This is a genomic window from Modestobacter sp. VKM Ac-2984 (assembly GCF_026967985.1).
Taxonomy (GTDB): Bacteria; Actinomycetota; Actinomycetes; order Mycobacteriales; family Geodermatophilaceae; genus Modestobacter.
The window spans coordinates 115,344-171,244 of record NZ_JAPVBJ010000003.1 but is presented as its reverse complement, the minus strand read 5'-3'; the positions used below and the strand labels follow the sequence as shown (position 1 = coordinate 171,244).

General features: G+C 75.0%; 53 protein-coding genes and 1 pseudogene (1 of these 54 only partly in view). 28 read left to right on the top strand and 26 right to left on the bottom strand.

Features of this window, described 5'->3' with window-relative positions; all coding sequences use genetic code 11:
• Positions 1 to 39: 39 nt before the first annotated feature.
• A complete protein-coding gene (locus O2W16_RS07895) occupies positions 40 to 447 on the top strand; it encodes a four-helix bundle copper-binding protein (RefSeq protein ID WP_269158264.1) in 408 nt (135 codons plus the stop codon).
• An 88-nt stretch (positions 448 to 535) separates the two neighbouring features.
• Here O2W16_RS07895 and O2W16_RS07890 read toward each other — a convergent pair whose 3' ends face one another.
• The 4 genes from O2W16_RS07890 to O2W16_RS07875 form a co-directional block, all read right to left on the bottom strand.
• Positions 536 to 829: a hypothetical protein gene (locus O2W16_RS07890; protein ID WP_269158263.1), complete on the bottom strand. Its 294-nt coding sequence runs from the start codon at positions 827 to 829 to the stop codon at positions 536 to 538.
• 114 nt (positions 830 to 943) lie between these two features.
• Positions 944 to 1,483 carry a DUF421 domain-containing protein gene (locus O2W16_RS07885; RefSeq protein WP_269158262.1) on the bottom strand — a complete coding sequence of 180 codons (540 nt, stop codon included), beginning with the start codon at positions 1,481 to 1,483 and terminating at the stop codon, positions 944 to 946.
• Between the two features lie 147 nt (positions 1,484 to 1,630).
• Positions 1,631 to 2,989: a DUF2254 domain-containing protein gene (locus tag O2W16_RS07880; RefSeq protein WP_269158261.1), complete on the bottom strand. Its 1,359-nt coding sequence runs from the start codon at positions 2,987 to 2,989 to the stop codon at positions 1,631 to 1,633.
• 49 nt (positions 2,990 to 3,038) lie between these two features.
• Entirely contained in the window at positions 3,039 to 3,434 is a 396-nt protein-coding gene (locus O2W16_RS07875; protein ID WP_269158260.1) for an STAS domain-containing protein, read from the bottom strand.
• Positions 3,435 to 3,576: 142 nt separating this feature from the next.
• On the opposite strand from O2W16_RS07875, the gene O2W16_RS07870 reads away from it, so the two are divergent.
• The 3 genes from O2W16_RS07870 to O2W16_RS07860 are packed head-to-tail and all read left to right on the top strand — an operon-like array spanning position 3,577 to position 6,277.
• Positions 3,577 to 4,293: a response regulator transcription factor gene (locus O2W16_RS07870; protein ID WP_269158259.1), complete on the top strand. Its 717-nt coding sequence runs from the start codon at positions 3,577 to 3,579 to the stop codon at positions 4,291 to 4,293.
• Complete coding sequence (locus tag O2W16_RS07865) at positions 4,290 to 5,663, top strand: sensor histidine kinase (RefSeq protein ID WP_269158258.1); 1,374 nt, start codon at positions 4,290 to 4,292, stop codon at positions 5,661 to 5,663. Before O2W16_RS07870 ends, O2W16_RS07865 begins: the two co-directional genes overlap by 4 nt.
• A gap of 35 nt (positions 5,664 to 5,698) precedes the next feature.
• Positions 5,699 to 6,277: a GerMN domain-containing protein gene (locus O2W16_RS07860; protein WP_269158257.1), complete on the top strand. Its 579-nt coding sequence runs from the start codon at positions 5,699 to 5,701 to the stop codon at positions 6,275 to 6,277.
• A 13-nt stretch (positions 6,278 to 6,290) separates the two neighbouring features.
• On the opposite strand, the gene O2W16_RS07855 is transcribed toward O2W16_RS07860, so the two are convergent.
• The 3 genes from O2W16_RS07855 to O2W16_RS07845 are packed head-to-tail and all read right to left on the bottom strand — an operon-like array spanning position 6,291 to position 9,903.
• On the bottom strand, positions 6,291 to 6,959 hold the full coding sequence (locus tag O2W16_RS07855) for a GPR1/FUN34/YaaH family transporter (protein WP_269158256.1): 669 nt from the start codon (positions 6,957 to 6,959) through the stop codon (positions 6,291 to 6,293).
• A complete protein-coding gene (locus O2W16_RS07850; RefSeq protein ID WP_269158255.1) occupies positions 6,959 to 7,441 on the bottom strand; it encodes a hypothetical protein in 483 nt (160 codons plus the stop codon). The genes O2W16_RS07855 and O2W16_RS07850 overlap by 1 nt, the downstream gene beginning before the upstream one ends.
• Positions 7,438 to 9,903 carry a molybdopterin oxidoreductase family protein gene (locus O2W16_RS07845; protein WP_269158254.1) on the bottom strand — a complete coding sequence of 822 codons (2,466 nt, stop codon included), beginning with the start codon at positions 9,901 to 9,903 and terminating at the stop codon, positions 7,438 to 7,440. Before O2W16_RS07845 ends, O2W16_RS07850 begins: the two co-directional genes overlap by 4 nt.
• A 237-nt stretch (positions 9,904 to 10,140) precedes the next feature.
• Here O2W16_RS07845 and O2W16_RS07840 point away from each other — a divergent pair, with 237 nt between their 5' ends.
• Positions 10,141 to 10,413: a YciI-like protein gene (locus O2W16_RS07840; protein ID WP_269158253.1), complete on the top strand. Its 273-nt coding sequence runs from the start codon at positions 10,141 to 10,143 to the stop codon at positions 10,411 to 10,413.
• A gap of 116 nt (positions 10,414 to 10,529) precedes the next feature.
• Positions 10,530 to 11,768 carry an esterase-like activity of phytase family protein gene (locus tag O2W16_RS07835; protein WP_269158252.1) on the top strand — a complete coding sequence of 413 codons (1,239 nt, stop codon included), beginning with the start codon at positions 10,530 to 10,532 and terminating at the stop codon, positions 11,766 to 11,768.
• Between the two features lie 52 nt (positions 11,769 to 11,820).
• Here O2W16_RS07835 and O2W16_RS07830 read toward each other — a convergent pair whose 3' ends face one another.
• From O2W16_RS07830 to O2W16_RS07795, 8 genes and pseudogenes are all read right to left on the bottom strand, one after another.
• Entirely contained in the window at positions 11,821 to 12,426 is a 606-nt protein-coding gene (locus O2W16_RS07830; protein ID WP_269158251.1) for a hypothetical protein, read from the bottom strand.
• Positions 12,427 to 12,456: 30 nt separating this feature from the next.
• Positions 12,457 to 12,834 (bottom strand): annotated as a pseudogene (locus O2W16_RS07825) (FAD-binding oxidoreductase); the annotation flags it as partial.
• Between the two features lie 153 nt (positions 12,835 to 12,987).
• A complete protein-coding gene (gene mqo, locus O2W16_RS07820; RefSeq protein ID WP_269158250.1) occupies positions 12,988 to 14,493 on the bottom strand; it encodes a malate dehydrogenase (quinone) in 1,506 nt (501 codons plus the stop codon).
• Positions 14,494 to 14,542: 49 nt separating this feature from the next.
• A complete protein-coding gene (locus O2W16_RS07815; protein ID WP_269158249.1) occupies positions 14,543 to 15,472 on the bottom strand; it encodes an AEC family transporter in 930 nt (309 codons plus the stop codon).
• A gap of 28 nt (positions 15,473 to 15,500) precedes the next feature.
• On the bottom strand, positions 15,501 to 16,364 hold the full coding sequence (locus tag O2W16_RS07810) for an ATP-grasp domain-containing protein (RefSeq protein WP_269158248.1): 864 nt from the start codon (positions 16,362 to 16,364) through the stop codon (positions 15,501 to 15,503).
• Positions 16,361 to 17,875 (bottom strand): aldehyde dehydrogenase (NADP(+)), encoded by a 1,515-nt coding sequence (locus O2W16_RS07805; RefSeq protein ID WP_269158247.1) that lies wholly within the window; start codon positions 17,873 to 17,875, stop codon positions 16,361 to 16,363. The genes O2W16_RS07810 and O2W16_RS07805 overlap by 4 nt, the downstream gene beginning before the upstream one ends.
• Positions 17,876 to 17,922: 47 nt before the next feature.
• Positions 17,923 to 18,828, bottom strand: a complete 906-nt coding sequence (kdgD, locus tag O2W16_RS07800) for a 5-dehydro-4-deoxyglucarate dehydratase (RefSeq protein ID WP_269158626.1) — start codon at positions 18,826 to 18,828, stop codon at positions 17,923 to 17,925.
• Positions 18,829 to 18,963: 135 nt separating this feature from the next.
• The gene (locus O2W16_RS07795) at positions 18,964 to 19,851 is read right to left on the bottom strand and encodes a LysR substrate-binding domain-containing protein (RefSeq protein ID WP_269158246.1); all 888 of its coding nucleotides are present in this window, start codon (positions 19,849 to 19,851) and stop codon (positions 18,964 to 18,966) included.
• 164 nt (positions 19,852 to 20,015) lie between these two features.
• On the opposite strand from O2W16_RS07795, the gene O2W16_RS07790 reads away from it, so the two are divergent.
• Complete coding sequence (locus tag O2W16_RS07790) at positions 20,016 to 20,420, top strand: universal stress protein (RefSeq protein ID WP_269158245.1); 405 nt, start codon at positions 20,016 to 20,018, stop codon at positions 20,418 to 20,420.
• 92 nt (positions 20,421 to 20,512) lie between these two features.
• Here O2W16_RS07790 and O2W16_RS07785 read toward each other — a convergent pair whose 3' ends face one another.
• Both O2W16_RS07785 and O2W16_RS07780 read right to left on the bottom strand, forming a co-directional pair.
• The gene (locus tag O2W16_RS07785; protein WP_269158244.1) at positions 20,513 to 21,706 is read right to left on the bottom strand and encodes a fatty acid desaturase family protein; all 1,194 of its coding nucleotides are present in this window, start codon (positions 21,704 to 21,706) and stop codon (positions 20,513 to 20,515) included.
• A gap of 36 nt (positions 21,707 to 21,742) precedes the next feature.
• Positions 21,743 to 22,849, bottom strand: a complete 1,107-nt coding sequence (locus O2W16_RS07780) for a ferredoxin reductase (protein WP_269158243.1) — start codon at positions 22,847 to 22,849, stop codon at positions 21,743 to 21,745.
• A gap of 110 nt (positions 22,850 to 22,959) precedes the next feature.
• On the opposite strand from O2W16_RS07780, the gene O2W16_RS07775 reads away from it, so the two are divergent.
• The gene (locus O2W16_RS07775; RefSeq protein WP_269158242.1) at positions 22,960 to 24,153 is read left to right on the top strand and encodes a PucR family transcriptional regulator; all 1,194 of its coding nucleotides are present in this window, start codon (positions 22,960 to 22,962) and stop codon (positions 24,151 to 24,153) included.
• Between the two features lie 6 nt (positions 24,154 to 24,159).
• Here O2W16_RS07775 and O2W16_RS07770 read toward each other — a convergent pair whose 3' ends face one another.
• Complete coding sequence (locus tag O2W16_RS07770) at positions 24,160 to 25,821, bottom strand: B12-binding domain-containing radical SAM protein (protein ID WP_269158241.1); 1,662 nt, start codon at positions 25,819 to 25,821, stop codon at positions 24,160 to 24,162.
• 248 nt (positions 25,822 to 26,069) lie between these two features.
• Here O2W16_RS07770 and O2W16_RS07765 point away from each other — a divergent pair, with 248 nt between their 5' ends.
• On the top strand, positions 26,070 to 27,344 hold the full coding sequence (locus O2W16_RS07765) for a glycosyltransferase (RefSeq protein WP_269158240.1): 1,275 nt from the start codon (positions 26,070 to 26,072) through the stop codon (positions 27,342 to 27,344).
• Here O2W16_RS07765 and O2W16_RS07760 read toward each other — a convergent pair.
• Positions 27,334 to 28,404 (bottom strand): DMT family transporter, encoded by a 1,071-nt coding sequence (locus O2W16_RS07760; protein WP_269158239.1) that lies wholly within the window; start codon positions 28,402 to 28,404, stop codon positions 27,334 to 27,336. The two genes, O2W16_RS07765 and O2W16_RS07760, sit on opposite strands and share 11 nt — an antisense overlap.
• Before the next feature lie 69 nt (positions 28,405 to 28,473).
• On the opposite strand from O2W16_RS07760, the gene O2W16_RS07755 reads away from it, so the two are divergent.
• On the top strand, positions 28,474 to 29,847 hold the full coding sequence (locus O2W16_RS07755; RefSeq protein WP_269158238.1) for a DMT family transporter: 1,374 nt from the start codon (positions 28,474 to 28,476) through the stop codon (positions 29,845 to 29,847).
• Positions 29,848 to 29,933: 86 nt separating this feature from the next.
• Here O2W16_RS07755 and O2W16_RS07750 read toward each other — a convergent pair whose 3' ends face one another.
• Positions 29,934 to 31,346: a PucR family transcriptional regulator gene (locus tag O2W16_RS07750; protein ID WP_269158237.1), complete on the bottom strand. Its 1,413-nt coding sequence runs from the start codon at positions 31,344 to 31,346 to the stop codon at positions 29,934 to 29,936.
• Between the two features lie 144 nt (positions 31,347 to 31,490).
• On the opposite strand from O2W16_RS07750, the gene hpnC reads away from it, so the two are divergent.
• From hpnC to O2W16_RS07710, 8 genes are read left to right on the top strand one after another with little or no spacing between them, the layout of a single operon-like run.
• Positions 31,491 to 32,375 (top strand): squalene synthase HpnC, encoded by an 885-nt coding sequence (hpnC, locus tag O2W16_RS07745; RefSeq protein ID WP_269158236.1) that lies wholly within the window; start codon positions 31,491 to 31,493, stop codon positions 32,373 to 32,375.
• Positions 32,372 to 33,262, top strand: coding sequence for a presqualene diphosphate synthase HpnD (gene hpnD / locus O2W16_RS07740; RefSeq protein WP_269158235.1), 891 nt, complete (start codon positions 32,372 to 32,374; stop codon positions 33,260 to 33,262). The genes hpnC and hpnD overlap by 4 nt, the downstream gene beginning before the upstream one ends.
• Complete coding sequence (hpnE, locus tag O2W16_RS07735) at positions 33,259 to 34,635, top strand: hydroxysqualene dehydroxylase HpnE (RefSeq protein WP_269158234.1); 1,377 nt, start codon at positions 33,259 to 33,261, stop codon at positions 34,633 to 34,635. The genes hpnD and hpnE overlap by 4 nt, the downstream gene beginning before the upstream one ends.
• Entirely contained in the window at positions 34,632 to 35,654 is a 1,023-nt protein-coding gene (locus O2W16_RS07730; protein ID WP_269158233.1) for a polyprenyl synthetase family protein, read from the top strand. Before hpnE ends, O2W16_RS07730 begins: the two co-directional genes overlap by 4 nt.
• On the top strand, positions 35,655 to 37,556 hold the full coding sequence (gene shc / locus O2W16_RS07725) for a squalene--hopene cyclase (RefSeq protein ID WP_269158232.1): 1,902 nt from the start codon (positions 35,655 to 35,657) through the stop codon (positions 37,554 to 37,556).
• Positions 37,553 to 39,055 carry a 4-hydroxy-3-methylbut-2-enyl diphosphate reductase gene (ispH, locus tag O2W16_RS07720; protein WP_269158231.1) on the top strand — a complete coding sequence of 501 codons (1,503 nt, stop codon included), beginning with the start codon at positions 37,553 to 37,555 and terminating at the stop codon, positions 39,053 to 39,055. Before shc ends, ispH begins: the two co-directional genes overlap by 4 nt.
• A 1-nt stretch (position 39,056) precedes the next feature.
• Positions 39,057 to 40,061: an adenosyl-hopene transferase HpnH gene (gene hpnH, locus O2W16_RS07715; protein WP_269158230.1), complete on the top strand. Its 1,005-nt coding sequence runs from the start codon at positions 39,057 to 39,059 to the stop codon at positions 40,059 to 40,061.
• Positions 40,058 to 41,902: a 1-deoxy-D-xylulose-5-phosphate synthase gene (locus O2W16_RS07710; RefSeq protein WP_269158229.1), complete on the top strand. Its 1,845-nt coding sequence runs from the start codon at positions 40,058 to 40,060 to the stop codon at positions 41,900 to 41,902. The genes hpnH and O2W16_RS07710 overlap by 4 nt, the downstream gene beginning before the upstream one ends.
• On the opposite strand, the gene O2W16_RS07705 is transcribed toward O2W16_RS07710, so the two are convergent.
• The 5 genes from O2W16_RS07705 to O2W16_RS07685 form a co-directional block, all read right to left on the bottom strand.
• Positions 41,872 to 42,630, bottom strand: a complete 759-nt coding sequence (locus tag O2W16_RS07705; protein WP_269158228.1) for an SDR family NAD(P)-dependent oxidoreductase — start codon at positions 42,628 to 42,630, stop codon at positions 41,872 to 41,874. The two genes, O2W16_RS07710 and O2W16_RS07705, sit on opposite strands and share 31 nt — an antisense overlap.
• Before the next feature lie 78 nt (positions 42,631 to 42,708).
• On the bottom strand, positions 42,709 to 43,053 hold the full coding sequence (locus O2W16_RS07700; protein WP_269158227.1) for a hypothetical protein: 345 nt from the start codon (positions 43,051 to 43,053) through the stop codon (positions 42,709 to 42,711).
• A gap of 35 nt (positions 43,054 to 43,088) precedes the next feature.
• Positions 43,089 to 44,087 carry an SDR family oxidoreductase gene (locus O2W16_RS07695; protein WP_269158226.1) on the bottom strand — a complete coding sequence of 333 codons (999 nt, stop codon included), beginning with the start codon at positions 44,085 to 44,087 and terminating at the stop codon, positions 43,089 to 43,091.
• A 78-nt stretch (positions 44,088 to 44,165) separates the two neighbouring features.
• A complete protein-coding gene (locus O2W16_RS07690) occupies positions 44,166 to 44,858 on the bottom strand; it encodes a dienelactone hydrolase family protein (RefSeq protein ID WP_269158225.1) in 693 nt (230 codons plus the stop codon).
• Positions 44,848 to 46,164 carry an erythromycin esterase family protein gene (locus tag O2W16_RS07685; protein WP_269158224.1) on the bottom strand — a complete coding sequence of 439 codons (1,317 nt, stop codon included), beginning with the start codon at positions 46,162 to 46,164 and terminating at the stop codon, positions 44,848 to 44,850. Before O2W16_RS07685 ends, O2W16_RS07690 begins: the two co-directional genes overlap by 11 nt.
• A gap of 210 nt (positions 46,165 to 46,374) precedes the next feature.
• Here O2W16_RS07685 and O2W16_RS07680 point away from each other — a divergent pair, with 210 nt between their 5' ends.
• The gene (locus tag O2W16_RS07680) at positions 46,375 to 47,037 is read left to right on the top strand and encodes a phosphoribosyltransferase (RefSeq protein WP_269158223.1); all 663 of its coding nucleotides are present in this window, start codon (positions 46,375 to 46,377) and stop codon (positions 47,035 to 47,037) included.
• Positions 47,038 to 47,064: 27 nt separating this feature from the next.
• Here O2W16_RS07680 and O2W16_RS07675 read toward each other — a convergent pair whose 3' ends face one another.
• On the bottom strand, positions 47,065 to 47,346 hold the full coding sequence (locus O2W16_RS07675; protein WP_269158222.1) for an ArsR/SmtB family transcription factor: 282 nt from the start codon (positions 47,344 to 47,346) through the stop codon (positions 47,065 to 47,067).
• A gap of 182 nt (positions 47,347 to 47,528) precedes the next feature.
• On the opposite strand from O2W16_RS07675, the gene O2W16_RS07670 reads away from it, so the two are divergent.
• The 9 genes from O2W16_RS07670 to O2W16_RS07630 all read left to right on the top strand — a co-directional run.
• On the top strand, positions 47,529 to 47,879 hold the full coding sequence (locus tag O2W16_RS07670) for an NADH-quinone oxidoreductase subunit A (RefSeq protein ID WP_269158221.1): 351 nt from the start codon (positions 47,529 to 47,531) through the stop codon (positions 47,877 to 47,879).
• Positions 47,870 to 48,937, top strand: coding sequence for a hypothetical protein (locus tag O2W16_RS07665; RefSeq protein ID WP_269158220.1), 1,068 nt, complete (start codon positions 47,870 to 47,872; stop codon positions 48,935 to 48,937). Before O2W16_RS07670 ends, O2W16_RS07665 begins: the two co-directional genes overlap by 10 nt.
• On the top strand, positions 48,934 to 49,866 hold the full coding sequence (locus O2W16_RS07660) for an NADH-quinone oxidoreductase subunit H (RefSeq protein WP_269158219.1): 933 nt from the start codon (positions 48,934 to 48,936) through the stop codon (positions 49,864 to 49,866). Before O2W16_RS07665 ends, O2W16_RS07660 begins: the two co-directional genes overlap by 4 nt.
• A 13-nt stretch (positions 49,867 to 49,879) precedes the next feature.
• A complete protein-coding gene (locus tag O2W16_RS07655; protein ID WP_269158218.1) occupies positions 49,880 to 50,419 on the top strand; it encodes an NADH-quinone oxidoreductase subunit J in 540 nt (179 codons plus the stop codon).
• Positions 50,416 to 50,718, top strand: coding sequence for an NADH-quinone oxidoreductase subunit NuoK (gene nuoK / locus O2W16_RS07650; protein WP_036334437.1), 303 nt, complete (start codon positions 50,416 to 50,418; stop codon positions 50,716 to 50,718). The genes O2W16_RS07655 and nuoK overlap by 4 nt, the downstream gene beginning before the upstream one ends.
• Positions 50,715 to 52,634, top strand: a complete 1,920-nt coding sequence (locus O2W16_RS07645) for a proton-conducting transporter transmembrane domain-containing protein (RefSeq protein ID WP_269158217.1) — start codon at positions 50,715 to 50,717, stop codon at positions 52,632 to 52,634. Before nuoK ends, O2W16_RS07645 begins: the two co-directional genes overlap by 4 nt.
• A gap of 4 nt (positions 52,635 to 52,638) precedes the next feature.
• Positions 52,639 to 54,126, top strand: a complete 1,488-nt coding sequence (locus O2W16_RS07640) for a complex I subunit 4 family protein (RefSeq protein WP_269158216.1) — start codon at positions 52,639 to 52,641, stop codon at positions 54,124 to 54,126.
• Positions 54,127 to 54,140: 14 nt separating this feature from the next.
• Positions 54,141 to 55,559, top strand: coding sequence for an NADH-quinone oxidoreductase subunit N (locus O2W16_RS07635; RefSeq protein ID WP_269158215.1), 1,419 nt, complete (start codon positions 54,141 to 54,143; stop codon positions 55,557 to 55,559).
• A 131-nt stretch (positions 55,560 to 55,690) separates the two neighbouring features.
• Positions 55,691 to 55,901 carry the 5' end (the start) of a zinc-dependent alcohol dehydrogenase gene (locus tag O2W16_RS07630; RefSeq protein WP_269158214.1) on the top strand. The gene runs 998 nt beyond the window's last position, so only the first 211 of its 1,209 coding nucleotides appear in the window; its start codon is at positions 55,691 to 55,693; the stop codon falls past the right edge of the window.

Genomic DNA, 55,901 nt, shown 5'->3' with positions numbered 1-55,901 from the left:
TGGCGGCAACCGGCCGCCCGGACGACGGGAGGACTCGACATGACCGCAGCAGCCCAGATGCTGGAGACGTACCCGCAGGACCTCGGGGGCGTCGACCGGGAGAAGCTCATCGCCTGCATCGAGGCGTGCCTGGAGTGTGCGCAGGCGTGCACCGCGTGCGCGGACGCCTGCCTGGCCGAGGACATGGTCGCCGATCTGCGGAAGTGCATCCGGACCAACCTGGACTGCGCCGACGTCTGCGAGGCCACCGGGCGGGTGCTGTCCCGGCACACCGGTTACGACGCCAACCTGACCCGGGCGGTCCTGGAGGCCTGTGCGGCCGCCTGCAAGGCCTGCGGCGACGAGTGCAGCGGCCACGCCGAGATGCACGAGCACTGCCGGGTCTGTGCGGAGTCCTGCCGGCGCTGCGAGCAGGCCTGCCGCGAGCTGATCAGCTCCCTGGGCTGACCGGCCGGGCACGCCGCCGGCCGGGGACGGTCAGGATCGGGCGATCGACAGGGGCGCAGCCGGCTCCTGCGTCAGGCTCACAGCCGGCTCACGCGTCGGCCAGCGGCGCACCGGCCGCCACCAGCTGGACGTCGGTGGACGTGGGCGGCGCGACCTCCCGGACGGCCGCCGTCCGGGCGTGGCCGCGCTCTTCGCGGTGTGCGTACAGCTCCTGCCGGCTGGGCAGCGGGTGCCCGCCCCGGCAGCACAGCGTGCCGACCTCGCCGACGAGCACCGGGCGCGGACGGCCGGGGACCTCGAACCGGCCGGCCCGCTCGATCAGCCGGGTCTCGCACTCGGGGCAGTGGAGGTTGTGCAAGGACAGGATCCACACGGAGACCATGCGCACACCCTGAGTGACGACACCGGGTCTGCGATACCCCGCCGACAGCGTGTCAGCGAACCGTCACAGGATCGCAAAACGGGCCCGCCGGGCAGACCCGACCGTTCCGGGTCGTCAGGCCGCCCGGCCCCCCGCGGCGCCGGTCTCCGCACCGGCCACTCCGTGAAGGGCGGTCCACTGCCCGATCTTGCTGCGCGGGATGACGCTGAGCGTTCCGTCGCTCTCCAGCACCACGGCCGCGATGTCGGCCAGGTCACCGGAACCGGTGGCGCGGACGGCCTGCCGGATCTCGTCGAGCGTCATCCGCTGCTCCTGCAGCGCCTGCGGCAGCGGCTGCCCCTCCCGGAACAGCAGCGTCGGCCGCGACGTCACGACGTTGCGCGCCCCGGACCGGTGTACCGAGACCCAGGCGACCAGCGCCTGGAGGCCGGCCAGCAGGGCCAGTGCCACCGCGCCCTCGGCCCAGGAGACGTCCGAGCTCAGCAGGATGGTGGCCAAGGTCGAGCCGAGCGCCACCGTGACGACCAGGTCGTAGGCGTTCAGCTTGGCCAGCGTCCGCTTCCCGGAGAACCGGAGGACGACGATGACGGTGACGTAGGCCGCCGCCCCCACCGCCAGGATCCGGCCCAGGTCCGCCCACGAGTCAAACCACATCGACGCGCTCTCCTCTGTTCTGCTCGCCCGCTCGCCCGCTCCCCTCCGGTGGCCGGGTCAGCAGGAACGCACCAGCTGCGTCCGGTCGGTCCCGCCCCCCGTAGCCAACCCGCTCCGGCGGGAAACGCGCCGGGCGACACGGTGAGGTCAGCCGACCTCGGCGGGCCAGCTCCCGGCCAGCGCCTGGCGGACCTTCTGTCGCCACGCCCGGGTCTCGGACTCGGTGATCCCGGTGGACGCCAGCGCCCGTTCGGCGACCGCATCGACGTAGCTGCACACCAGGTCGTCGACGGCGCGGCCCTGGGCACGCCAGGCGAACTCCCGTAGCAGCCCCGCCAGCCGGCGGAGCACGGTGGGCTGCCCCTCGGCGAACTGCAGCGGCTCCTCGATCGTCAGCTGCAGCAGCTCCGGCAGCTCCCACGGCGGCACGACCAGCCGGACCAACTGCTCCTCGTCCCGGCAGCTGCGGGGATCCACGGGGCGTTCGGCGAACCGCCCGAGCATCGCGGAGGCGTGCGAGAGGGCGTGCACCGCCGTCGTCGGGTCGTTGGTGCCCGGGGACAGCGCGCGGACGCAGATGTCGACGACCTTGCGCAGCCCGTAGGCGAGATCCCGGTCGGGCGTTCGCTCGTAGTGCAGCTGGAAGCTCGAGTCCAGCGCCTTCTCCAGCGTCTCGGCGTCCGGGCTGCCGCCGGGCGCGAACGACCGGGCGTGGGCCACCGGCGTCCCCTCGACGACGGAGTCGCCGATCCGCACGGCCAGGGTGACGACCACGCCGGCCTCGCGCGCGGCGGCGACGGCTGCCCGTTCGTCCACCCCGACGAGGAAGCCGCTGGACCGGGCCACCAGCGGCACCGGCGGCCCGGCGCCGTGGTGCTCCACCGTGTCGCGGGCACCGCCGTCGGGCCCGTCGAGCTCCCGCCCGACGGTCTGGGTGGCCTCGTCGTGCACGTCGCGCAGCATCGTCTCCACCCGCAGCAGCCGGGAGAGGTGCCCCAGGAAGAGGACGAGCGCCAGCACGCTGCCCAGCGCCAGCAGGTAGGCCACCGAGATCGACAGTCGCGGGACGAAGGCGGTCTCGTCCTCGGTCGCGCTCTCGGTGCGCACCGTCCGCAGCACGGTCAGGGCGTAGACGAAGGTGAGCACGAGCTGGGCCAGGGTCAGCTGCACCGTGCGGTCGGTGGAGAAGGTCTGGAGCAGCCGGGGCGTGAACTGGCTGCTGCTCAGCTGCAGCGCGACGACGGTGAGCGAGAAGGTCACGCCGGTCACCGAGATCAGCGAGCCGGCGATCGCGGCCAGCAGGTCGCGCGCCGCGGACGCCCCACCGCCGAAGGCGAAGGTCAGGGGGTGCTCCCGGGTGGCCCAGTGCTCGTCCAGCTCCGGCAGCAGGATGCCCAGGGCGACGGCCAGCACCACGCCCAGCGCCGGGATCGGCCACAGGGAGCCCCGGACCATGCCGACCAGCCGGCTCAGCGGGCCACCGCGGTGGGAGTCGCGATTCGACATGCCGGGAGTGTCGCCCACCGGCCTGCCCGGCGGAGGTGCGGCGGGCCGGTCAGCCCTCCACGGGGTGAGCCGGGTCCTCCAGCTGCATGACCCGCCACAGGCCGGTGCGGTGCAACAGGTCCTCGGTGCGCCGGTTCACCCCGCGCAGGACGACGGCGCCGCCGCGGGCCCGGCAGGTGCGGTGCGCCCACAGGAAGCTGGCCACCGCGGTGCTGGAGAGCTGCCGGACGTCGCTAAGGTCCACCACCAGCCGGCGCGCACCGGACAGCAGGGCGTCGTGCAGCAGCCAGCGCAGGTCCGCGAGCCCGTCCGCGAGCAGCTCGTCGGACAGCCGCACGACCACCTGCCCGTCCCGGCCCGGACGGACGGGGACGGCCGGGGTCGCGGGGGCGGCCTGGGCGGCGTCCGTGCCCGTCGGTGGACGGTGGACGGCGGTGACGGTCATCAGCAGTGCTCCCCGCGGCTCTGCGTGGTCGGGTGGACACCTTCGAGGATGGGTGTCGCACCTTGCGATACCTCGCTGGTTGGTTTGCGATCCTGTGACGGCTGGACGACCGGCGCGGAGGGCGCAGCCCGGCGATGGCAGCATGGGCCGCGTGTCGCCGCGTCTGCTGCTGGTCGAGGACGACGACCACATCCGCATGCCCCTGCGCTGGGCCCTCGAGGACGAGGGCTACGAGGTCGCCGAGGCGGCCAGCGGTGAGGACGCCTGCCGGCAGGTGGCGATCGCCGCACCCGACCTGATGATCGTCGACCTGATGCTCGGCGCCATGGACGGCTACGCCGTCATCCGGGAGGTCCGCCGCGCCAACGACCTGCCGATCGTCGTGGTGAGCGCCCGGGCCGACACCCACGACATCGTGGCCGCGCTCGAGGCCGGCGCCGACGACTACGTGACCAAGCCGTTCCAGGTCAAGGAGATCACCGCCCGGCTGCGCGCCCTGCGTCGCCGGATCGGCGCGAGCGCGGGCGCCGACGAGCGCCCGCAGGAACTCGTCCTCGACGGCGACCCCGCGGCGCCGCTGGTGCTGCGGCCCGACCGGGGCACGGTGCACCGCGGCACCGACCAGCTGCACCTGACCCTGACGGAGTTCCGGCTGCTGTGCGAGCTCGCCGCCTCCCCCGGCCGCGTGCTCAGCCGGCAGGCGCTGCTGGAGCGGGTCTGGGAGCACGGCTTCTTCGGCGACGAGCGGCTGGTGGACGTGCACGTGCGCCGGCTGCGGACCAAGGTCGAGCGGGACCCGGGCGCACCCACGCTGGTGGTGACCGTGCGGGGCCTGGGCTACCGGCTGGACCCACAGTGAGGCTGGCGCTCGCGCCGAGACGGCTGCGGGCGCGCATCGTGCTCGCCTTCGCCGTCGGCGCGCTGCTCGTCTCCGCCGTCCTGGTGACCACCACCTTCGGGCTCGCCCGGAGCTACCTGCTGGACCAGCGGGAGAGCGCCGCCACCCGGCAGGCGTTCACCGACGCCAACGTCCTGGCCAGCCGGCTGTCCACGGCGGGCAGCGAGGTCGGCGACGAGCTCGACGACCTGGTGCCCTCCGGTGGCGCGGACGTCGTGGTGCGCAGCGGTGGCGCCTGGTACTCCTCCCGGCTGGACGTCGGCGCCCGCGACGTCCCGGGCGCGCTGCAGGAGCTGGTGGCCTCCGGTGAGGCCGGCACCGTCCGGGTCAGCAGCCCGACCGGTCCGCACCTGGTGATCGGCATCCCGATCGCCGCGGCCGGCGTCGAGTTCTACGAGGTCGCCCCGCTGGTCGAGCTGCAGACCGCGCTGCGCACCCTGGCCGCGGTGCTCGGTGCCGGTGCGCTGACCGCCACCCTCGCCGGCGCGCTGTTCGGCGCCTGGGCGAGCCGGCGCGTCGTCCAGCCGCTGGAGCAGGTGGCCGGGGCCGCGACCCGGATCGCCGGCGGCGAACTGGACATCCGGCTGCCGCCCACCGAGGACCCCGACCTGCTGGCGATCGTCGCGAGCTTCAACAGCATGGTCGACGCGCTCGCCTCCCGGATCGAGCGGGACACCCGGTTCGTCGGCGACGTCAGCCACGAGCTGCGCAGCCCGCTGACCAGCCTGGTCACCAGCGTCGAGGTGCTGGGCGCCCGCCGTGAGGAGCTCTCGCCCCGCGGCCAGCAGGCGCTGGCGCTCATCCAGGGTGAGCTCGGCCGGTTCCGCCGGATGCTCGACGACCTGCTGGAGCTGGCCCGGGTGGACGGGGACCCCGTGACCGCGATGAGCGAGCCGGTCTCGCTGGCCGCGCTGGTCCGCGAGGTCCTGGCCCACCGCGGCGGCCCGAAGGTGGTGCTCTCTGCCGACCCCGACGAGGACACGGTCGTGCAGGGCGACAAGAACCGGCTGGAGCGGGCGGTGACCAACCTGCTCGACAACGCCGACCGGCACGCCAGCGGAGCCGCGGCGGTGCGGGTGGAGCGCCGGGAGGGCTCGGTGGTCGTGATGGTCGACGACGCCGGTCCCGGCGTCCCCCTGGTCGAGCGGGAACGGGTCTTCGAGCGGTTCGCCCGGGGCCCGCGGGCCGCCCGCGGGTCGCTGCCCGGCGCCGGCCTGGGGCTGGCGATCGTGGAGGAGACCGCCACCGGGCACGGCGGCGGCGCCTGGTGTTCCGAGAGCCCGTTCGGCGGGGCGCGTTTCACCCTCTCCCTCCCCGGCGCACCGCGGTGAGCCGGCTCCGCGCGAGGCGCTGGACCGCAGGCCTGGTGCTGTCTGCTGCGCTGACCGGCTGCGGCGTCCCGACCGGCGGCGCACCTGAGCCGATCCCCACCTCCCAGCTGCCCTACGACCTCGGGTCCCCCAGCCCGACCGCCACCGGGGCCCCCTCCGCCGCCGCGCGCCTGGACGAGCCGCGCGTCTACCTGCTGGCCGAGGACGGTGCCCTCGTCCCCCGCGGCCGTTCGCTGCGACCCGATGCGCTGAGCGACCAGCTCGATCAGCTGCTCGACGACCTGGCCACCGGCCCGACGGCCGGCGAGCTGACCGACCGGCTGTCCACCGCGCTGCGGCCGGAGACGTCACTGGGGGTGGACGAGCTGTCCGACGGGACGGTGACGATCGACCTGGGCGGGGCCGCCGAGGCACCGGCGGGTCAGGAGAGCCGCCGGGCCGTCGCCCAGATCGTGCTGACCGCCACCAGCCTCCCGGAGGTCGATGCGGTGCTGCTCACCCGGGACGGCCAGCCGGTGGAGGCACCGCTGCCCTCGGGTGAGCTGACGTCGCAGCCCCTCACGGCCGCCGACTACGAGCAGCTGCTGACGCCCTCGGCCCCGCCGACGTCCTGACCGGGCACCGGCGTCACAGCTGCGGCCGGACGCCGGCCTCCTCGGCGAGGGAGTCCGGCTCCAGCGGCCCCTCGCCGTCCATGGCGGCGCGGCCCGGGCCGCGCCGCCCGACCGGCAGCACCGTGTTCTCCTGCGCCCCCTCCAGCTCCAGGGCCAGCGCGGTGTAGAGGGCGACCGCGGCCAGCGCGATCCCGACCCAGCCGGCCACCGCCTTCCAGTCCGGGGAGGCGTTCATCTCGTAGATCCCGGTCGTGACGAACCGCGTGCCGGCGACGATCATCACCAGGGCAGGCATCACCTTGCTGCTGATCGCCGCGGCGGCCGGCACCATCATCGCGATGCCGGCGATCACCAGCAGCACGCCGAGCCCGGGGCTGGTGCCGCCCGGCGGGAGGGTGAGCGTGGTGACCCCGGCCACCGCCCAGGTGCCGCTGAGGATCCCCATCCCGGTCGCCGCGACCGGGTCCCGGGTGAGGAACCCGAAGACCGAGGCCAGGAACTGCAGCGGAACGGTCGCCACCAGGGCGGTGATCGCTGCGATCCTGGCCTGGTCCGGTGATACCCAGCCCAGCTGGGCGGCGCTGAACACCGTCGTGGCCAGCGCGAGCGCCAGGAAGCCCAGCGGCAGTGGGGTGGCCAGGGGACGGAGGACGACGCGGGTCGCAGGCCCTCCCTGTCCCATCAGCTCACCAGCACCTGGGTCGCCGACGCCTTCAGCTTGCCGTTGGCCCAGCGCATCTGCCGGAGGGTCTCCGGGTGACAGCGCTGCGTCAGCTCCAGGAGCTCCTTCTGCTTGGTTCCCTGGGCGGCCTGGGCAAGCAGCTCCCAGTCCAGCGAGACGCCGGCCGCCTCGCGGTGGATGTGCCGGAGGTCGGCGAGCATGAGCATCCCCGGCTCGGGCCGGCGCCCCACGGCCTCGGCCGCCTTCTGCCGCAGGCCGGCCAGCAGGCTCGGGTCGTCCGCGGGGTCGGCGTCGAGTTCGACCCCGTAGTCGGCGCCGATCGCGGCGAGCGCCTGCACGTGGTCCTGCGACCACCGGGCGATGTCGCGCGCGACGTGGAAGACCTCGTGGTCGGTCTTGTGCCGGTCGGAGGCGGCCAGCAGCGCGTGCGCCAGGTGGTTCTCCGAACGGTGCAGTTCCTCGATGGCCAGTCCGAGCTTCATCGCGTGCCTCCGGAAACGGTGGTGAGCTCTTCGGTGGCCGAGGCAGCAGGGCCGCCCACCGTCGGCGGGACGTCCCCGCTGACCGGCCGGGATGCGGTGGTGGTCGGCGCGGCCGACGGCGTCCCCGTGCTCTTCTCCAGGCGTTCCACCCGGGCGGCGGCGGTCTTGAAGATCGGCTGCTTGGACGCGGGGTCCCAGTCGGTCATCGTCAGCTCGTTGGCCGCCCGGCCCCGCTCCCCGTCCGGCTGGTGGCCCGAGGGCTCGTCCCAGTACCCGTAGTGGAACGGCAGGAACGCCACCCCGGGACGGATCCCGCTGATCCGCAGCCGGGCCTCCACCCGGCCCCGGGGGGTGCTGATCTCCAGCAGGTCGCCCTCGGTGAAGCCCCGGTCGGCGGCGTCGCTGGCCGACAGCTCCACCCACACCTCCGGCGCCGCCTTCTGCAGCTGCGGCGCCCGGGCCGTCTTCGTCCGGGTGTGGAAGTGGTAGAGCGTGCGGCCGGTGATCAGCTGGAAGGGGAACTCCTGGCTGACGATCTCGTGCGGTGGGAGGTACTCGGCCGCCTTCAGCACCGCCTTGCCGGAGGGGTTCAGCGCCTTGTACTCGACCGGCGACACCGGTGCGCCGGTGACCAGGTCCCGGCCGTAGCTCTCGCAGTACTCCGGGTCGGACCAGAACTCACCGTCGACGTAGATGTGCTCGGTGCCGTCGGGGTGCTCCTCGTTGCACGGCCACTGGATGCCGCTGCCACCGCGGAGCTTCTCGTAGCTGAGACCGGTGTAGTCGCAGGGCCGTCCGCGGGTGCACTCCTTCCAGCCCTCGAAGGCACCCTCCGGGTCGTCCCACTTCACCAGCGGCTGGCCGTCCTTGTCCCGCAGGTCCATGCGACGCGAGAAGTCGATGAAGATCTCCAGGTCGGGCCGGGCCTCGCCCGGGGGCTCGACCGCCTTGTCGGAGATGTGCACGGTGCGGTCGACGTTGGTGAACGTGCCGGTCTTCTCCCCCCAGGTGGCCGCCGGCAGGACGACGTCGGCCAGCTGCGCGGTCTCGGACAGGAAGATGTCCTGCACCACGAGGAAGAGCCGCTCCTGGGCCAGGATCTCTCGGATCCGCCCCAGTTCGGGCATGGAGACCGCCGGGTTGGTGGCCTGCACCCACATGAACCGGACGGAGCCCTCCTCGGCGTACCGGAACATCTCCATCGCGTGGGTGGGCGGCGACCAGTGCGGGATCTGCATCGGGTCGATGTTCCAGACCTCGGCGAGGTCCTTCACGTGCTCCTCGTTCGACCAGTTGCGGAAGGCGGGCAGGTCGCCGTCGGCGCCGCATTCGCGGGTGTTCTGTGCGGTGGGCTGGCCGTTCATCTGCAGCAGCCCGCAGCCGGGCTTGCCGAGCATGCCGCGGATGATGTGCAGGTTGTTGACCTGGACGGCGGCCGCGGTGGCCTGGTGCGATTGGTAGAAGCCCTGCAGGACGCTGGACATCAGCCGCTCGGCGGTGCCGACGATGCGGGCCGCCTCCCGGATCTGCTCGACCGGCACGTCGCAGACCTGGGCGGCGAGCTCCGGCGGGTGGTCGGCCACCCGCTTCTGCAGCTCGGCGAACCCGACGGCGTGCGCCTGCACGTACTCCTCGTCGACCCAGCCGTTGGCGATGACCTCGTGCAGCAGGGCGTTCATCAGCATCACGTTGGTGCCCGGCCGCGGCGCCAGGTGCACCGTCGCCGCCCGGGCGACCGGGGTCTCGCGTGGGTCCACGCAGATCACCTGCGGCGGGTTCGGGCCGGCCAGCCGGTCCAGGACGCGGGTCCACAGCACGGTCTGCGTCTCGGCCATGTTGTGCCCGAAGAGCGCGATGACGTCGGCGTGGTCGATGTCGGTGTAGGAGCCGGGCTGCCCGTCGGAGCCGAAGGACTCCTTGAGCGCGGCGGCCGCGGTCGCCGTGCACAACCGGGTGTTGCCGTCGACGTGGTTGGTCCCGATCCCGCCGTGGGCGATCAGCCCGAGGGTGTAGTACTCCTCCAGGAACAGCTGCCCGGTGGTGTAGAAGCTGATCGCGCTGGGGCCCTGCTCGGCCAGCAGCTCCTTGGCCCGGCCGGCGACCGCGTCCATCGCGGTGTCCCAGTCGGTCTCGACCAGCTCGCCGTTGCGCCGGATCAGCGGCTTGGTCAACCGGTCCGGGGACTTGTTCGCCTGCCAGCCGAAGAGGTCCTTGGGGCCCAGCCGGCCGTGGTTGACCCGGTCCTCCGCGCGGCCACGGACACCGACGATCTCGCCGTCCTGGACGGCGATGTCCAGGCCGTCGCCGTTGGAGTGCAGGATCGTCGCCGACTGGACCCAGCGGTCCACGTCCTCGGGGGCGACCCCGTCGGCCAGGTGGGTGTCCACCCGGGTGGGCCACTCCTCCCCCGGTCCGTACGGCGTCCGGGTGCCCCACGGTTCTGCGATGCGGTCGATCTGCATGCCACTCCTCCTGATCGAGTCGGCGCTCTGCGGTGCTCGTCGTCCGGTCCTCGACGGACCCGCGGCGCCCTCGGTACGGACCACGCCACGGGTGGACCGGGACGACGTCCCGCGCGCCGCTGCTCAGCGCGTCCTGCCCGGCGCGGCGCCCCGTGGGGTGGCCCGGACAGCTCCGGCTCCCACCCTCACAGGATGGTTGCGGTCCGGCAACCGTTCGCGGTGTGTGAGGGTGCGGGCATGTACCTGGTGCTCGAGTACGCCCTGGCCGACGACTACCTGGAGCGCCGCGCGGCGCTGCGCGAGGACCACCTCGGGCTGGTCCGCTCCGCCCACGAACGCGGTGAGGTGCTGCTCGCCGGGGCACTGCCCGACCCCTACGACCGGGCGCTGCTGGTCTGGACCGCGCCGCGCGAGGTGGTGGAGCGCTTCGTCGCCGCCGACCCGTACGTGGTGCAGGGCCTGGTGACCGGCTGGACGATCCGGGAGTGGGCCGTGGTCGTCGGCGGCTGACCTGGCCCGTTCACGCGGCCCTCACAGAACGGTCACGGGGACGCCGGGTGCCGTCCGTCTCGCCACGGCACGGTCAGCGGGCCCCGCTCCGCCGCCCGACCCAGGGAGAGCCACCCGTGCGCCGTCCATCCCGCCGTGCCGCCGTCACCGTCACCGCCGCCGCCCTGCTCGCCGCCGTCGCCGTCCCGGCGCTCGCCGGCCCCGCCCCCACCGTGCCCCAGGGCAACGGCACGCAGCAGGCCGAGCTGGTCGGCCGCTCGGTCCTGCCGTCGGCCACCTTCGGTGAGCAGGTCCCCTCCGGCGCGCTGGCCAACCCCGCCAACGGCGTCACCCCGCCGTTCGCCGCCCAGCCGATCCAAGGCTTCTCCGGGCTGCTGAGGGACGGCGAGGACTGGCTGGTGCTGGAGGACAACGGCTACGGCACCAAGGCCAACAGCGCTGACTTCCTGCTGCGCGTCATCCGCGTGCACATCGACACCACCACCCAGCAGACGACGGTCCTCGACGGCGGCTTCAGCCTCACCGACCCCGACCGGAAGCTGCCGTTCCCGCTGACCCGCAGCGACCGCCGGCTCACCGGCGCCGACCTCGACCCCGAGTCGTTCCAGCGGATGCCCGACGGCACCTTCTGGATCGGCGAGGAGTTCGGCCCCAGCCTGGTGCACGTCGACGCGCAGGGCCGGGTGCTCTCGGCACCGGTCCAGCCCGACGGCGTCCGCGCCCCCGAGGCGTGGGACCTGGGCGGCGCGGCCCCCACGCTGGGCGGCAGCAAGGGCTTCGAGGGCATGGCCCTCGGGGTCGACGGCCACACCCTCTACCCGATGCTCGAGGGCGCCGTCGCCGGCGACGACCCGGCCACCCGCCGCATGTACAGCTTCGACACCCGGCGCGGCACGTACACCGGTCTGAAGGCCAAGGTCCGGTTCGAGGTCCCGGGCGACGCCCTCGGCGACATGGTCGCGCTGGACCAGAACCGCTTCCTCATCCTGGAGCGGGACAACGCGCAGGGCCCGGCCTCGCAGCTCAAGGCCGTCTACCTGATCGACACCCGCGACATCGACCGGGACGGCTACGCCGACAAGCGGCTGCTGGTGAACCTGATGGCGATGCCCGACCCGCGGGGCGTGGCCGGCACGGCGGGCGGGTTCGCCACCTTCCCGTTCGTGACCATCGAGCAGATCGCCGTGCTCGACGACCACCACATCATCGTCGGCAACGACAACAACTACCCGGGCTCGGCCGGGCGCACCGCCGGCGTGCCCGACGACAACGAGCACGTCGTCATCCGGGTGGACGAGGACCTGCAGGTCGACCCGGCCCTGGCCTCGATCAACGCGCGCGGCGGCCGCCGCTGACCACCCGCCGTCCGGTCCCGCTCCCCCGGGACCGGACGGCAGGAGGGCCTGTTCAGGGCAGCTGCACCGTGGTCGTCACCCGGACCACCGACGGCCGCGGGGGAACCGAGCCGAAGCCGAAGGTGACCGGCGGCCGCACCGGGGCCACCGCGCCCAGCGGCGCGCCGTCCCAGGACGCCTCGACCGAGGCCAGCGCGTGCAGGTCCTGCACGCCGTACCACTCGGTGCGCCCGTTCCCGGCCGACCCCGTGGTGCGCAGCCCGGTGAGCAGCCGGGCCGGCCGGTCCAGCAGCCCCACCCAGCCGGGGCGACGGGCCAGTGGCGCCGGGACGGAGCGCAGCACCCAGCCCAGCGCGGGACGGCGGCCGACGCGCACCGACAGCGCCAGCGGGCCGGCCCGCACCGCCCAGGTCGCGTCGTCCGGGCGGGTCACCGCGACGTCGGTCAGCTGCACCTCGTCGAAGGCGTAGGTCGACCCGACGAACCCGGCCACCTCCGCGGTCGGGGCGAGCAGCACCCGGTGCCCGTCCGGCCGCTGCACCATGACGTCGGAGAACGCCCCCAGCGGCGAGGACGGCCAGTGCCCGAGGACCAGCCGGGTGCCCGAGGTGGTGCCGGTCCCGAGGATCCAGCCGTCGAACCGCAGCCGCGTCGTCACCCTCGCTCCGGTGTCCAGCACGCCGCCGGCTCAACCCGCCGGCAGGACCTTGCCCGGGTTCATCAGCCCGGCCGGGTCGAGCAGGGCCTTGACCCCGTGCATCAGCTCGAGCTCCAGCGGGTCCTCGTAGTCGGCGAGGAGGTCCCGCTTGGCCACCCCGACACCGTGCTCGGCGCTGATGCTGCCGGCGAACGAGGCGGTCGAGTCGTAGACGACCCGGGCCAGCTCGTCGGCCCGGGCGCGGAAGGCCGCGTCGTCGCTGCCCACCGGCTTGCTCAGGTTGTAGTGCAGGTTGCCGTCGCCCACGTGGCCGTAGGCGACCACCCGGATGCCCGGGACGGCGGCGGCCAGCGCCCGGTCGGTCTGCTCGACGAACGCCGGGATGCGGCTGACCGGCACGGTGACGTCGTGCTTGAGCCCGGGCGCAGGACCGCGGCGGCGGGCCGGAGTACGCGCCCCGCCAGTCGGTCAGGTGGCTGCGCAGCTGGTCGGCGTCGGTGACGAGGCCTGCCGGGCCGACCACATCGTGCAGCGCGGTGAGCAGCGAGCCGTCGAGCGCGGTCACGCGGGGTCCTCCCCGGGGTGGACCGGCGTCAGCCGCAGCACGCGCCGGGCGTGCGTCAGGGTCGCGGTCAGCTCGGCGGTGTCCCAGCCACGGACGACGTCGCCCGTCGGGGCCAGCTGCCGCAGCTGCGGCGCCCAGCCCGGCATGCGCTGCGGGAAGCTGGCGGCCAGCACGTCGACCATCGTCGCCGCCGCCGTGGACGCCCCCGGGGAGGCCCCGAGCAGCGCGGCCAGCGAACCGCCGGCGGAGGTGAGCAGCTCGGTGCCGAAACCGACCATCGTGCCGCGGCCGTCGGCGGTCTTCAGCACCTGGACCCGCTGGCCGGCGGTGATCAACTCCCAGTCCTCGGCCCGCACCGAGGGCACGAACTGGGCCAGCGCGGCCGTCCGCGCCGCCGCGGTCTGGGTCACCTGCCGCACCAGGTAGGCCATCAGGCTGCGGTTGTCCCGGGCGGCTGCCAACAGGGTCGGCAGGTTGCCCCGCCGCACCGAGCGCACCAGGTCGGTGAGCCGGCCCTGGGTCAGGAAGCGGGGGGAGAAGGCGGCGAACGGGCCGAAGAGCAGGTGCTCACGCCCGTCGACCACCCGGCGGTCCAGGTGCGGCACCGAGATCGGCGGCGCACCGGGCGCCGCGTGGCCGTAGAGCTTGGCCCCGTGCGCGGCCACCAGCTCCGGGCGGTCGGTGCGCAGGAACTGCCCGCTGATCGGGAACACCCCGTGGCTGCGCACCTCGGGCACCCGCGCGGACTGCAGCAGCGGCAGCGTGCCCCCGCCGGCGCCGACGAAGACGTACGGCGTGCGCAGCCGCCGGTGCGCCCCGGTGCCGCGGTCGCGGACGTCGAGGTGCCAGCGGTCACCGCGGCGGCGCAGCGAACGCACCTCCTGCCCGAACCGCACGTCGGCACCGCGCTCGGCCAGCGCCGCCAGCAGCCGGCGGGTCAGCACCCCGACGTCCACGTCGGTGCCCTGCGCCGACCGGGTGGCCGCCACCGGCTCGCCGGCCGGCCGCTGGTCGAACACCAGCGGCAGCCACCGCTGGAGCACCGCACGGTCGGCGGAGAACTCCTGGCCGGTGAAGAGCGGGTGGTCGCGCAGCGCCTCCCAGCGGGCGCGCAGACAGGCCACGCCGTCGGCACCGCGGCCGAAGCCCATGTGCGGCACCGACCGGATGAAGTCCTGCGGCTCCCCCAGCAACCCGCGCTCGACCAGCTGGGCCCACAGGTGCAGCGAGGTCAGGAACTGCTCGCCGATCTGCACCGCGCTGGTCACGTCCACCGTGCCGTCGGGCCGGCGCGGCGTGTAGTTGAACTCGCAGAGCCCGGCGTGCCCGGTGCCGGCGTTGTTCCACGCGCTGGAGCTCTCCAGCCCGGCCGCGTCCAGCCGCTCGACGACGGTGATGGTCCAGCCCGGCTCGAGCTCGCTGAGCAGCATCCCGAGCGTCGCGCTCATCACCCCGCCGCCGATCAGGACGACGTCCCGTTCCTCCGGTGTCGTGCTCGTCATGACAGCTCCTCTCGTCCCCGTGCACCCGTGCCCGTCATCCCCGCGCCCGTCATCCCAAGACCACCGCCACCCCGACCAGGACCGGCACCGAGAGCACGGTCGTGACCAGGACGGCGTCCCGGGCCAGCGCGGTGCCCCGGTCGTAGGCGGTGGCGTAGACGAAGACGTTCTGCGCGGTCGGCAGTGCGGAGGTGAGGGCGACCGCGAGCAGCGGCACCCCGGACAGGTCCACCACCCACCGGCCGAGCACGTAGGCCACCGCGGGCTGCACCAGCGTCTTCAGCGCGACCGCCAGCCAGACCTGGCCACCGCCGTCCCCGGAGGCCGGCCGCGGGGCCCCGAGCAGCCCGGAGCCGAAGGCGAGCAGCGCCGCCGGGACGGCGAGTGCGGCCAGCAGCTCGATCGGCTGGAGCACCAGCGACGGCAGCTGCAGCCCCGTCTCGGCCAGCAGCAGCCCGAGCACGCAGCCGAGCACCACCGGCGTGCGCACCGGCTGGCTGACCACCCGCCACCGCGACGGCGCGTCCTCGGCGGTGCCCTGTGACCCGGCCAGCACCGACAGCCCGATCGGCGCGAGCACCAGCACCTGGAACAGCAGCACCGGGGCGACGTAGGAGGCGTCGCCCAGCACGTAAACGGCGATCGGCAGGCCGAGGTTGCCCGCGTTGACGTAGGAGGACGCCAATGCGCCGGTGGTCAGCTGCGCCGGGCGCAGCCGCCACCACCACCGGGCCAGTCCGAGGTAGAGCAGCGCGGCGCACACCGCGCTGCCGCCGGTGGCCACCAGCGCCGAGGTCAGCAACGCGGCCGGGTCGGCGTCGGCCAGGGTGAGCAGCAGCAGCGCCGGGGTTGCCACGTAGTAGGACAGCCGGGAGAGCACGCCGGTCGCGCCCGCCCCCAGGACGCCGGTGCGCGCGGTCACCCAGCCGACGCCGATGACCGCGGCGAGGGCGGCGAACCCGCCCAGCACCGCGGTCACGCCGTCGCCGGCGGCACCGGTGCACCCGTCACCGGGTCGCGGCCGTCACCGCGGTCACCCACTGCGCCAGCGCCGTCTCCGGCGCCTGCGGCAGGAAGAGGCTGGGCTCGGTGAGCTCCAGCTCGAGCAGCACCGGGCGGCCGGCGTCGTCGGCCACCAGGTCGATCCGGGCGTACAGCGGCGGCTCGGCCCCCGGCACCAGGTCCGGCACCGCGTCGAACACGGCCTGGGCGACCACCCGCTGCGCCGGCGTCGGGTCGACCGCGCGCAGGTCACCGCGGCTGTCCCGGTCCTGGCGCACGCCCTCCCCGCGCTGCAGCAGCGGGCCCTTGCGCACGGCGTGGGAGAACCGGCCGCCGAGGAACAGCATCGCGGTCTCCCCGGCATCGTCCACGCTGGCCAGGTAGGGCTGCACCATCGCCGTCCGGCCGGCGGCGGTGAGCTCGGCGACGTGCCCGAGCACCGCTGCCGCATCGGTCCAGCGGGCGGTGTCCCGGGAGCCGGCCGAGATCGACGGCTTCACCACCCACTCCCCGGCGTCCGGCAGCTCGTCGGCGCTGGTCGGGTCCCAGACGGTGGGCACCACGGGCAGCCCGGCGCCGGCCACGTCGCGCAGGTGCGTCTTGTCGGTGTTCCAGGCCAGCACCGGAGCCGGGTTGCGCAGCCGCGGCACGGCGGCCGCCCAGCCGAGGAACTCCGCGCGCCGCCAGGCGTAGTCCCAGCAGGACCGGACGACGGCCAGGTCGAAGCCGGCCCAGTCCACGTCGCCGTCGTCCCAGCGGACCAGCTCGACGGCCAGCCCGGCGCCGCGCAACGCCGACGACGCGATCGGCAGGTCCGGGTCGACCCGCAGCCCTCGTTCGCTGCTGACCAGCGCGACCCGGGCGCTCACGCCGGCAGCTGCAGGACGCCGTCCACGCGCCGCGGGATGCCGGTCCCCTCGTCGGTCAGCTCGGCGGGCAGCAGCTCGGCCGGTGCCCCCTGCCAGGTGACCGGGCGCAGGAAGCGGCGGATGGCGGACGTGCCGACCGAGGTGTGCTGGGAGTTGGTCGACGGCCACGGGCCACCGTGGTGCTGGGCCCAGGAGACCGCCACCCCGGTCGGGTAGGCGTCGTAGACCAGCCGGCCGGCCCGGGTGCGCAGCTCCTGGGAGACCGCCAGCGGCAGCTGGGTCTCCCCCGCACCCCGGAGCACGGTGGCGGTGAGCGAGGACGGCATCTTTCCCAGCGCGGCGAAGAGCTCCGGCTCGCCGTCGTAGCGGGCCACCACGGTGACCGGGCCGAAGACCTCCTCGGTGACCTGCTCGGGCAGGTCGGCGGCCGGGGTGCTCAGCAACAGCGGCGTCGCGGCGAACCCGGTGCCGTCGACCTCGGTGCCGCGGGCGACGGCGGTGACGCCGGGTGCGCCGGCGATGGCCGCGGACAGCTTCCCGAAGGACGCCGCGATGCCCTCGTTGAGCAGCACCTGCGGGCTGCTGCCGCGCACCGCCTCGGCCATCGCGTCCACGACCTCGTCGCCGGCGGGACCGGTGGGCACCAGCACCAGACCGGGCTTGGTGCAGAACTGCCCGGCGCCCAGGGTGAAGGAGCCGACCAGCTCGCCGCCGAGCTGGGTGCCGCGCTCGGCGGCCGCCTGCGGGGTGACCACCACCGGGTTGAGGCTGCTCAGCTCGCCGAAGAACGGGATCGGGTCGGGGCGCTGCTCGATGATCTGCAGCAGTGCCCGGCCGCCGTTGACCGAACCGGTGAAGCCGACGGCGCGGATGGCCGGGTGGGCGACCAGGTCGGCACCGGCCTGCAGGCCGTGCACCAGGCCGAGGGTCCCCTCGGGGGCGCCGGCGTCGCGGGCGGCCGCCGTGAGCACCTCGAAGCAGAGCCGGGACGTCGCCGGGTGCGAGCCGTGCGCCTTGACGACGACCGGGCAGCCGGAGGCCAGCGCGGAGGCGGTGTCACCGCCGGGCACCGAGAACGCCAGCGGGAAGTTGCTGGCGCCGAACACCGCGACCGGCCCGATCGGCAGCAGCATCCGGCGCAGGTCCGGGCGCGGGCCCATCGGGCTGTCGCCGGCGTGGTCGATCGTCGCCTCGAGGTAGCTGCCCTCCTCCAGCACCTCGGCGAACAGCCGCAGCTGGTAGCAGGTGCGGGTCAACTCGCCGTTCAGCCGACCCGAGCCCAGCGCGGTCTCCCGGTCGGCCACGGCGACCACGTCGTCCCGGCGGGCCTCCAGCGCGTCGGCGAGGCTGCGGAGCAGGGTGGCCCGGCCGGTCCGGCCCAGTTTCTCCAGGGCCGGGGCGGCCGCCAGCGCCGCCTCGCAGAGCCGGGCCACCTCCTCCGGGCTGGTCTCCTGGGCGACGACCTCGGCCGTCTGTCCGGTACGGGGGTCGATGCTGAGGACGTCGGTCATCGGGTGCTCCTCTTCGGTACGGGTGCGGGGGTGGTCGGGCGGGCCGGTCAGGCGACCTTCTGCACCAGAGTGGTCAGCTCGGCGAGCTCGGCCTCGCTCAGGTCGGTCAGCGGCGGGCGCACCCGCCCGCCGTCCCGCCCGGCGGCGGTCAGCCCGGCCTTGACGATCGACACCGCGTACCCGCGGGTCCGGTCGCGGATGTCCAGGTAGGGCAGCACGAAGTCCGACAGCATCGCGTAGACGGCGGTGCGGTCCTGCGCCCGGACGGCGGCGTAGAACCGCAGGGCGAACTCGGGCAGGAAGTTGTACAGCGCCGAGGAGTACGTGCTGACGCCCAGCTGGAGCAGCGGCAGCGCGAACGTCTCGGCGGTGGGCAGGCCGCCGACGTAGATCAGCCGCTCGCCGACCTTGGCGTAGGTGCGGGTCATCTGCTCGATGTTCCCGACGCCGTCCTTGAGCCCGATCAGGTTGGGATTGCGGTCGGCGAGCTCGGCGACGGTGGTGTCGGTGAGAACGGCGTTGGCCCGGCTGTAGACGATCACCCCGAGGTCGGTGGACCGGCAGACGGCGCTGACGTGCTCGACGAGCCCGGCCTGGCTGGCCTCGGTGAGGTAGGGCGGGAAGAGCAGCAGCCCGGAGGCGCCGGCGGCCTGGGCGGCGCGCGCCTGCTCGATGGAGACCGCGGTGCCACCGGTCGCCGGGGCGACGACCGGGACCCGGTCGGCCACCTCGTCGACGGCGACCCGGACGACCCGGTCGATCTCGGCCGGGGTGAGGGAGAAGCCCTCCCCGGTGCCGCCGGCGGCGAAGAGGCCGGCGACGTCGAAGCTGGACTGCCAGGCCAGGTGCTCGCGGTAGCGCGGCTCGTCGAACTGCAGGTAGGCGTCGAAGTGGGTGACCGGGAAGGAGAGCAGGCCGGACCTTAGCGTGGCGGCGAGGGCGTCCGGGGGCATCAGCGTCACAGGGTGCGTCCTTGGGTCCGGCGGGTCCGCGCTCCGGTCCGGGTCGGCACCGGGGCGGTGGTGCACCTCCACGCTAGGGAGACCGACGATGCCTGTCCAAGATCGGTTCCGCATCGAGCGATGCCCTCAGGGCATCGCCCGCCCGAGCACCTCCAGCGCCTTCCGCAGGGCCGGGTTGGTGGCGTCCCGGCTCCACAGCAGGTGCAGCTCCACCGGCTCGAGCACCGGCGTCCGGAGCCGGACCAGCCCGACGCCGTCGATGGGCAGCCGGGCGGCGGACTCGGGGACGAACGCGATCCCCCGGCCGGCGGCCACCAGCCAGAGCATGGTGAGCACCTGGCCGACGGTGTGCACGGTGTTCTCCGAGGCGGTCGGTACGGCCCCGACCACCAGGTCGTAGAAGTACCGCGCCCGGGTCGGCGAGTGCATGACCACCGGCTCACCGGCCAGGTCATCGGGCTCGACCGGCCGGCCGAGCGCCAGCAGCGGGGAGCCCAGCGGCGCGGCGACGCACAGCGCCTCCCGGTGGAGCAGCCGCGAGCCGAGGGCCTGCTGGTCGACGGTCGGGCGGGCCAGGCCGAGATCGAGCTCCCCGGCGCGCAGCCCGGCCACCTGCTCGCGGGTGACGAGCTCTGAGAGGTCGACGTCCACGTCGGGGAGCTCCCGGGCCAGGTCATTGAGCAGCTGACCCAGCAGGCCGTAGGCGGAGGCTGCGGTGAACCCGATCCGCAGCAGCCCGCTGGAGCCGGCGGAGACGCGCCGGGCCAGCTCCGGGGCCCCGTCGGCCAGGCTCAGCAGCCGGCGGGCCTCGCCGAGGAAGACCTCCCCCGCGGCGGTGAGCGCGACCCGGCGGTTGTCCCGCTCGAGCAGCTGGGCACCCACGGCCCGCTCCAGCTTCTGGATCTGCCGACTGAGCGGTGGCTGCGTCATCGCCAGCCTGGTCGCAGCCCGGCCGAAGTGCAGCTCGTCGGCGACCGCGACGAACCCACGTAGCTGCTCCAGCGTGAAGGCCATGCCGGAACGGTATCCAGCATGGATTCATCAGTCACCGTGCGGCATCGATGAGTCGCATCAGACGGATGCCGTGCGCTGCTCGCCACCGCCTCCCGTGGCAGTGTGGCCGGCAAGCGCCGTCCTACGGCGAGCTCAGCCCGCCGCCCCCGTCCCCAGGAGCTCGTGTGACCGTCCTCGTCGGTTTCCTCCCCACCCCCGAGGGCGAGGCGGCCTTCGCAGCCGGCCTGGCCGAGGCCCGCCGCCGGGGCGAGGACCTGCTGGTGCTCAACAGCCCCCGCGGCGGTGCGCCGGTCAGCGCCGACGTCGCGCCGCCGGAGCTGGTCGTGACGCTGACCGCCCGCGCCCAGGCCGAGGGCGTCGCGCTGCAGCTGCGGCAGACCCCGCACACCGGGGACCTGGCCGACTCGGTGCTCCGCATCGCCGAGGAGGCCGACGCCTCGCTGATCGTGATCGGGCTGCGCCGCCGCTCCCCCGTCGGCAAGCTGCTGATGGGCAGCACCGCCCAGCGGATCCTGCTGGACGCCGACCGGCCGGTGCTCGCCGTCAAGCCGCACCCCGCCGCGGGCTGAGCCGCCCGAGACAGCACGAAGCCCGCCAGGCCGTCGGCCTGGCGGGCTTCGTCGTCCCGTGGTGCTGCGTGCTGTCGTGCTGTGGTGCTGGGTCAGGCAGCGGCCTGCAGCGCCCGGCGCACCTTCGGGCCACCGGTGGTCATCTTGTAGAGCTTGACGACCTGGGCCGGGGCGTTGGCCGGGGTGGTCTGGGCCAGCCAGCCGTTGGGCAGCGAGAGCCGGATGACCTTGTGCCAGGCCGACCCGACCTGCCGCGGCAGCGAGGCGGAGTGGTAGCGCAGCCCGTAGCGGGCGAAGAGGTCGCGGATCTGCGGGGCGATCTCGGCGTACCGGTTGCTCGGCAGGTCCGGGAACAGGTGGTGCTCGACCTGGTGGGACAGGTTCCCGGTCATGATGTGCATGGCCTTGCTGCCGGAGATGTTGGCCGAGCCGAGCATCTGCCGCAGGTACCACTCACCGCGGGTCTCCCCGTCGATCGACTTTTTCTCGAAGGTCTCGACGCCCTCCGGGAAGTGTCCGCACATGATCACCGAGTGCGACCACACGTTGCGCACCACGTTGGCGGTGAAGTTGGCCGCCAAGGTGGGCAGGAACGACGGACCCGACAGCGCCGGGTGGACGACGTAGTCCTTGGTCATCTGCTTGCCGATCTTCTTCAGCACCTGCTTGCCGCGGGCCCGGAAGCCCGGGTCGGCACGCCGCTCCTTGGTGGCCAGGTTCTTGCCCAGCTCCAGGTCGTAGGCGGCGATCCCGTACTCGAAGAAGCAGGCGTTGACGAAGTTCCACACCGGCTGGAGCAGGTACAGCGGCACCCACCGCTGGTCCTCGTCGACGCGCATGATGCCGTAGCCGAGGTCGTTGTCCTTGCCGATCACGTTCGTGTAGGTGTGGTGCAGCACGTTGTGCGAGTGCTTCCACTGCTCGGACGGGCTGGCCATGTCCCACTCCCACGTCGTGGAGTGGATCTTCGGGTCGCGCATCCAGTCCCACTGGCCGTGCAGGATGTTGTGCCCGATCTCCATGTTCTCCAGGATCTTGGCGACCGAGAGCCCGGCGGTGCCGACGATCCAGGCCGGCGGGAACTTGGAGAACAGCAGCACGGCCCGGCTGGCCAGCTCCATCTTGCGCTGCACGTCGATGACCCGGCGGATGTAGGCCGCGTCGTCCTCGCCACGGCTGTCCACGACGGTCTGCCGGATGGCGTCGAGCTCGCGGCCGATGGCCTCGACGTCGGCCTCGGAGAGGTGTGCGATCGGGTTGTCGGACTTCTTCTGCAGGACGGTCATGTGCAGCTCCTCAGCTGGTGGGACAGCGGTTCTGGATCAGTGGTCGATGTCGCAGGCGTCAACGGCGGCGCTGACGCAGGTCTGGATCAGGACGCCGTCACCGGGGGCGGCGGTGGTCAGCTCCCCGTTGCGCAGGTCACGGACGGCGCCCTCGCGCAGCGGCAGCACGCAGCCGTAGCAGATCCCCATCCGGCAGCCGCTGGGCATGAGCAGCCCGGCCTCCTCGGCGGCGTCCAGGATCGGGGTCGCGCCGTCGACCTCGAGCGTGCGCTCGGACTTCGCGAAGGTGACGGTGCCGCCCTCGCCGGTGACCAGCACCCGGGGGCGGAAGCGCTCGGTGTAGAGCCGGTCGGCGATGCCCTGGTCGGCCCAGTGCTCCTCCAGCGCCTCGAGCAGGCCGACCGGGCCGCAGGCCCAGGTGGCCCGCTCGGTCAGGTCGGGCACCAGGTCGGCGATGGCCGGGGCGTCCAGGAACCCGGCGTCCTTGGTGTGGTGCTCGACCAGCCGGATCCGGCCGGCGGCTGCCAGCTCGCGCAGCTCGGCACCGAAGATGACGTCCTCGACGGTGGGCGCGGAGTGCACCAGGACGACGTCGCACCCGGCGTCCTCACCCAGGTTGCGCAGGATGCCCATCACCGGCGTGATGCCGGAACCGGCGGTGACGAACAGTGCCTTGTCCGGCTGCTGCGCCGGGAGCACGAAGTCACCGGTGGCCTGGTCCAGCTGCACGACGGTGCCGGGCTGGACCCGGTGCACCAGGTGGTTGCTGACCTTGCCGTCCGGGATCGCCTTGACCGTGATGGTGAACCGACCGTCGGCCCGGCCGAGCACCGAGGTGATCGAGTAGGCCCGCCACAGCCGCACGCCGTCGATGTCGATGCCGATCCGCACGTACTGGCCCGGGGTGTGCGGCAGCCAGTCGCGGCCCGGACGGATGACGATGCTGGCGGCGTCCCGGGTCTCGTGGTGCACCGCCTCGATCCGGCCGCGCAGCGCGGCGCCGGAGCGCAGCGGGTCGACCAGGTCCAGGTAGTCGGCGGGCAGCAGCGGCGTGGTGACCAGCTCGGCCACCTTGAGCACCCGGTCGCGCAGCGTGGTCAGCACGGGACGGGCCGGCGACGGACGCGGGACGGTGGCGGTCATGTACTGATCTTTACCCGCACGGAGGGCGAACAACTGTGCCTCTGACGTGAATCGGGCGGTATCTTCTGTTCCCTGCGAACAACGAGGAGCTGAGGACGACGAGCGATCAGGTGATCTTCCCGCCGGCGGTGGTGGCGGCGATGCAGGCCCAGCTCCCCGCCGTCGCCGAGCAGACCGTGGCCAGCATCGTCGTCGAGGTGCCCAGCTACGCCGACGCCTTCTCCGGGGAGATGGGCCGGGCGATCTCCAACGCCGTCCAGCTCGCCCTGGGCGGCTTCCTGGAGCTGGCCACCACCGCGGGGGGCGCCGATGCGAGCCGGCCGATCGGCCCGGCGCTGGAGGGCGCGTACTCCCTGGGCCGGGGCGAGGCGCGCAGCGGACGGTCGATGGACGCGCTGCTGGCCGCCTACCGGGTCGGCGCCCGGGTGTCCTGGCGGCACATGAGCGACACCGCCGTGGGCGCCGGTCTCTCGGTGGGGTCGCTGGCCCGCTTCGCCGAGCTGGTGTTCGCCTACATCGACCAGCTGTCGGCGGCCAGCGTGGCCGGGCACACCGACGAGCTGGAGACCACCGGCCGGGTCCGCCGGCACCACCGCGAGCGGCTGGGCGCGCTGCTGCTGGCCGGGCGGCCGTTGCACGACCTGACTCCCGCCGCGGAGCGGGCCGGCTGGCTCCCGCCGCGGACGCTCACCGCCGTGCTGCTGCCGGAGGTGCGGGCGCGCGGCGCGGTCGCGCTGCTGGACTCCCGCACCCTGCAGCTGGACGACGACCCGCCTGGCCTGGACCCGGCCCTGGAGCTCAGCGTGCTGCTGGTGCCCGACGCCGGCGAGGGCGCCCGGCCCGCCCTGCTGCGCGCCCTCGAGGGGCGGACGGCGGTGGTCGGCCCGGCGCGGCCCTGGTCCTCGGTCACCGGCTCCTACGCCCGCGCACTGCGCGCCCTGCGGCTCGGCCTGCGCGCCACCGGGCCGGCGCCGCTGGACACCGAGCAGCGGCTGCCGGAGCTGGTGCTGCGGGCCGACGAGGACGCCCTGGCCGACCTGCGGGCCGCGGCGCTGGCACCGCTGGACGGGCTGACCCCCGCCACCCGGGAGAAGCTGGCCGAGACGCTGCGCTCCTGGCTGCTGCACCACGGGCGGCGCGAACAGGTCGCCGCTGAGCTGTTCGTGCACCCGCAGACCGTGCGGTACCGGATGGGGCAGCTGCGCGACCTGTACGGCGACCGGCTCGAGGACCCGCAGACGGTGCTGCAGCTGACCCTCGCCCTCGGGGCCCAGGCGAGCACCCGCGGGGCCGAGGAGACCTGAGCGCCCTCAGCCGGAGGTGACCGGCACACCGCCGGTGAGCGGACGCGCACCAGCCGGGTTGTAGAAGCACTTGTCCGCCGTGCCCGCGGCCACCTCACGGGCGAAGGTCACCAGGTGGTGGGTGACCGTGGCGAAGTGGACCACCTTCTCCACCCGGCCCTGCCGCAGCAACGGCAGCGCCATCCGCCAGAAGGCCCGGCGGTAGTCGCTGCGGACGCCGACGTGCCAGCCGATCCGGGCCAGCACCGACACCCCGCGGCGCAGGTCGGCCCGGGTCACCGGACGCCGGGGCCGTGGGCGCCGGTTGGCGTAGGTGCGCTCCAACTGGTGGGCGAACCGGGCGTACAGGGCCTCCGGGGTGAACACCTCGAGCACCACGTCCCGCCAGCCGGCCACCACCTCGTCGTAGGGCCGGAGGAAGGCGACGTTGGACTCCCGGTCGCCCGGGTCGTCGAGCAGCCGTCCCTCGGCGACCAGCCGGTCCCACAGCGCGGTGCGGGGCAGCGCGTGCAGCAGGTTGATCGTCAGCATCGGCACCTGCGACGCCGCGACGAAGGCCAGCAGGTCCGGCACGTTCGCCGCGTCGTCGGTGTCCAGGCCCAGGATGATGCCGGCGACCACCTCCAGCCCGTGGTCGTTGATGGTGCCGATCGCGTCCAGCACCGGCCGGCGCAGGTTCTGCTGCTTCTTGATCAGCTGCAACGCCGAGGCGCTCGGTGACTCCACGCCCAGGAACACCTGGACGAAGGACGCCTCGCGCATCAGCTCCAGCACGTCGGTGCGCTGGGCCAGGTTCATCGTCGCCTCGCAGGCGAACGACAGCGGGTAGCCGTGCCTGCGCTGCCAGTCGACCAGCCCGTGCAGCAACGACAGGGCGGCGTGCGGGTCGGCGATGAAGTTGTCGTCGACGAAGTACACCGTGCCCGGGTTGCCCACGGCGAGCATCGCGTCGAGCTCCGCGGTGACCTGCTCGACCGTCTTCATCCGTGGCCGGCGGCCGTACAGCGCCGGGATGTCGCAGAACTCGCAGCGGAACGGGCACCCGCTGGAGAACTGCAGGCTGGCGATCAGGTAGTCGCCCAGGTCGATGAGGTGGTAGGCCGGTGGCGGGCAGTCCGCCAGCTCCAGCCGCACGTCGGTCCGGTAGAGCTCCTGGACGGCGGGGCGGCCCACGTCCTCGGTCAGCCGGGCGACCAGTGCCGCGGTGGCGTCACCGAGCTCACCGACGTGCAGCAGGTCGGGAGCGGGGTAGAGCTCCGGGCAGGCGGAGACCGACGGCCCGCCCAGCGCGACGAGGGCACCGGCGTGGTGGGCCCGGTCGGTCAGCTCCTCCACCCGGGCCCGCTGCACGTGCATGCCGGTGAGGAACACGACCTCGGCCCAGGCCAGGTCCTCCTCGGTCACCGGGCGCACGTTCTCGTCGACGAAGCGCACCGACCAGCCGGCCGGCAGGTACGCCGCGACGGTGAGGATCCCCTGGGGCGGCATGAAGGCCGTGGCCCCGACCAACGCGAAGGCGTGGTCGAGGGTGCCGAAGGACCTCGCGTAGCGGGGGAAGACGCACAGCACCCGGCGCGCGGGACCGGGGCGGACCGCCGGAGCCGGAGCCGGCCCGGCCTCCGTCGCCGGCGGGCCGACCTGCTCCCCCCGCGCCGGGTGCGGCGTCACTTGGCCGACGACCGTCCGAGCTCTTTCAGCATGAAGTCGATCATGACGGCGACCAGGCTGGCTGAGGCGAGGCTGAGCAGTGCGACGCGCGCGTTGGCACCCATGGGGGCTCCCTGTGCTGTCGGGCGGCATGACTGCCTCTGCTCAGCACGGACCGCCGGACCGGGCCATCGAAACACGTCACGCCGGGCCGGGCAACGGATGCGTCCCGGGTGGTCGGGTGGCGGTCGGCGGGATAGGAACACCCCGTGCCCCCCGCCACCCCGCTCTCGGTCGCCGTGCTGGTCGAGCTGGTCCGCGGTCCGGCGTCCGGGGGGCACGTGAAGTGCTGGGAGCGGCTGGCCGGTGCGGTCGCGGGGATGCCGGGGGTGGACCTGACGGTGTACGTGCTCGGCGCCCCGCCCGGCACCGATCCGATCGCCGACAACGTCCGGTTCGTCGCGCTGCGCCCGGTGCTGACCAGCTCCTCCGTGCAGGGCCTGGTCGGTGGCGTCGACGGCTCCGACCTGACCCCGTTCCACCCCGGGCTGGCCCGGCGGCTGCCGGGGCACCAGGTCTGGCACGCCACCCATTCCTTCGCGTTCACCGCCACCGCGCTGCGGTTGCAGGACCGGTACCGGCCCGCGCTGGTGGGGTCGGTGCACACCGACGTCCCGGCGCTGGCCGCGCTGTACACCCGCCAGGTGGTCCGGCGGCTGCCCGCGGTGGTGGGCGACCAGCTGGACCGCTTCGGGCCCGAGGCGGTGGTGGCCCGGCTCGCGCGCCGCCGGCGCGACCGGCTGCTGCGCGCGTGCAGCCACGTGCTGGCCTCCAGCCCGGACGACGCCGCGGAGTTCACCGCTGCGGCCCCGGGCACCGTGGTGTCCCGGCTGCGCCGCGGCCTGGACACCCGGTTGTTCTCCCGCGGGGACGGCGACCGGCAGTGGCTCAGTGAGGCGTACGGCCTGTCCCCCACCGGGCCGCGAGTGCTCTTCGCCGGCCGGGTCGACGTCTCCAAGGGCGCACCGCTGCTGGCCGAGGCGGTGCACCGGCTGCACCGCGCCGGTGTCCCCGTGCAGCTGGTGCTCGCCGGCGACGGAGCGGCGGTGGCCCCGGTCCGCCGGCTGCTGGGCCCCGCGGTGACGCACCTGGGGCACCTGCCCCAGGCCGAGCTGGCCCGGGTCTACGCCGGCTGCGACGTGTTCGCCTTCCCCTCCCGCAGCGAGACCGCCGGCAACGTGGTCCTCGAGGCGATGGCCGCCGGGCTGCCGGTGGTGCTGCCCGCCGGGGAGCGCACCGCCCAGTGGCTGACCGCGCCCGGGGAGGACGGCGTGCTGGTCGACAGGGACGACGCGGACGCCTGGGCGGCCGCGCTGCGCCCGCTGCTGACCGACGGCGCGCGCCGTGCCCGGATCGGCGAGGCCGCCCGGCGGACCGTCGAGCGCACCGTGCCGCGGTGGTCCGACGTCGTCCGCGAGGACCTCCTGCCGGTGTGGCGTGCCGCGGCGGCCGCCAGTTCGACCGCTCCCCGGCTCAGCGCCTGACCCACCCGCGCCGCGACGGTGCCCGCAGCTGGCGGGGCCGGGTGGCACCGGACCCCGCAGTGGTCACGTCCGCGATCGGGGACGGCCGGATCACGCTGGCCACCGCGGTGGGGGCCCGCTCGCCGCCGGTCTCGCCCTCACCCCGGCCGGCGCCGTCCCCGTCCTCCTCCCCGTCCTCCTCGCCGTCCTCTTCGCCGTCCTCCTCCGACTGGTGCAGTCGCTTGGTCAGCGGTGAGGTGTCGAGCAGGACGATCCCGGCGAGCGCGACCGCGGCACCGGCCGCGGCCAGCAGGTGCCGGCCCAGCCCGGGGGCCAGTGACTCGCCGAAGAGGAGCACGCCGATGGTCACGGCCACGGCCGGCTCGACGGCGTCGATCACCGGCATGCTCGCCGCCAGCGGTCCGCTGTTGAACGCGCTCTGGATGAGCAGCAACCCGCCGATGCTGGCGACCACCAGCAGGTAGGTCTGCCAGGCGGTGAAGACCGCGGCGAAGCCGTCGCTGAACCGGTCGATGGTGGCGTCGAACAGCGCGGACTGGGTGCCCATCACCGACGCCCCGGCCAGCGCGAACATCGTGGCCCGCAACGGCCCCTTCCGCCGCCGGCCGAAGACCAGCGCTGCGACGACGAGGACGCCCACCGCGAGCAGCAGGAACAGCCAGTCGCCGAGCGGTGCCTCGGTCGTGCCCGCCGAGGGTGACGCAGCGGCGAGCCCCACGGCGAGCCCGGCGGTGACCATGAGTGCACCCAGCCAGTCCCGGGCCTGCATCCGCATGCCGTGCAGCCGGGCGGCGACCGGCAGCGCGAAGACGACCTCCATGACGATCAACGGCTGGACGAGCGACAGCGGCCCGTTGGCCAGCGCGAGGCCCTGGAAACCGTAGGACAGCACCGCCAGGCTGATCCCGATCACCCACAGCCGCTGCCGGGCCAGGTCGCGGAGCAGCCCGGGAGACAGCGACTCGTCGGAGTCCAGCCTGCTGGCCGCGCGCTGCTGCAGGACCCCGGCGGCCGCGAAGCAGGCCCCGGCCGCGATGGCGGCGATGACGGCGATGACCACGAGGCCTCCTGGAACGGGAACGGACACCGACCGGGACAACCACACAAGGCCCGCCGGAACATGCCTGCGGTGCCTTACCCCGCCGCCGAGCGGGGTACCCCGCTCGCCGTGACCGTCTACCTGCTGGCACTCGGCGCCGCCCTCCTGTTCGGCATCGGATCGGTGGTGCAGCAACGGGTCGCGTTCACCGCCCCGCCCGGCAAGACGCTGCGGCTCAGCCTGCTGTGGTGGCTGGTGCGCCAGCCACCGTGGCTGATCGGGGTGGGCACCGCCGTCGTCGGCAACCTGTTCAGCGGGGCGGCGCTGGGCATGGGCACGGTGGCACTGGTGCAACCGCTGCTGGTGGCCCGGCTGCTGTTCGCCCTCCCCATCTCGGCGGTCTGGGCCCGGCAGCGCTTCACGCTGCGCGACTGGCTCGGCATGCTGGCCACCGCCGGTGGCCTGGCCGGCTTCCTGGTCATCGCGCGCCCGCAGGAGGGGGCGGACGTCGAGCCGCCGGTCTGGCAGTGGCTGGTCGTGCTCGCGGTGATCGGATCGGTGGTGGGCGGGCTGGTGGTGATCGCCCGCAAGCTCGCCCCCGCCCGGGAGGCGCCGATGCTCGGGGCCGGTGCGGGCATGCTGTTCGCGCTGCAGTCGGCGTTCACCCACGTGGCCGTGAGCCACTTCCTGGACGACGGCATCAGCGGGCTGCTGGGCTCCTGGACCACCTACGCCGTCGCGGTCACCGCCGTCGGCGGCACCCTGCTGGCACAGAGCGCCTACGAGATGGCCCCGCTGGCCGCGTCCTACCCGGCGCTGGCCGCCACGGAGCCGCTGGCCGCGATCGGGATCAGCGTCGTCGTGCTGGGTACCGCGCTGGCCGTAGGGGTGCTCCCGCTCACCGGTTTCCTGATCGCCCTGGCCGTGATGACGGTGGGCATCTACCTGTTGGCCACCTCGCCGCTGGTCACCGGGCAGGCCGAGGTGATCGCCCGGAAGGCGGCGGATGAGGAGGTCGCGGAGACCGAACGGGAGGTCGAGGAGCTGCTGCACGACCTGACCGACGAGGTGTCCTGGCTGGAGGAGTGCCGCACCCGGACCCGGCCGCCGGGAGCGGCGGCCGTCGACCGCCGGCTGCGGCGCCTCGACGAACTGGTCCCCCGGCTGGACGCAGCACTGGAGCAGCTGGCCGACGCCGGGGGGCGGGCCGCCGTGGAGTCCGCAGAGCAGGCGGCCGAGCAGGCCGGCACGCCGATGCCCGAGCGGCCGGCCGGCGACGGCGGGCGCAGTGGCTCGACCACGCCGGCGCGGCGGGAGGTCCGCGACGACCTGGCGGCCACCCTGGAGCGCTACGAGGAGGAGGCCCGGGCCCGGGACCGGCGGCTCGCCGCCGAGGCCGCGACGCTCCGCGAGCGAGCGGACACCCAGCGCCGTGCGGTGGCCTCCGAGCGCCGGAGCGGCTGAGCCGGCAGCGCGTCAGGCGCGACCCCGCGGGGTGCCGGTGTCCGTGCTGCCCGGCCCGCTCCTCCGCCGGTGACGAGACCCTCCGGTCACCGGGCGGAGCCGGCCCGGCGCGGGGGCGCCGGTGCGGCGACCGGGCCTGCGTCGGGCCCCGTCCGCCCGCTGCGCAGCACCGGGACGACCGGGGGGTCACCGGCCGCCGACGGCCGTGTCCTGCGCGCCGCAGCGGTCCGGCGGGCCGTCCCGGCCGGCGGCGCCGACCGCCGGGGGGTGTCCGGGCACGTCGGCTCCCAGGCCAGCGCCAGCAGCATCTGCAAGCGGCCGGCCGGGTCCTCCAGGGCCGGACCGAACAGCTCCTGCAGCCGTCCCAGCCGGTACCGCACCGTCTGCGGGTGGATGCCGAGCTCGTCGGCGACCGCCCGCCGGTTGCCCATGTGGGTCAGCCAGGAACGCAGCGTCTGCCGCAACGCCTCCTGGCTCGCCGGTGCAGCCTCGGCCAGCGGGCGCAGGACCTGCTGCCGCAGCGCCTCGAGGAGCTCGGGGTCGCGGTGGACGATCAACGTGTCCAGGTGCTCGTCCACGAAGACCGGGCCGTCCTCCGGCCGCCGGGGCGGCAGCGTCCGGACGGCGGCCTCGGCGAGCCGGGCGCTCTCCGGCAGCCGGCGCAGCTCCACGACCGGCCCGACCAGCGCGGTGCACCCGCGCAGTGCTGCCTCCAGCCTCTTCCGCCGTCCGGGGGCGGCGAGGTCCGGGACGATCGCACCGGGCAGCGGGGTGCGCCGGAGCTGGAGACAGTCGCTGCCCAGCCGGGCGAGCGACTGCCGCCCGGCGTGGTCGTCCGGCTGGACGAACACCACGGCCGCTCCGGCGGGCAGCGGCCAGTTCGCCCGACGGGCCGCCACCTCGACCGCCCCGCCGTCCGCACGGTCGGACAGCAGGCGCTCGGCCAGCGCGTCACGCAGTTCCTCGCGCAGGTCCGCCGCGCCCACCTGCTCGGCGACGTAGCCGGCGATGGTCACCGCCCCCAGGTGGTCGACGAGGGAGAACAGCTCCTCCGCGAGCGCAGCGAGGGCGGCGGCCGGCAGCCGGCCGGCCACCGCGGTGGCGGCGATGTGCCGCCACGCCGCACGTCCCCCGGCCTGGTAGGCCGACAGCAGGTCGCCGACCGGCAGGTCGCAGCGCCGCTGTTCCCGCCCGAGCTCACCGAACAGCGACCAGATCTCCTCGTCCCCTGGCGGCCCCTCCGCCCGGCGGCCGTCGGGCGGCGGCGCGGCTGCCCCGGAGCGGTCGGGGCGCGACGCCTGCTCGGCCCCCCAGACCAGCCGGCGGATCGCCAGCTCCGCCGAGGGAACGGCCTCGGCGCGGCCGCGCGCCAAGAAGTCGGCGTAGCCCTGGTCGACCTCGGCCAGCGCACGGGTGACCCCGGCCAGCATGTCGGGGACCCCGGCGAGGAGCGCGGGCAGGAGCCGCACCAGCGGCGACTCGGCCATGAAGGGGGTCATCCTGCTCCGTGGAGTGGCAGCTGGATCGTTGGCTCCGACCTGGGTCCAGTACACCGGTCTTGTCACCTGGCGACAACTCGTCCGCGCCGATTCCGCCTCCGGGTGAGCAGACACCGGACCGGATCCGGACGGATCCTCGGTCCCATGTCATCCCCTGGGACCCGGTTCCCCGCGGTCGCCCCGTCCGGGACCGTCCGCGGGGACCTGCGCGACCTCGAACGCGCCGAGAACTTCCCGGTGGCGCTGCGGTTGCTGCCGGCCACGCTGCGGCAGGACCTGCAGGCGGTCTACGACGTCGTCCGCACGATCGACGACCTCGGCGACGAGCTGCCGGTGACCACCGCGGACGGCCGCACGACAGCGCTGCGGGACTTCGCCGACGACCTGGCGACGGTCTGGACCACGGGGACGCCGGACCGCGCGGTGCTGGGCCGGCTGGTCCCGGTGGTCCGCCGGCGGGAGCTCCCGCCGGAGCCGTTCCAGCAGCTCGTCCAGGCCAACCTGCAGGACCAGCAGGTGAACCGGTACGCGAGCTTCGCGGACCTGCTGGACTACTGCGAGCTGTCCGCGGCACCCATCGGCACCCTGGTCCTGCACCTGTTCGACGCCGCGGACCCGGCGCGCCAGCAGCTCTCCGACCGGGTCTGCGCGGGTCTGCAGGTCGTGGAGCACCTGCAGGACGTGGGCGAGGACCGGCGGGCCGGCCGGGTCTACCTGCCGACGGAGGACCTGACCGCCTTCGGCGTGCCCGAGGACGACCTCGACGCCGCGACCGCCTCACCTGCGTTGCGCCGGTTGGTGCTGCACGAGGCCGACCGGGTCGACGACCTGCTGGACGCCGGCGGCCCCCTGGTCGCGTCGCTGCACGGCTGGGCCCGGCCGGCCGTCGCCGGCTACCTGGCCGGTGGCCGGGCTGCGGTGGACGCCGTCCGGCGGGTGCGCGGCGATGTACTGGGGCAGCCGGCCCGGACCCGGCGCCGGGACGTGCTGGCGCACCTGGTGCGTGCCCTGGCCGGGGGCCGGCGATGAACCCGACGGTGAACCCGACGCTGACCGAGGCCTACACCGCCTGCGAGGAGATCACCCGGGACCAGGCCCGCAACTTCCACTACGGCATCCGGCTGCTGCCGCCGGACAAGCGGGCGGTGCTCTGCGCGGTCTACGCCCTCGCCCGGCGGATCGACGACATCGGCGACGGCGACCTGCCGGCGGCGGAGAAGGCCGCCCGGCTGGCGGCCGTGCGCGCCGCGGTGGACCAGCTGACCGCGGGCCGGGACCTCGCCGACCCGGTGCTGCTCGCGCTGTCGGACGCCGCCCGGCGCTACCCCATCCCGTTGGACGCCTTCGGGGAGCTGGTCGACGGGGTGGAGAAGGACGTCGCGATGGACACCGCCGGGCTGCGGTACGCGACCTTCACCGACCTGGTCGGCTACTGCCGGTGCGTGGCCGGCTCGGTCGGGCGGCTGTGCCTGGGCGTCTTCGGCAGCCGGCCCGACCCGCGGGCCCCCGGCTACGCCGACCAGTTGGGCATCGGGCTGCAGCAGACCAACGTGCTGCGGGACGTCCGCGAGGACCTGCTGAACGGGCGGGTGTACCTGCCGCAGGAGGACCTGGACCGGTTCGGGGTCGACCTCCGCCTGGACGAGTCCGGCGAGCTGGTCGACGACGACGGTGCGCTCTCGGCGCTCATCCGGTCGGCGTGCCGGCGGGCGACCACCTGGTACGACGACGGGCTGCGGCTGGTCCCCCTGCTGGACCGGCGCAGCGCCGCCTGCTGCCTGGCCATGTCCGGCATCTACCGGCGGCTCACCGAGCGGATCGCCGCGCAGCCGGAGTCGGTGTTCGACCGGCGGCTGGCGCTGTCCGGCCGCGAGAAGGCGCTGGTCGCCGGCCGAGCGCTGGTGGGACGGACATGAGCGGCCGCCGGACGGCGGTGGTCGGTGGTGGCCTGGCCGGCACCGCGGCCGCCCTCGCCCGGGCCGACCGCGGCGATCGGGTGACCCTGCTGGAGAGCCGGCCGCGGCTGGGCGGGCTGGCCGGCTCGTTCTCCCGCGGCGACCGGCCGGTCGACTCCGGCCAGCACGTGTTCCTGCGCTGCTGCACCTCCTACCGGGCGCTGCTGGACCGGTTGGGCGTGGCCGACCAGGTGGTCCTGCAGGACCGGATGTCCATCCCCGTGCTGCGCCCCGCGCCGTCGGGCCGGCCGGTGCGGGCCACGCTGCGCCGGACGGCCGGCCCCGCACCGCTGGCCCTGGGCCGGATGCTCGCCGGCCACCGGCTGCTCTCCCCCGCCGACCGGGTGCGGGCCGCCCGGGCAGGCCTGGCCCTGCGGCAGCTGGACCCCGCGGACCCCGACCTCGACGCGGGGACCTTCGCCGACTGGCTCACCGCCCACGGGCAGAACGACCGCACGGTCGCGGCCCTGTGGGACCTGATCGGGGTGGCGGCGCTCAACGCCCCGGCGACCGGGGCCTCCCTGGCGCTGGCCGCGACGGTCTTCCGGACGGCGCTGCTGGAGGACCCGGCCGGCGCGGACATCGGCTGGGCGGAGGCGCCGCTGGGCGAGCTGCACGGCACCGCGGCCCGGCGGGCGCTGGAGGAGGCCGGCTGCCAGGTGCGCACCGGCGCCCGGGTGCAGGCCCTGCGTGCCGCCGGGGACGGCTGGGTGGTCACCGAGCGCGGCGGGACCGAGCACGAGGTCGACGCCGTGGTGCTGGCCGCGCCGCCCGCGGTGGTGGAGGACCTCCTGCCCGCCGGGGCGGTGCCGCTGTCCCCGGGGTGGGCCGGACGGCTGGGGGCGGTGCCGATCGTGAACGTCCACCTGCACTACGACCGGCCGGTGCTCGACGTGCCGTTCCTGGCCGCGGTGGGCAGTCCCGTGCAGTGGGTCTTCGACCGCACCGCCTCGGCCGGGGTGCGCTCGGGCCAGTACCTGGTCGTCTCGCTGTCCGCGGCGCAGGAGACGGTCCGGACCCGGGCCGCTGCCCTGACCGCGCAGATGCAGGCCGCGCTGGCCGACCTGCTCCCGGCCGCCCGGTCGGCGCGGGTGCTGGACGGCTTCGTCACCCGGGAACCGGCGGCGACCGTCGACCCCGCCCCGGGCCAGGCCGACCGCCGTCCGGCGGCGGCGACCACGCGACCCGGGTTGGTGCTGGCCGGCGCCTGGACGGCCACCGGGTGGCCATCGACGATGGAGGGTGCCGTGCGCAGCGGTGAGACAGCAGCCCGCGTGCTCGACGAGCGCGCCGGTGCGCAGCAGGACCGGGCCGACGTGGTGGGTGCGGCATGACCGCCGTCCTGTCCCCGGAGACCCTGGGGCGCTGCCGGTCGCAGGTGCAGCCGCAGCTGCGCACCGCGGTCGACCGGCTGGACCCGGACACCCGGGAGGTTGCCTCGTACCACCTGGGCTGGACCGAGGCGGACGGCACCCCGCGGGCCACCGGTGGCGGCAAGGCGGTGCGCCCGGCGCTCGCCGTCCTCTCCGCCGAGCTGGCCGGGGCCGACTGCAGCGTCGGGCTGCCCGGAGCCGTTGCGGTCGAGCTGGTGCACAACTTCTCCCTGCTGCACGACGACGTGATGGACCACGACCACGAGCGGCGGCACCGGCGCACGGTCTGGTCGCTGTGGGGCGTGCCGTGCGCGATCCTCACCGGCGACGCGCTGCAGGGGCTGGCCCAGGAGGTCGTGCTGGACAGTGGGTCGCCGCACGCCGCGGCCGCCGCCCGCTGCCTGACCGCGGCCACGGCCGAGCTGATCCGCGGCCAGGTCGCCGACCTGGCCTTCGAGCGGCGGTCCTCGATCACCCTGGACGAGTGCTTCGGCATGGTCACCGGGAAGACCGGGTCCCTGCTGGGCGCCAGCTGCGCCATCGGCGCGGTGCTCGCCGGTGCCCCGTCGGAGCTGGTCGCCGCGCTGGACGCCCATGGGCGGCACCTGGGCACGGCGTTCCAGCTGGTCGACGACCTGCTCGGCATCTGGGGTGACCCGGCCACCACCGGCAAGCCGGTGCTGGCCGACCTGCGGGCGCGGAAGAAGTCGCTGCCGGTCACCCGTGCGCTGGCCGCCGACGGCCCGGCCGCCGCCGAGCTGGGCCGGTGGTACGCCACCGACCCGGCCGGTGACACCGAGCCGGACCTGCACCGGGCCGCCGACCTGGTGGCGGCCACCGGCGCCCGGGCCTGGGCGGAGGCCACCGCCGAGGAGCACCTGGACCGGGCGGCCGCGGAGCTCGACGGCCTGCCGCTGCCCCCGGCCCCGCACGGCGAACTGCTGGAACTGGGCCGCTGGCTCACCCGGAGGGAGTGCTGAATGACCGCCACCACCGCACGCCCGAGCGACCCCGCCGTCGGCGACCCGGCCACCGCACTGGACCGCGCCGTGGCACATCTGCGCGGCCTCCAGCACCCCGACGGGTGGTGGAAGGGCGAGCTGCAGACCAACGTGACCATGGACGCCGAGGACCTGCTGATGCGGGAGTTCCTCGGCATCCGCACCGCGCAGGAGACCACGGAGGCGGCCCGCTGGATCCGCTCCCAGCAGCGCGCCGACGGCAGCTGGGCGACCTTCGCCGGGGGCCCGGCCGACCTGTCCACCACGGTGGAGGCCTGGGTCGCGCTGCGGCTGGCCGGTGACGCTGCGACCGACCCGCACATGGCCCGGGCGGCCGAGGTGGTCACCGCGCTGGGCGGGGTGGAGCGCAGCCGGGTGTTCACCCGCATCTGGCTGGCGCTGGTCGGGCTCTGGTCCTGGGACGAGCTGCCGGTGATGCCGCCGGAGCTGGTGCTGCTGCCGCCGTCGGTGCCGCTGAACGTCTACGACTGGGGCTGCTGGGCGCGGGGCACGGTGGTGCCCCTGACCGTCGTGGGCAGTGCCCGGCCGGTGCACCCGGTGCCGTTCGGCGTCGACGCGCTGCGCAGCGGTGCGAAGCCGGCGCCCTTCGACCGGCCGTGGACCTGGGCCGGGGCGTTCCAGCGGCTGGACCGCGTGCTGGCCGCCTACGGCCGGCACCCGGTGGGCTGGCTGCGGCGGACCGCGATCGCCAAGGCGGTCGAGTGGGTGCTGGCCCGCCAGGAGGCCGACGGCGGCTGGGGCGGCATCCAGCCACCGTGGGTGTACTCGCTGCTGGCCCTGCACGTGCAGGGCTACGCCCTGGACCACCCGGCGATGCGCGCCGGCCTGGCCGGGCTGGAGGGCTTCGTCGTGCGGGAGGAGACCCCTGACGGCGTCGTCCGCCGGCTGGAGGCGTGCCAGTCACCGGTGTGGGACACCGGGCTGGCGGTGACCGCACTCCGGGACGCCGGGACGCCGGCCGACGACCCCGCGGTGCTGCGGGCCGCGGAGTGGCTGCTCGGTGAGGAGGTGCGGGTGCGCGGTGACTGGGCCGTGCGCCGTCCGGACCTGGCCCCGGGCGGCTGGGCGTTCGAGTTCGCCAACGACGTCTACCCCGACACCGACGACACCGCGGAGGTGGTGCTCGCGCTTCGCCGGGCCGCCGTCCCCGACCCCGGCCGGCTGCGCGCCGCGCTGGACCGGGGCGTGGCGTGGACGCTGGGCATGCAGAGCCGGGACGGCGGCTGGGGCGCCTTCGACGCCGACAACACCGGCTCGATGCCCGCCCGGCTGCCGTTCTGCGACTTCGGCAACCTCACCGACCCGCCGTCGGCCGACGTGACCGCGCACGTGGTGGAGATGCTCGCCGCGGAGGGCCGGGCCGGGTCGACCGAATGCCGCCGCGGGGTGCAGTGGCTGCTGGACCACCAGGAGGCCGACGGCTCCTGGTACGGCCGCTGGGGCGCCAACCACCTCTACGGCACCGGTGCCGTCGTCCCGGCGCTGATCGCCACCGGCACCCCGGCCCAGGCACCGGTCGTCCGCCGGGCGGTGGCCTGGCTGGCCGCCCACCAGCAGGCCGACGGCGGCTGGGGCGAGGACCTGCGCTCCTACACCGACCCGGCCTGGGTGGGCCGGGGCGAGCCGACCGCCTCGCAGACCGCCTGGGCGCTGCTGGCGCTGCTGGCCGCCGGCGAGACCGGCCCGGTCGTCGAGCGGGGGGTGCGCTGGCTGGTGGACCACCAGCGCCCGGACGGCACCTGGGACGAGCCGCAGTTCACCGGGGTCGGGTTCCCCGGCTTCTTCTACATCAACTACCACCTCTACCGGCTGGTCTTCCCGATCTCGGCGCTGGGCCGCCACCTGGAGGCATCCCGGTGAACGGGGCGGCCGACCACGCGGTGGCCCCGGTGGTCGCCACCCCGCTGCGCACCGAGCACGCCGCGGTCGCCCCCGCGCTGCCCGGCACCCCGGTGGTGCGCACCGGCCGCGGGGCGCGGTCGTCGGCCTGGGCCCGGGACCGCGCGGCCGGGCCGGTGCTGGTCGCCGGCGTCGCCGGCGCGCTCTCCCCCGACCTGCGCCCCGGTGACCTGGTGGTCGCCGACCAGGTCACCGACGGGACGACGACGGTCTGCTCCCCCGCCGCCCCGTTGCTGGCCGGCGCGCTGACCCGCCGGGGGCTCCCGGTGCACGTCGGCACGCTCGCCACCAGCCCCTCGGTGGTCACCGGCGCAGCGCGCACCGCACTGGCCGCCACCGGCGCGCTGGCGGTGGACACGGAGACCCTGCCGCTGGCGTCGGCTGCCGGAGGTGCACCGTTCGCCGCCGTCCGCGCGGTCGTGGACACCCCCACCGCTCCGCTGCTGCACCCCGGCACGCCGGGCCGTGGGCTGACGGCGCTGCGCGCCCTCCGGGCGGCCGCCCCGGCGATGGCCGAGTGGCTCGCCGCGCTGGGCCCGCGGGAGGTGCTGCTGGCCAGCCCGCGCTCGTTCTGCGCCGGGGTCACCCGGGCCATCGACACCGTGGAGCGGGAGCTGCAGCGGCACCAGGGCCCGGTGTACGTGCGCCGGCAGATCGTGCACAACGCCCACGTCGTCCGCAGCCTGGAGCAGCGCGGCGCGGTGTTCGTCGAGGAGGTCGACGACGTCCCGGTCGGGTCGCCCCTGGTGCTCGCCGCGCACGGGGTGGCCCCGGCGGTGCACGCCGCGGCCGCCGACCGCGGCCTGGCCGTGGTCGACGCCACCTGCCCGCTGGTGAGCAAGGTGCACGCCGAGGTGCGCCGGGCCGCCCGCCGCGGGGAGACGGTGCTGCTCATCGGCCACCGCGAGCACGAGGAGGTCGAGGGCACCGTCGGCGAGGCGCCGGACGACGTCGTGGTGGTCGCCGACGTCGACCAGGCCCGCACCGTCGCCGTCCGCGACCCCGAGCGGGTCAGCTACGCGGTGCAGACCACGCTGGCCGTCGACGAGGCGGAGGCGGTGGCCGCCGTGCTGCGGGACCGCTTCCCCGCGCTGCGGGCACCGCGCCGGGACGACATCTGCTACGCCACCACCAACCGCCAGCAGGCCGTCCGGGCGCTGGCCGCCCAGGCCGACCTGGTGCTGGTGGTCGGCTCGGCGAACTCCTCCAACTCGGTCCGGTTGGTCGAGGTGGCCCGCCGCGCCGGCTGCCCCGCCCACCTGGTCGAGGACGCCGCCCAGGTCGACCTGCGCTGGCTGGCCGGCGCCGGGCGGATCGGTCTGTCCGCCGGGGCGTCCGCCCCGCCCCACCTGGTCGACGAACTCGTCACCTGCCTGTCCGGCCTCGGTCCGGTGCGCGTGCAAGACGTGCACGTCACCGACGAGGACGTCACGTTCACGCTCCCCCCGGAGGTCTCCTGACATGGCCATGCCCTTCCGCCAGACCGCTCGTCTGGGCTCCTACCTGCTCAAGCAGAAGCTGCTGCGCAAGGACAAGTTCGCGCTGCTGGTCGAGCTGGAGCCGCTGTTCGCCTGCAACCTCTCCTGCGCCGGCTGCGGGAAGATCCAGGAGCCGGCCTCCATGCTCAAGCGCCGGATGTCGGTCGAGGACGCGGTCGGCGCCGTGGTGGAGTCCGGCGCCCCGATGGTCTCCATCGCCGGCGGCGAGCCGCTGATGCACAAGGAGATCGACGAGATCGTCCGGCAGCTGCTGGACCTGAACAAGATCGTCTTCCTGTGCACCAATGCGGTGCTGATGCCCAAGCACCTGCACAAGTTCGCCCCGCACAAGAACTTCTCCTGGATGGTGCACATCGACGGGCTGCGCGAGCGGCACGACGAGTCGGTGTGCAAGGACGGCGTCTTCGACGAGGCGGTCGCGGCGATCGAGCAGGCCCAGCAGGCCGGCTTCCGGGTCATGACCAACACGACCTTCTTCGACACCGACACCCCCCAGGACGTGATCGAGGTCCTCGACTACCTCAACGACGACCTCGGGATCGACAACATGCAGATCTCCCCCGGGTTCGCCTACGAGAAGGCCCCGGACCAGGAGCACTGGCTGGGCGTCGAGCAGACCCGGGAGCTGTTCCGGAAGGCGTTCGGCGACGACCGGCGGAAGAAGTGGCGGCTCAACCACTCCCCGGTCTTCCTGGACTTCCTGGAGGGCAAGGTCGACCTCGCCTGCACGGCGTGGGCCATCCCCTCCTACTCGCTCAAGGGCTGGCAGAAGCCGTGCTACCTGATGAGCGACGGCTACGTGAGCAGCTACCAGGAGCTGCTGGAGACCACCGACTGGGACGCCTACGGCCGGGGCAAGGACCCGCGCTGCGACAACTGCATGGCCCATTGCGGGTACGAGCCCTCGGCGGTCTTCGCCACGATGGGCTCGCTGAGGGAGTCGTTGCGCGCAGCGACGACGCTGTGACCGGGACCTTCGCCGGCCCGCCGGCGGTCCACCGGCTGGCCGACGTCACCGGCCCGGCGGACCTGCGCGGTCTCGGCCCGGCCGAGCTCGCCGCGCTGGCCGCGGAGATCCGGGCGGTGCTCATCGACTCGGTCTGCCGCACCGGCGGGCACCTGGGGCCGAACCTGGGCGTGGTGGAGCTGACGCTGGCGCTGCACCGGGTGTTCGACTCCCCGCGGGACGCGGTGTTCTGGGACACCGGGCACCAGACCTACGTGCACAAGCTGCTCACCGGCCGCGCCGCGGAGTTCGACACCCTGCGCCGCACCGGTGGGCTCTCCGGCTACCCGTCCCGGGCGGAGAGCGTGCACGACCTGGTGGAGAACTCGCACGCCTCCACCGCGCTGGCCTACGCCGACGGGCTCGCCGCCGGGCTGGCGCTGCGCGGCGAGCACGACCGGCACGTGGTCGCGGTCGTCGGCGACGGTGCGCTGACCGGCGGACTCAGCTGGGAGGCGCTGAACAACCTGGGTGCGGCAGCCGGCCGCCCGGTCGTCGTGGTGCTCAACGACAACGGCCGCTCCTACGCGCCCACCGTCGGCGGGCTGGGCGCGCACCTGCGCGAGCTGCGCCACCGCCCCGGCACCGGCACCAGTACCGGGGCCACGGTGTTCGGGCAGCTGGGGCTGGGCTACCTGGGGCCGGTCGACGGCCACGACGTCGCCGCGGTCGAGGCGGCGCTGACCGAGGCACGGGACCGGCGCACCCCGACCGTGGTGCACTGCGTCACCGAGAAGGGCCGCGGGTACCGGCCGGCCGAGCAGCACGAGACGGACCGGATGCACGCCGTCGCCCCGGCGAAGGCCCCGGCGTCGGTCACCGCCACCCCGCGGTCGAGCTGGACCGACGTCTTCTCCGCCGCCCTGCAGCAGGTCGCCGCCGCCCGGCCCGAGGTGGTCGCGCTGACCGCGGCGATGCTGGACCCCACCGGGCTGACCCCGCTGGCCGGCACCGACCCGCACCGGGTGCGCGACGTCGGCATCGCCGAACAGCACGCGCTGACCTCCGCGGCCGGCATGGCGATGGCCGGGCTGCACCCGGTGGTCGCCGTCTACGCCACCTTCCTCAACCGGGCCTTCGACCAGCTGCTGATGGACGTGGCCCTGCACCGGCTGCCGGTCACCCTGGTGCTCGACCGGGCCGGGGTCACCGGGAGCGACGGCGCGAGCCACAACGGCATGTGGGACCTGTCGCTGCTGGGCATGGTGCCGGGCATGCGGGTGGCGGCGCCGCGGGACGCCGGCACGCTGGCCGAGCTGCTCGCCGAGGCGGTGGCCGACGCCGACGGGCCCACGGCGCTGCGCTTCCCGAAGGGCACGGTCGGCCCGCAGCTCCCGGCGCTGGCCCGGCTGGGCACCGCCGACGTGCTGTACCGCCCGGCCGGGGCGCCGTCCCGGGTGCTGCTGGTCGGGACCGGGCCGCTGGCAGCCACCGCGGTGGCCGCCGCCGAGCGACTGGCGACCGCGGGGGTGCCGGCGACCGTCGTCGACCCGCGCTGGCTGCTGCCGGTCGACCCGGCGCTGGTGGCCGCCGCCGGCACCCACCGGCTGGTGGTCACGCTGGAGGACAACGGCGTGGCCGGCGGCTACGGCGACGCGTTCTGCCGAGAACTGCGGGCCGCCGGCGTGACCACCCCGGCGCAGACCCTCGGTCTGGGCCAGCGGTTCCTGGACCACGGCGACCGCGCGGAGCTGCTGGCCACGGCCGGCTTGGACGTCGACGGGGTGGTGCACCGCGTGCTGACCGCGCTCGGCCCGGCGCAGGTGGGCCGTCAGCCGAAGCGGCGGGCCAGGGCGCGGTAGGGGCCGGGGACGGCGCCCGCCAGCCAGGCGGGGAGGGCGAGCCAGCGCGGCACGACGACGCGCCGGCGCCGCCCGGTGAGCACGTCGAGGACCGCGCGGGCCACCCGGGACGGCGGCACCGGCCGGGGCACCCGCCGGTCGTAGGGGGCGCCGCGGCGGTCGAAGAAGGCGGTGTCCACGACGCCGGGCAGCACCGTGCCCACGTGCACCCGCCGGTCGCGCAGCTCCTCCCCGAGCAGCAGCGCGAACGCCTCGACGGCGGCCTTCGTGGCGGAGTAGACGCTCTCCCCCGGCACCCCGACGGCCCCCGCGATCGAGGTGACGAAGCAGATCGCCCGGTCGGCCGGCGGCTGGGTGGTGAAGGCGGCTGCGGCGGCGCGCCCGAGCAGCAGGGTCGACCGGACGTTCAGGTCGACCAGCGACGTCACCTGCTCCACGGTCATCGCCGCCACCGCGCCGGCGTGCCCGGTGCCGGCGTTGGCGACCACGGCGTCCAGCCGGCCGTACCGGGTCAGCACCTCCTCGACCAGCGCGGCGGCGGCACCCGGCGCACGGAGGTCCGCGGTCAGCACGCTGCCGCCGAACCGGGCGGCGACCGCGGTCAGCGCGGTCTCGTCCCGCCCGGCGCAGACCACCCGGGCGCCCCGCGCCGCCAGCAGCTCGGCGGTGGCGGCGCCGATCCCGCCGCTCGCCCCGGTCACCAGGACGACGGCGTCGGTCAGCTGCACGGTGCGGACCCGTCCCGGGGTGCGCGGGCCCCGCCGCCGGCGATCAGCGGACGGACTGCGGTCGTCGGACGCATCCGCTCACCGGTCGGCCCGAGCAGCGGCGGCCGCGGCCAGGACGGCAGCGGCAGCCGACGTCCCGCCGCTGACCACCGCCGGTCGCCGGTACGCCGGCCACCACACCGCGACCGGCACCATGCTGAGCGCGTGCAGGACGTCCACGGCGACGCCGGTGAGCACCACCCCGCGGGTGGGCCGGACGAGCACCGCGACGTACTGGCCCACCAGCCGGGCGCCCAGAACCTGCACCACCCAGGTCGGCGGTTCCCGCCGGCCGGCGCAGACGGCGCGGGTGACCTCCGCCGGCCGGAGGAGCTGTGCGGCTCCCCAGCCGACGCACACGGTGGACACCAGCAGCGGCAGCACCCGGCGACGGGTCCTCCTCCGGTGCACGCTCCGGTTCACCGCCGGCGCCGCAGGGTCACGGCCCCGGCCAGCGCGGCGGCGCCGAGCCCCGCGACCAGCCCGTGGTGCCGGCTGGCCCAGACCTGCGGGTCCCGGGTCCAGGCCTGGTCGCCGAACCGGCTCCGCGCGCCGAAGTCCTGGCCGTCGGGTCCGTCGGCGGGCTCCCACAGGTTGACCGGGTCGTCGGGCCGGGTGTCCCGGTCGGTCAGCTGCCCCTGCACCCCGGTGCGGGCGAGGTACCAGTCCATGAACTGCGGCCAGACCTTCTCCCCGAGGACGGTGTACGCCGTGGGGATCCCCACGTACCAGGCCCGGCGCCGCGGGTGCTCGGCCGCGTGCACCATCGCGCCGGCCACCACCTCCGGTGCGTAGATCGGCGCGACCGGCTGCGGCCGCTTGGGCAGCCGGTTCAGCACCCAGTCGAACTGCGGGGTGTTCACGCCGGGGGCGTTGACCATGGTGAGGTGCACACCGCTCCCCTCGTCCTTCAGCTCGGTGAGCAGGGACTCGGTGAACCCCTTGATCGCGTGCTTGGCGCCGCAGTAGACGCTCTGCAGCGGGATGCCGCGGTACCCCAACGCCGAGCCGGTCTGCACGATCACCCCGCGGTCGCGGGACCGCATCCGCTGCAGGGCCGACCGGGTGCCGTTGACGAAGCCCAGGTAGGTGACGGCGGTGGCCCGCTCGTACTCCTCGGGGCTGATGTCGGCGAACCGGGCGAACACGGTGGAGAAGGCGCAGTTGCACCAGACGTCGATCGGCCCGAGCTCGGCCTCGACCCGGTCCGCGGCGGCATCGACGGCAGCGGCGTCGGCGACGTCGACCCGGACCACCAGCGGGGTCCCCCCGGCGGCGCGCACCTCCTCGGCGGTGGCCGCCAGTCCCTTCTCGCCCCGGGCGAGCAACGCGACCCGGTCGCCTCGGCGGGCGAAGGCCACCGCAGTGGCCCGGCCGATCCCGGCGCTGGCACCGGTGACGACGACGACCTCGCTCATGGGCTCTCCTCTCGTGCTGCACGTGCGTCCCGCGGCAGTCCGGGCGATGGCGGTCCGGGGACCGTGATCACCGCCCCGCTACCCGTCGCCCGGCACGCCAACCACGCCGCCGTCCGCCGTCCCCGGCAGCCAGCGCCGCAGCCAGGCGATCGACCGCGCGACCACCTGCTCGAGGGCCCCGGGCTCCGGGAACAGGTGCGTCGCGCCCGGGACCACGCTGACCTCGTGCTCGCCCGGCAGCTGTGCGGCGGCGTCCCGGTTCAGCTCGAGCACCTGGTGGTCGGCGCCGCCGACCAGCAGCAACGTCGGCGCCCGGACCCGGGTGAGCGCGGCGCCGGCGAGGTCTGGCCGCCCGCCGCGGGAGACCACCGCCCGGACCCGGTCGGACCGGTCGGCCGCGGTGATCAGCGCCGCCGCTGCCCCGGTGCTGGCGCCGAAGGTGGCCACCGGCAGGGGCGCGGTGTCCGCCCCCTCGCCGAGCCGGTCGGCGGCGGCGGTCAGCCGCGCGGCGAGCAGCGGGATGTCGAAGCGGTGCTCCCGGGTGCGTTCGTCGACCCGCTCCTCGTCCTCGGTGAGCAGGTCGAGCAGCAGGGTGCCGAAGCCGGCCTGCTCCAGCGCCCGGGCGACCTGCCGGTTGCGCGGGCTGTGCCGGCTGCTGCCGCTGCCGTGCGCGAACAGCACCATCCCCTGGGCAGCGGCCGGGACGACCAGGTCCCCGGTCAGCGACACCCCCTCGGCGTCCAGCTGCACGGTGCGGCGGTCAGACGGCATCGGGCCACGTCTCCTGCTCGCCGGTCTCCTGCTCGCCGCCCGTGGCGCGGACGTCGTGCAGCGGGGTCAGCGCCCGGGACTCGTCGAACCAGCAGAAGGCGTCGTACCGGCGGCCCAGCACCGACGGCACGTAGTTGCCCCAGCGCTCGGCACCGGGGTGGTAGACCACGCCGACCGCCCGGTGGGCGCGCTCCTCGGCCAGCCAGCCGGGCAGCTCGGGCGGGGCGATGACGAGGGCGCTGTTCTCCGCCAGGGAGTCGTGCAGCACCGCCTCGACGCTCCCCGGCCGGGCGGGTGGGAGCGGCATCCGTTCCATCGGTGCACCCCACTCGTCCGCGGCGATCACGCTGCCGTGGTGGCTGCCGAAGCCGACGATGACGACGTCGTCCGCGCCGTGGCGCTCGCGCGCGAGCTGCCCGAGGTTGACCATGCCGGCGTCGGCCATGTCGGTGTACCGGGCGTCCCCGACGTGGGTGTTGTGCTCCCACACCACCGCGCGGGAACCGGGACCGTGGTGCTCCAGCAGCCGGTCCAGGGTGTCGGCCATGTGGACGTCCCGCACGTTCCAGGACGTCGGCCCGCCGCGGACCATCGCCCGGTAGTAGGCCTCGGCGCCGGCCGCGGCCCGGGCGTTCTGCTCGGCGTCGAAGGCGGCGTCCCGCTCCCAGCGCCCGTCGGTGGCCGTGCGGGCGCGGAGGTCGCCGAGCAGGGCCACCACCTCGTCCTCGCAGCTGGTCGGGGTCAGCCGGGTGGCCCGGGCGTAGGCCTGCGGGTCCTCGGCGTAGGGCTCGAAGCACCGGAAGGCGGCCAGCGCCGTCGTCACGTGCTCGGGGTCGTGCTCCCGGAGGTGGTCCAGCACCGCCTGCAGGGACTCCCAGAGGCTGTAGACGTCCAACCCGTGGAAGCCGACCCGCTCGGCGGGCGGGCGGCCGGCGTTGTGCTCGCGCAACCAGCGGGTCAGGTCGGCGACCTCTTCGTTGGCCCACATCCAGGTCGGCCAGCGCGCGTACCCCTGCAGCACCTCGCGGGGGTCCTCGGGGCCGGAGGCGAGCGTCACCGAGCAGTTCACCCGGTGGCAGTCCGGCCAGTCCCCCTCCACGGCGACGAAGGAGAAGCCGGCCTCGGTGACCAGCCGGCGGGTCAGCGCCGTGCGCCAGGCGTAGTACTCGTGGGTGCCGTGCGATGCCTCGCCGAGCAGCACGATGCGCGCCGACCCGATCCGTTCGAGCAGCGGGTCCAGGTCGCCGGGGTCCCGCAACGGCCTCGCCAGCTCCTGCACCTGTGGGTCGTGTCCCGATCCGGTCATCCACGTCTCCGTGACGTCGTGGGCTGCACCGCAGCTCTCCCGTCCGGGCCCCGGGCGGCGGACCGCCTCCGGGCCGGGCCGGCCGGGCGCCTCGACTCGGCGGCCACCGGCGTGGCCGTGCCTACCCGGCAGGCGCGCGGGCGATGCACCGCCGCGCAGAACGGGTAGGGGCAGCGGGTCGATCGACGGCACCACCACCGAGGAGGACCGATGTCCGCGACCACCGAGCCGTTCGCCGACCGTGTCGAGGCAGGCCGGGCCCTCGCTGCCCGCCTTGCCGAGCACGCCGATCCCGCCCTCGTGGTGCTGGGCCTGCCGCGCGGCGGGGTGGTGGTCGCCGGGGAGGTCGCGCGCGCCCTCGGCGGGGCCCTCGACGTCGTCGTGGTCCGCAAGATCGGGGTGCCCTGGCAGCCAGAGCTCGCCATGGGCGCCATCGCCGCGGTCGACTCCGACGTCGAGACGGTGCACGACCAGCGCGTCCTGGCCCACGTGGACGTCGACGAGGAGACCTTCGCCCGGGCGCGGGAGCGGGAGGTCGTCGAGCTGCGCCGCCGGGAGGCCGCCTACCGGCAGGGCCGCCCGGTCACCCCGCTGGCCGGCCGGCCGGTGCTCGTGGTGGACGACGGCCTGGCCACCGGGTCCACCATGCGCGCAGCACTCGCCGCGGTCCGCCGGCAGGGCCCCAGCCGGCTCACCGTCGCCGTCCCGGTGGCCTCGCCGCGGGTGTGCACCCAGCTGGCCGAGGAGGTCGACGAGGTCGTCTGCCTCTGGGCGCCCGAGTCGTTCTCCGCCGTCGGCCAGGGCTACCGGGACTTCCGCGCCACCTCCGACGACGAGGTCCGGGCGGCGCTGGCCGGCTCCGCGGCCGGCTGACCCGGCCGGGCCCGGCTCGCATCCGGGTCACCCGTCGGCGTGGGTGGGGCGCCGGGACAGCTCGATCAGACCCCGGAGGCAGTCCTCGCGCAGCGGCTGCGGGAAGCCCTCGGCGAGCCGGTAGTAGACCACCCGGCCCTCCTTGCGGCTGGTGACGAAGCCGGCGGTGCGGAGCAGCCGCAGGGCGTACCCGACGGCGTCCTCGGTCGCCTCCAGCGCCACCGCCAGGTCGCCCACGCAGAGCTCGTCGACGACGTCGAGGGCGTAGAGCACCCGGGCCCGCGTCCCGTCGGCCAGCAGGCTCAGCATCGCCGAGAGGCTCGCCGCGTCCTCGCGCGTGGGCACTCGAGCCCGCGCTGCGGCCACGCGTACCGGGTCGACCGGATGTGGATGATCTGCCACGGTCAGAGGGGTTACCCGGACGACCACACGGGTATGCGCGGCTCCGGTCAGACCACGGCCTCAGGCGACGCGGACGGAGGAGGGAACGGGTGTCGGCCTACCTGAGCCTCGCCGCGATGCTGGGCCTCGCCGTGGGCGGTGTGCTGCTGGCGTACCTGCTGCACCGCCGGACGGCGGTGGCGCCGGGGGCGCTCACGAGCCTGCCGTTCCTCTCCGGCTGGCGGCCCGACGAGCACGCGTTGTCCCGGTTCGAGGCGCGGTACTACCCGATGACGCTGCTGTTCCTCGCCTTCGACGTGGAGATGCTCTACATGTACCCGTGGGCGACCGTCGTCGCCTCGATCGGGACCTCGGCGATCGTCGAGATGTTCGTGCTGCTCGGTGTGCTGATGACGGGCGTGCTGTGGGCCTGGCGCGAAGGTGCGCTGCGGTGGACCTGAGCTCGCTGGCCGCACGCCGCACCACGGTGCTCGCGGTCGAGGTGCCCGGCTGGAGCCGCACCCGCTGCGCGCTCGAGCAGCACGCCCGGACCCGGGGCTGGCGGCTGGCCGACTCCCCCGCCGACGCCGACCTGCTGGTGGTCTGCGGCCGCCCCGGCGCGCGGCTGACCGCCGCCGTCGACCACGTCTGGGGGCAGCTGCCCGGCCCCCGCGCCCGGGCAGAGGTGACCACGGCGGACGCCGTGCCGGCCGCCCTGGACCGGGCCGCGGCCGAGCTCGCCGACGGCACGGTCCAGCGGCGGGACGCCGACGCCCGGCCGGCCGACCCCGACCCGGGGACCACCGCCACGGGCGACGACGGCGAGATGGACATGGGCGACGGCGACATGGACCACGGCGACATGGACCACGGCGACATGGACCACGGCGACATGGACATGGACATGCCGATGCCGGGCGGGATCGGCCTGGCCGGCGGCGGTGGCGACGACCAGCTCGCCGACCCCGACAGCCTCGACCTCGACGTGCTGCACGTCCCCCTCGGCCCGGTGCTCCCGCACTGGCCGGCCGGCCTGCTGCTGCACACCACGCTCCAGGGCGACCTGGTCGTCGCCGCCCGGGCCGAGGTGCTGCTGCCGGCCGATGACGACTCGCCCACCGACCCGCCGGTGCACGGCACCCCCGCCGGCCGGTGGGACGCGGTGGCCACCCTGCTCGCCCTGGCCGGCTGGGACGACTCCGCGGTCCGGGCCGCGCGGGTCCGTGATGAGCTGCTGGCCGGCGGGCAGCCGCCCGGGGCCGACCGGCTGGCCCGCCGGATCACCCGCTCCCGACTGCTCCGCTGGTCGCTGCGCGGCCTGGGCCGGCTGCCCGAGGGCGATGCGCACGACCGGCTGCGGCACTGGCTCACCGGCACCGAGGAGCGCCGGTCGACGGAGCTGTCGACGGTGGCCGACCTGGTCACCGGCCTGGACCTGGCCAGCGCCCGGCTGGTGGTCGCCTCGCTGGACCTGGACACCGCCGACCGGGTCACCGTGCCGGTGGAGGCAGGCTCGTGACCGTCACCGAGGTGTCGGCCGGCTGGGTGCCGGTGGCGGCCGCCCTGCTCCTCGTCGTCGCGGCCGCCGCGGCGAGCCTGGACGGCGCGCTGGCCGCGCGGTCCGCCGGGCAGCCGCTGGGTGGGGGCCTGCTCACCCCGGTCGCGGAGACGGCGCGGCTGTTCGGCCAGCGCCGCCGGACCACCGTGGCCGCGGATCTCCCGTTGCAGCGGATCGGCACCGCCGGCCTGCTCACCGCGGCGCTGCTGATGGTCGCCGTCGTCCCGTTCGGCCGGTGGACCGTCGCCGACCTGACCGTGGGCGTCGTGTGGTTCAACGCGATGGACGTGCTGGTGTGGGCGGCGGTCTGGCTGGCCGGCTGGGGCCCGAACAGCGCGCACCCCCTGGTCGGCGGGTACCGGTTCCTGGCCCAGGCGCTGTCCTACGAGCTGCCGCTGATGTTCGCGCTGACCGCACCGGCGGTCGCCGCCGGCAGCCTCCGGCTGGGCGACGTGGTGGCCGCGCAGTCCGGGCTGTGGTTCGTGGTCTGGATGCCGGTGGCGTTCGCCGTCTTCTGCGTCGCGGTCGCCGGGTTCTCCGTCTGGGGGCCGCTCGGCGCGCCCGCCGGGGCGACGACGGCCGGCGGTGTGTTCGTCGAGGCGGCCGGGGTCGACCGCTGGCTGCTCTCCGTCGGGCGGTACGCCCTGCTCACCGCCGGGGCCGCCTTCGGGGCGACCGCCTTCCTCGGTGGGGGGCACGGTCCGCTGCTGCCGGCGTGGCTGTGGCTGCTGGTCAAGACCGCCGCGCTGCTCGCGGTGCTCGTCGCGCTGCGCCGCCGGCTCCCGGTGGTCCGCCCGGAGCAGCTGGCGGCCCCCGCCTGGCTGGTCGCGCTGCCGTTGGTGCTGCTGCAGGTGCTGGTCGTGTCCGTCGTCGTCGTGGTCCAGGCCTGAGGAGGGAGGAACCGTGCTCACCGGGATCGTGTTCTGGGTGCTCGCCGTGGTGGCGGTCGCCGCCGGCGTCGCCGTCTTCCGGGTCGACTCGATGGCCCGGGCGACCTACGCGCTGGCCGCGTCGTTCATCGCCGTGGGCCTGGTGCTGCTGCTGGTGGACCTGGAGTTCCTCGGCGTGATCACCGTGCTGATGATGACCATGGAGATGGCCGTGATGGGCATCTACATGATCATGTTCATGGGGATGAACCCCGCGCTGATGCCGATGAGCATGGTGCACGGCAAGCGCCCGGCCCTGGTTGTCTCGATCGGCACGTTCGTCGTCCTGGCCGCCGGGGCGCTGCTGGTGCCGTGGCCCACCCGCCGGGGCGCCCCCGCCGCCGACCTGGTCACCTCGCTGGGCGAGGCGATCATGGAGTCGAAGATGCTGGTGATGATGACCGTCTCGCCGGTCCTCTTCGCCACGATCGTCGCCGCCCTCGTCCTCGCCCTGCCGCGGGGCCGCTACGACCGGCTCGGCGACGACCTGCGCGCGGGGAAGGCCCCGCGATGACCCTGCAGACGATGTTGCTGGTGGCGGCCGCGCTGTTCAGCGTGGGCCTCTACGGGGCCATCTCCCAGCAGGTGGTGGTCATGGTCATGATGGGCCTGGAGCTGATGCTCAACGGCGTCATCCTCGCCGCCGCGGCCTTCTGGTGGTTCCTCTCCCCCACCCCCGACGGCCAGGTGCTGCTGCTCGTGGTGATCACCGCCATGACGGTGGAGATGGCGATGGGCTTCGCCGTGGCCACGCTGCTGCACCGGTCCCGGCAGTCGGACATGACCGACATGGCCACGGACCTGTCCCGGTGACCGGGCTGCTGTGGGCCTGCGCCACGGTGCCGGCGGTCGTCGGCGCCGGGCTGTGCGTCTCCGGGCGGCGGGCGGACCGGGCTGCGCCGACCGTCGGGATCGTCACCGCCGGCGTCGTCCTGGCGCTGTCGGTCGCCGTGGCGCTGGGCCGGCCGGCCACCTCGGCGCCCTTCCTGCCCGGTGCCCCGTTCGGGCTGGCCGTCGACGCCCTGGCGGCCGTCGTGCTGCCCGCGGTCGCCGCGGTCACCCTCCTCGTGCTGGTGTTCTCCGCCGCCGACGTCTCCGGTGCCCGGGCCCGCTTCACCGGCCTGGTGCTGCTGTTCGCCGCGGCCGTGGTCATCACCGTCTGCGCCACCACCCTGCCGACGCTGCTGTTCGCCTGGGAGGTGATGGGCGCGACGTCCTACGCGCTGATCGGCTTCCGCTGGCAGGAGCCGCACCGGGTCGGCGCCGGGCTGACCGCCTTCCTCACCACCCGCACCGCCGACCTCGGGCTGTACCTGGCCGCCGGGGCTGCGCTGGCGGGAGGGGCCGGGCTGGCGCTGGCCGACCTGCCCGGGCTGCCGGCGCCCTGGCGGGACGTCGCCGCGGCCGGGCTGCTCGTCGCCGCGCTCGGCAAGGCCGCCCAGCTGCCGTTCAGCGCCTGGCTCTCCGCCGCGATGCAGGGCCCCAGCCCGGTCAGCGCGCTGCTGCACTCCGCGGCGATGGTCGCGATGGGCGGCTACCTGCTGCTGCGGGTCTCCCCGCTGCTGGGCGCGACGAGCTGGGCCGGGCCGACGGCGGCCTGGGTGGGTGCGCTGACCGCGCTGCTGCTCGGCGCGGTGGCGCTCGCCCAGCGCGACCTCAAGCAGCTGCTGGCCGCCTCGACCGCGGCGCAGCTCGGTTTCGTGGTGCTGGGCGCCGGGGTCGCGGCCGTGGCCGGCGGCACCGCGCACCTGGTCGCGCACGCCGCCACCAAGGCGCTGCTCTTCCTCGCCGCCGGGGCATGGCTCACCGCGCTGGGCACCAAGCAGCTGCCGGCGCTGCGTGGCGCCGCCCGGCGCTGGCCGCTGGTCGGCGTCTGCGCCGGGGTGGGGGCACTCGCCCTGGCCGGGGTGGCGCCGCTGTCGCTGTGGGCGACCAAGGACGCCGTCCTGGCCGGGGCCCACGAGGAGTCCCTGGCCCTCTACCTGGTCGGGTTGGCCGCCGCCGCGCTGTCGGCGGGCTACGCCGGCAAGGTGCTGTGGCTGGTCTGGCAGCGGCTCCCCGCGGACGCCGAGGCGGGCTACGACACCGAGGAGGAGGGCACCCGTCAGGTGCGGGTGCTGCAGCAGGCGCCACTGGTCGTGCTCGCCGCGGGCGCCGCCGTCCTCGGTCTGCTGGCCCTCCCCCCGGTCGCGGGCACCCTGCGCCGGGCGCTCGACGGCAGCGGTCCGGCCCCGGGGCTGGTGGAGCTGGTCGTCTCCGCGGTCGTCGGGCTGGCGGTGCTGCTGCTCGTGCGGGTCCGGCCGCTGCAGCCGCTGCCCGGCTGGCTCGAGGGCTGGCTGGGGCTGGCCCGGGCGACCGACGTCGTCGTCGTCCGGCCGGTGCTGCGCACGGCCGAGGCGCTGGCCCGCTTCGACGACCGGGTGCTGGCCCGCGCCGTCACCGGCGCCGGCCGGGGGGCGCTGCGGACGGCGGGCGCCGCGGCCCGCTTCGACGACGCGGTGCTCGACCGGGCGGTCGCCGGCTCGGCCACCGCGAGCGTGCGGTTGGCCGACGCCACCGTCCGGGCCGACCTGGCCGGCCCGGACGCCGCGGTGCGGTCGCTGGCCGCCGGCACCCGTTGGCTGGGGGGCTGGGCCCGACGCACCCAGACCGGCCAGCTGCACCAGTACTACGTCTCGGCCGCCGTGGTGCTCGCCGCCGCGCTGGCCCTCCTGCTGGCAGTGAGGTAGCTCCGTGCTCAGTTCGATCATCTTCCTGCCCCTGGTCGCCGCGGCCCTGCTGGCCGTGCTCCGGGTGCCCGACCGGGTCGCCCGCTGGACCTGGGTCGCGGTCACCACCGCCGACCTCGTGCTGGTCGGCGTGCTGATCGCGAGGTACGAGACGCCCACCGACGGCGGCCTCGCGTTCGAGGAGCGCGCCCGGTGGATCCCGTCGGTCAACAGCAGCTGGCACGTCGGGGTCGACGGCCTGTCGGTGCCGCTGCTGGCGCTGACCGCGGTGGTCTTCTGCGCCTGCGCGGTCTACGGCCTGCGCGAGGACCGGCGGCCGCGCCAGCACGCCGCCCTCTTCCTGGCGCTGCAGACCACCTGCCTGGGGCTGTTCGCCGCCCAGGACCTGATCGTGTTCTTCCTCTTCTTCGACCTGTCCATCGTCGGCATGTACGCCGCGATCGCCGGCTGGGGACACGGGCGGGAGGCCGGGCGGTCGGCGCTGCAGTTCTTCCTCTACACCTTCCTGGGCAGCCTCGCGCTGCTGCTGGGCTTCATCGGCCTCTACCTGGCCGCCGACCCGCACACCTTCGACATCCCGGAGCTGATCGCCGCGGCGCCGCTGCAGGACCACCCGGTCGCCGGCGGGTTCGTGCTCGCCGCGCTGCTGGTGGGCCTGGCGGTCAAGACCCCGACGATCCCCTTCCACACCTGGCTGCCCCCCGCGCACACCGACGCCTCGGCGATCGGCTCGGCGGTGCTGGCCGCGGTGCTGCTGAAGATGGGCACCTACGGCTTCGTCCGGATCGCCATGCCCGCGCTGCCCGACGCCTGGCGAGGGGCCGCCTGGGTGGTGCTCGCCGTCGGGATCGCCTCGGTGCTCTACGGCGCGCTGGTCGCCCTGGCCCAGACCGACGTCAAGCGGATGATCGCCTACACCTCGATCAACCACATGGGCTACGTGGTGCTCGCCGTCGGCGCGGCGGGCCTGGCCGGCACCGGGACGGCGGCCCGCGAGCTGGCCGTCACCGGCGCCGTCACCCAGATGGTCAGCCACGGCCTGCTCACCGGCGCGCTGTTCCTGCTGGCCGGGGTGCTGCACGACCGCACCGGCAGCTACGCGATGCGCGACTACGGCGGCCTGGCCCGCACCGCGCCGCTGTGGACCGGTCTGTTCGCGGTCGCGGCGTTCGGCTCGCTGGGGATCCCGGCGTTCAGCGGCTTCATCGCCGAGTTCCAGGTCTTCGCCGGGAGCATCGGCACCACCGCGTGGGCGGCGATCGCGCTGCCCGGGATCCTGATCACCGCGGCGCTGTTCCTGCGGGCGCTGCAGCTGCTGGGCACCGGGCTGCCCGGCGGCCGGTCGATCGGCTTCTCCGACGTGCGGGCGGTCGAGGCGGTGCCGGTGACCGGGCTGCTGCTGCTGTCCCTGGCGATCGGCGTCCTGCCCTGGCTGCTGCTGGACCTGATCACCCCCGCGTCCGCCGTCCTCGTCGACCTGGTGGGCAGGTGATGGAGCCGGCGACGATGGAGCAGTCGCCGCTGGCACTGCTCCCCGAGCTCTGCCTCCTCGCGGGCGCGGTGGCCACCCTGCTGGCCGGCTCCTTCCTGCCCCGGCAGCGGCAGTGGATCGCCCGGCTGATCGCGGTCGCCGCCCTCCTCGCCGCCGCCGTCTCCGCCGCCCTCGCCTTCCCGCGCCACCAAAATGGCCATTTTGGTGGTGGGGACGCGGAGACGGTGTTCGGGGCGTTCGTGCTCGACACCGCGACCGGGGTCACCCGGCTGGTGGTCGTCGCGGCGGTGCTGCTGGTGATCGGCCTGGGGGTCGACGAACTGGCCGGGACGGCGCGGGAGAGCGAGACCTACGCGCTGCTGCTGCTCGGCGGGCTGGGTGCGATCGTGCTGGCCGCCACCGACGACCTGCTGGTGCTCGCCGTCGCCTTCCTGCTGGCCAGCATCCCGGTGTACGCCCTGGTCGGCATGGTCCGCAGCCCCGGCGCGGCCGAGGCAGCGCTGAAGACCTACCTGCTCGGCGCACTGTCGGGGATCTTCCTGCTGCTCGGGGCCACGGTGCTGTCGGGCATCGCCGGCGGCACCGCCTACGTCGACCTGGCCACCGGGCTGGCGGGGGCGCCGGCCGCCGCGGTGGCCGTCGGTGCGCTGGCCGTGCTGGCCGGGCTGCTGTTCGAGGCCGGCGGGGTCCCGCTGCACCAGTGGGTGCCCGACGCCACCCAGGGCGCCGGCACCGCGGCGGCCGCGTTCCTCACCACCGTGCCCAAGATCGGGGCGCTGGTCGCCGCCGCACGCCTGGTCGACGTGCTGCCGGACGCACTGTCCTGGCCGCTGCTGGTGGGCCTGCTCGCGGCCGCCACCATGACGCTGGCCAACCTGGCGGCGCTCGCCCAGACCGACGCCCGCCGGCTGCTGGGCTGGTCGACGGTCAGCCAGGTCGGCTACCTGCTCATGCCGGTCGCCGTGGTGAGCAGCACCTCGGCCGCCACCCCGGCGCTGCTGGTGTACCTGGCCGGCTACGCGGTCACCAACCTGACCGCCTTCGCGGTGCTCGCCGCGGTGCCCGGCGCCCGGTCGCTCACCGACTTCCGGGGCCTGGCCCGGCAGCGGCCCTGGCTGGCGGCCGCGCTGGGGATCAGCCTGCTCAGCCTGGTCGGCACCCCGCCGACGGCGGTCTTCCTCGGCAAGCTGACCGTCTTCACCGCCGCCTGGGACGGCGGGCTCGCCTGGCTGGTCGTGGTCGCTGCGCTGAACACCCTGGTCAGCCTCTTCTACTACCTGCGCTGGCTGGTCGAGGCGTTCCGGCCCGGCGACCCCGCACCCACCGCCGGCTGGGCGCACGGGGCCGCGCTGGCCGGTGCGCTCGGGGTGCTGGCGGTCGGGCTCGGTGCCGGCCTGGTGACCGCGCTGACCGGCGACGGCACGCTCGGCTGAACCGTCGGACCCGGCTCATCGACGACGGCGCCGGGCGGGTGGAGGGCGCAGCGCCGGGTAGTGGCCGACGGGACGCCGCTCGATCGAGACCAGGTCGGCAGCGCGGCGTCAGCTCATCCGCAGGAGGCACCATGAAGGCAGTCGTGTGGCACGGCGTCGGCGACATCCGGCTCGACGACGTCCCGGACCCGACCATCCAAGACCCCACCGACGCGATCATCGAGGTGACCGCGAGCGGCATCTGCGGCACCGACCTGCACTTCGTCCGGGGCACGATGGCCGGCATGGTCCCGGGCACGATCCTCGGCCACGAGGCGGTGGGCGTCGTGCGGGAGACCGGCC

Excerpts from the sequence above, each read along its gene's own strand:
- O2W16_RS07635 (WP_269158215.1), top strand. The coding sequence starts at position 54,141 with ATGGAGCAGTCGCCGCTGGCACTGCTCCCCGAGCTCTGCCTCCTCGCG.
- nuoK (WP_036334437.1), top strand. The coding sequence starts at position 50,416 with ATGACCCTGCAGACGATGTTGCTGGTGGCGGCCGCGCTGTTCAGCGTG.
- O2W16_RS07850 (WP_269158255.1), bottom strand. The coding sequence starts at position 7,441 with ATGAAGCTCGGACTGGCCATCGAGGAACTGCACCGTTCGGAGAACCAC.
- shc (WP_269158232.1), top strand. The coding sequence starts at position 35,655 with ATGACCGCCACCACCGCACGCCCGAGCGACCCCGCCGTCGGCGACCCG.
- O2W16_RS07675 (WP_269158222.1), bottom strand. The coding sequence starts at position 47,346 with ATGCTGAGCCTGCTGGCCGACGGGACGCGGGCCCGGGTGCTCTACGCC.
- kdgD (WP_269158626.1), bottom strand. The coding sequence starts at position 18,828 with ATGCCCCCGGACGCCCTCGCCGCCACGCTAAGGTCCGGCCTGCTCTCC.
- O2W16_RS07685 (WP_269158224.1), bottom strand. The coding sequence starts at position 46,164 with ATGACCGGATCGGGACACGACCCACAGGTGCAGGAGCTGGCGAGGCCG.
- O2W16_RS07750 (WP_269158237.1), bottom strand. The coding sequence starts at position 31,346 with ATGACCCCCTTCATGGCCGAGTCGCCGCTGGTGCGGCTCCTGCCCGCG.
- O2W16_RS07780 (WP_269158243.1), bottom strand. The coding sequence starts at position 22,849 with ATGACCGCCACCGTCCCGCGTCCGTCGCCGGCCCGTCCCGTGCTGACC.
- O2W16_RS07855 (WP_269158256.1), bottom strand. The coding sequence starts at position 6,959 with ATGGGACAGGGAGGGCCTGCGACCCGCGTCGTCCTCCGTCCCCTGGCC.
- O2W16_RS07875 (WP_269158260.1), bottom strand. The coding sequence starts at position 3,434 with ATGACCGTCACCGCCGTCCACCGTCCACCGACGGGCACGGACGCCGCC.
- mqo (WP_269158250.1), bottom strand. The coding sequence starts at position 14,493 with ATGACGAGCACGACACCGGAGGAACGGGACGTCGTCCTGATCGGCGGC.
- O2W16_RS07695 (WP_269158226.1), bottom strand. The coding sequence starts at position 44,087 with ATGAGCGAGGTCGTCGTCGTCACCGGTGCCAGCGCCGGGATCGGCCGG.
- hpnH (WP_269158230.1), top strand. The coding sequence starts at position 39,057 with ATGGCCATGCCCTTCCGCCAGACCGCTCGTCTGGGCTCCTACCTGCTC.
- O2W16_RS07730 (WP_269158233.1), top strand. The coding sequence starts at position 34,632 with ATGACCGCCGTCCTGTCCCCGGAGACCCTGGGGCGCTGCCGGTCGCAG.
- O2W16_RS07890 (WP_269158263.1), bottom strand. The coding sequence starts at position 829 with ATGGTCTCCGTGTGGATCCTGTCCTTGCACAACCTCCACTGCCCCGAG.
- hpnD (WP_269158235.1), top strand. The coding sequence starts at position 32,372 with ATGAACCCGACGGTGAACCCGACGCTGACCGAGGCCTACACCGCCTGC.
- O2W16_RS07690 (WP_269158225.1), bottom strand. The coding sequence starts at position 44,858 with ATGCCGTCTGACCGCCGCACCGTGCAGCTGGACGCCGAGGGGGTGTCG.
- hpnC (WP_269158236.1), top strand. The coding sequence starts at position 31,491 with ATGTCATCCCCTGGGACCCGGTTCCCCGCGGTCGCCCCGTCCGGGACC.
- O2W16_RS07785 (WP_269158244.1), bottom strand. The coding sequence starts at position 21,706 with ATGACCGTCCTGCAGAAGAAGTCCGACAACCCGATCGCACACCTCTCC.
- O2W16_RS07840 (WP_269158253.1), top strand. The coding sequence starts at position 10,141 with ATGTACCTGGTGCTCGAGTACGCCCTGGCCGACGACTACCTGGAGCGC.
- O2W16_RS07880 (WP_269158261.1), bottom strand. The coding sequence starts at position 2,989 with ATGTCGAATCGCGACTCCCACCGCGGTGGCCCGCTGAGCCGGCTGGTC.
- O2W16_RS07885 (WP_269158262.1), bottom strand. The coding sequence starts at position 1,483 with ATGTGGTTTGACTCGTGGGCGGACCTGGGCCGGATCCTGGCGGTGGGG.
- O2W16_RS07845 (WP_269158254.1), bottom strand. The coding sequence starts at position 9,903 with ATGCAGATCGACCGCATCGCAGAACCGTGGGGCACCCGGACGCCGTAC.
- O2W16_RS07895 (WP_269158264.1), top strand. The coding sequence starts at position 40 with ATGACCGCAGCAGCCCAGATGCTGGAGACGTACCCGCAGGACCTCGGG.
- O2W16_RS07870 (WP_269158259.1), top strand. The coding sequence starts at position 3,577 with ATGGGCCGCGTGTCGCCGCGTCTGCTGCTGGTCGAGGACGACGACCAC.
- O2W16_RS07805 (WP_269158247.1), bottom strand. The coding sequence starts at position 17,875 with ATGACCGACGTCCTCAGCATCGACCCCCGTACCGGACAGACGGCCGAG.
- O2W16_RS07795 (WP_269158246.1), bottom strand. The coding sequence starts at position 19,851 with ATGGCCTTCACGCTGGAGCAGCTACGTGGGTTCGTCGCGGTCGCCGAC.
- O2W16_RS07680 (WP_269158223.1), top strand. The coding sequence starts at position 46,375 with ATGTCCGCGACCACCGAGCCGTTCGCCGACCGTGTCGAGGCAGGCCGG.
- hpnE (WP_269158234.1), top strand. The coding sequence starts at position 33,259 with ATGAGCGGCCGCCGGACGGCGGTGGTCGGTGGTGGCCTGGCCGGCACC.